This is a genomic window from Streptomyces sp. NBC_01176 (assembly GCF_045039825.1).
Lineage (GTDB): Bacteria > Actinomycetota > Actinomycetes > Streptomycetales > Streptomycetaceae > Streptomyces.
The window spans coordinates 4,590,291-4,647,961 of sequence record NZ_CP108600.1 but is presented as its reverse complement, the minus strand read 5'-3'; the positions used below and the strand labels follow the sequence as shown (position 1 = coordinate 4,647,961).

Here is a 57,671-nt window from a genome sequence, read left to right as displayed (position 1 = left end):
GGCGCGCTCGGCTCGTATCTCGCGGGCGCGATCGGCACGGGCACCCTGATGGCCGTCTTCCTCGCCAACTCCGGCGGCGCGTGGGACAACGCGAAGAAACTCGTGGAAGACGGTCACTACGGTGGCAAGGGCAGCGAGGCGCACGCCGCCACGGTGATCGGCGACACCGTCGGTGACCCCTTCAAGGACACCGCGGGACCCGCGATCAACCCGCTCCTGAAGGTGATGAACCTGGTGGCGCTGCTGATCGCGCCGGCGGTCGTCAAGTTCTCGTACGGCGACGACAAGAACCTCGCGCTGCGCATCCTGATCGCGGTGCTCTCGTTGCTCGTGATCGTGGTCGCGGTGTACATCTCCAAGCGACGCGGGATCGCCGTGGGCGACGAGGAGGACGTGGAACGGGTCTCCAAGTCACCGGATGCGGCGGTGGTTTCGTAACTCCAGGGTTCTCCATCTGGCCAGGCACTGGCCAACGGGCGGGCGGGCGGCGCGTATTGACGCGCCGCCCGCCCGCTCCGTGTGTGTTCACACCGCTGCCGTGAGCCTTCTCTCGCTTGGTGCAAATGGCTTCAAAAAGGGGTGAATCGGGTGCACGACGCGCGGATGTCGCCCAGATGGCGTGTATGTTCCGGGGCCGAGAGCCATGGAAGGGACCAATCCGGTGAACAAGAAGCTCACGGCCGCACTGTCCGGCGGTGCGGTACTGGTACTGGCGCTGTCGGGGTGCAGCAGCGACAACGGCAACGACGACAAGCTGAACTCCTGGGCCAAGCAGGTCTGTGACGCGGTGCAGCCGCAGGCCAAGAAGATCGAGGCCGCCAACGCCGCGATCCAGAAGGAGACCTCGGACAACAGCGCGCCGGATGCCGTCCGGAGGACGGACGCGCAGGCCTTCCAGGACATGTCCGACGCCTACAAGGCGATCGGCGCCGCCGTCGACGGCGCCGGCGCGCCCGACGTCACCGACGGCAAGCAGAAGCAGACGGACGCCGTGAAGGAGCTCAACGGCATCTCCGCGTCCTACGCCGCCCTCAAGAAGCAGGTCGACGGGCTCGACACGAAGGACCAGGCGAAGTTCGCGGACGGCCTCAAGGGCATCGCGACGCAGCTCGCCAAGCTGAGCCAGAGCGGCAACGACGCGCTGAAGAAGCTGGAGGAGGGCGACGTGGGCAAGGCGATGGCGAAGCAGGAGAGCTGCAAGTCGGCGTCGTCGCCCTCCGCGGCCCAGGGCTGAGCGGCGGGCGGGCGAACGGCCCCCCGCCCCCGACGAGGACCCGGGCGCGTGCCCGGACCAGGACCCGGTACGCCCGCGTGCCGGGTCCCCGGCATGTCCGTCCACAGGCGTGCCTGCCGTTGTCCACAGGAGTACGTGCTGCTGTCCACAGGAGTGCGTGCCGGTCGGCGGGAGCGGACACAATGGGGGATGTGAGTCACACCAGCCTGCCACCGTTGCCCTCGTCCGACCGCGTCGACGTCGCCGCTCGGCTGCGGGACGCCCTGCTCGGCGCCTCGTTCACCGCCGACGGAATGCTCGACCTGCTCGGCGCACCCGCCTACGCGGCGCTGGCGCGCAGCGAGACCGTGCCCGCGCTCCGGGCGACCCGCGGGGACACACCCCTCGAGACGCTCGTCCGGCTGTTCCTGTTGCAGCAGCCCGTGCCGCACGCGCGCGTGGCGGACGTGCTGCCGGTCGAGGACTGCCTGGAGAGCGGCTGGCTGACCCGGGTGGGCGGCGACGAGGTCACCGCGACGGTGGACGTCCGGCCGTACGGGGGACCCGGCGGCGAGGACTGGTTCATCGTGTCCGACCTCGGGTGCGCCGTCGGCGGCGCGGGCGGCATCGGAAGCCGTGAGGAGGGCGTCGTCCTCGGGGTGGGCGGCGCGTCCACGACCCTGGCCGGCATCACGGTCCGCGAGCCCGTCGCCGCCGCGCTCGACCTCGGCACCGGCTCCGGTATCCAGGCCCTGCACGCGGCCCAGCACGCCACACGCGTGACCGCGACCGACCTCAACCCCCGCGCGCTGCACGTCACCGCGCTCACCCTGGCGCTCTCCGGGGCCCCCGCGGCCGATCTGCGCGAGGGCTCGCTCTTCGAGCCGGTCCCGGACGACGAGACGTACGACCTGATCGTCTCCAACCCGCCCTTCGTGATCTCGCCCGACGCCCGGCTCACCTACCGCGACGGCGGGATGGGCGGGGACGATCTGTGCCGCACGCTCGTTCAGCAGGCGGGGGACCGGCTGAACGAAGGGGGGTACGCCCAGTTCCTGGCCAACTGGCAGCATGTGGAGGGCGAGGACTGGCAGGACCGGCTGCGCTCCTGGGTGCCGCGCGGCTGTGACGCGTGGATCGTGCAGCGCGAGGTCCAGGACATCACGCAGTACGCGGAGTTGTGGCTGCGCGACGCGGGCGACCACCGCTCCGACCCGGCCGAGTACCAGGCGCGGTACGACGCCTGGCTGGACGAGTTCGAGGCGCGCAAGGTCAAAGCGGTCGGCTTCGGGTGGATCACGCTGCGCAGGACGGCGGCCGCCGAGCCCTCGATCACCGTCGAGGAGTGGCCGCACCCCGTCGAACAGCCGCTCGGCGACACCGTGCGCGCGCACTTCGCCCGTGTCGACTTCCTGCGGGCCAGCGACGACGCGGCGCTGCTCGCCGGCCACTTCAGGCTCACGGCCGAGGTGGTCCAGGAGCAGGTCGGGCTGCCCGGCGCCGAGGACCCGGAACATGTGGTGCTGCGCCAGAACCGCGGGATGCGGCGGGCCACCAAGGTGGACACGGTCGGCGCGGGCTTCGCGGGCGTGTGCGACGGCACCCTGAGCGCCGGGCGGATCCTCGATGCCATTGCCCAACTGGTCGGTGAGGATCCGGTGTTGCTGCGCGACCGGACACCCGGACAGATCCGGCTGCTGGTGGAACAGGGGTTCCTCGAGCCCGCGGAGTGACGAGGGACGCGTCTCCCGGTGTCCGGCGACACGCGCTCCGCCGGGCACCGGACGCACCAGGGCCCGGGTCAGGACCCTATGCCGGAGCCACCGGAGCCACCGGAGCCACCGGAGCCACCGGAGCCACCGGAGCCACCGGAGCGACCGGAGCGACCGGAACCCCGGAGCGCCCGAGGCCCCCGAAGCTCCGCCGGAGCCGCCGGAGCCGCCGGAGCCGCCGGAGCCGCCGGAGCCGCCGGAGCCGCCGGAGCCCCGGAGCCCCGGAGCCCCGGAGCCCCGGAGCCCCGGAGCCCCCGGGGCCCGCGCGGGGCCCGCGCGGGGCCCAGGCCCCTTCGCTGGAGTCCCCCGGACACTCGCAGGGCCCCCAGGACCCTTCGTCGGGATCCCCCGGCCCCTCGCCGGGAGCCCGGCCGTCGCCGGGATGCGGATTCGGTCAACATCCGACCGGCGTCGGACGTTCCGGGCGTTCCGGGCGGAGCTCTCCGCGCAGGTGTGCCGCTCACCGGCCGGCGAAGCGCTTCGGCGCCTCAGGACCCACGACAGGCCGCGCGGCAGGGGCGAGCCGGTCGATGACGGCGGGGGCTGGGGAACGGCGAACGACGAATTCGCCACAGTCCCCGCCCCGGCGGGTCGCTTCCGGCGGCGCGAGGGCGGCCCGGAGGGCACCCGCGCCGGGCGTGGCCAGAGCCGTCCGGGCCCGCCGATGGGATGCCGTCCGCCCTGCGTTCACCGCAGGTTCGCACAGCCGCTTCCAGGACGTGCCAGCCTCCCGACCCTGGGACTCGGGGCGGAAGGCACATCGATGGAAAGTGGACCGGCGATCTTCGTGGGGACGGTGTTCGCCCTGTTCGGAGGCGCACTGCTGGCGTGGACGGTGGTGCGGCTGCGGCAGGGCGAGCCCATCGCCGTCGGTGTGAACCGCGTCGCATCGGCGACGATCGCGAGCGTCGCCGGAGCGGGTGCGCTGGCACTCGGGATGTGGTGTTTCACGCGCGTGTGAGAGCCGGCACCCCGGTAACCGGGGGGTCACGCTCCGGTTGGGGCCGAAAGGGCAGCTGCGTACTCCGGGCGGCAGGAATGGCGGTAGTCGGGTTACCGTTCGAGTGGCCGTTGCGGGCTTTTCCCGTTTGACACGGGGGCGGGATGTACCGTCACACTCCGCAGCGTCAGCATGACCCGACCCCCGGGACCTAGGCCTGGGGAGACCCCCTGCGTCGACCGGAGAGAAGAGCGAAGTTGTCCCCGACCAGCGACACCGCACACGGCGGCCGCCGACTCGTCATCGTCGAGTCGCCTGCCAAGGCGAAGACGATCAAGGGCTATCTCGGCCCCGGCTATGTCGTCGAAGCGAGCGTCGGGCACATCCGCGACCTCCCCAACGGCGCGGCGGAGGTGCCGGAGGAGTACACCGGCGAGGTGCGCCGCCTCGGCGTGGACGTCGAGCACGACTTCCAGCCGATCTACGTGGTCAACGCTGACAAGAAAGCCCAGGTCAAGAAGCTCAAGGACCTGCTGAAGGACTCCGACGAACTCTTCCTCGCCACCGATGAGGACCGCGAGGGCGAGGCCATCGCGTGGCACCTCCTGGAGGTCCTGAAGCCCAAGGTTCCCGTCCACCGGATGGTCTTCCACGAGATCACCAAGGACGCGATCCGCAGCGCCGTCGCCAATCCGCGCGAGCTCAACCAGCGCATGGTCGACGCCCAGGAGACCCGCCGCATCCTGGACCGCCTCTACGGCTACGAGGTCTCGCCGGTCCTGTGGAAGAAGGTCATGCCGCGTCTGTCGGCGGGCCGCGTGCAGTCCGTGGCGACCCGCCTCGTCGTCGAGCGGGAGCGCGAGCGCATCGCTTTCCGGTCCGCCGAGTACTGGGACCTGACCGGCACCTTCGGCACCGGCCGCCGTGGGGACGCGTCCGACCCGTCCTCCCTCGTCGCCCGTCTCACCGCGGTCGACGGCAAGCGCGTGGCCCAGGGCCGCGACTTCGACTCGCTCGGCCAGTTGAAGGGCGCCAACACACTCCACCTGGACGAGGCGAACGCCCGCGCGCTCGCCGCCGCCCTGGAGAACACGGACTTCTCGGTCCGCTCGGTCGAGTCCAAGCCCTACCGCCGTTCGCCGTACGCGCCGTTCCGCACGACGACGCTCCAGCAGGAGGCCTCGCGCAAGCTCGGCTTCGGCGCGAAGGCCACCATGCAGGTGGCCCAGAAGCTGTACGAGAACGGCTTCATCACCTACATGCGTACGGACTCCACGACCCTCTCGGAGACGGCGGTCACCGCCGCCCGCACCCAGGTCACGCAGCTGTACGGCGCCGACTACCTGCCGGCCCAGCCGCGCACGTACGCCGGAAAGGTCAAGAACGCGCAGGAGGCCCACGAGGCGATCCGCCCCTCGGGTGATCGTTTCCGCACCCCGGCCGAGACGGGTCTGACCGGCGACCAGTTCAAGCTGTACGAGCTGATCTGGAAGCGGACCGTCGCCTCGCAGATGAAGGACGCGGTCGGCAACTCGGTCACCGTGAAGATCGCCGGCAGGTCCGCCGACGGCCGGGACGCCGAGTTCAGCGCGTCCGGCAAGACGATCACCTTCCACGGCTTCCTGAAGGCCTACGTCGAAGGCGCGGACGACCCGAACGCCGAGCTCGACGACCGCGAGCGCCGCCTCCCCCAGGTCGGCGAGGGCGACCCGCTGTCCGCCGAGGAGATCACCGTCGACGGGCACGCCACCAAGCCCCCGGCCCGCTACACCGAGGCCTCGCTCGTCAAGGAGCTCGAAGAGCGCGAGATCGGCCGCCCGTCGACGTACGCGTCGATCATCGGCACGATCCTCGACCGCGGCTACGTCTTCAAGAAGGGCACGGCCCTGGTGCCGTCCTTCCTGAGCTTCGCCGTGGTCAACCTCCTGGAGAAGCACTTCGGCCGACTCGTCGACTACGACTTCACGGCCAAGATGGAGGACGACCTCGACCGCATCGCGCGGGGCGAGGCACAGGCCGTGCCGTGGCTGCGGCGGTTCTACTTCGGCGAGGGCGAGGCGACCGGTGCCGCCGAGGCCGGGAACGGCGACGGCGACCACCTCGGCGGCCTCAAGGAGCTCGTCACCGACCTGGGCGCCATCGACGCCCGCGAGGTGTCGTCCTTCCCCGTCGGCAGCGACATCGTGCTCCGCGTGGGCCGCTACGGCCCCTACGTCGAGCGCGGCGAGAAGGACTCCGAGAACCACCAGCGCGCGGACGTCCCCGAGGACCTCGCCCCGGACGAACTCTCCGTGGAACTGGCGGAGGAGCTGCTCGCCAAGCCGAGCGGCGACTTCGAACTCGGCAACGACCCGGAGTCGGGCCACCAGATCATCGCGCGGGACGGCCGCTACGGCCCGTACGTCACCGAGGTGCTCCCCGAGGGCACCCCGAAGACGGGCAAGAACGCCGTCAAGCCGCGTACCGCGTCCCTCTTCAAGTCCATGTCGCTGGACACGGTGACTCTTCAGGACGCCCTCAAACTGATGTCCCTGCCGCGCGTCGTAGGCAAGGACGCCGAGGGGGTGGAGATCACCGCGCAGAACGGGCGCTACGGGCCGTACCTGAAGAAGGGCACGGACTCGCGCTCCCTGCAGACCGAGGACCAGCTCTTCACCATCACGCTCGAAGAGGCGCTGGAGATCTACTCCCAGCCCAAGCAGCGTGGCCGCGCGGCCGCCAAGCCGCCGCTGAAGGAGCTGGGCGAGGACCCGGTCAGCGCGAAGCCCGTCGTCGTCAAGGACGGCCGTTTCGGGCCGTACGTGACCGACGGCGAAACCAACGCGACCCTGCGGTCCGGGGACAGCGTCGAGGACATCACTCCGGAACGCGGATTCGAGCTGCTCGCCGAGAAGCGCGCCAAGGCCCCGGCCAAGAAGACCGCGAAGAAGGCCGCCGCCAAGAAGACGGCCACCAAGAAGGCCCCGGCCAAGAAGGCCGCCGCGAAGAAGACGACGACGTCGAAGACGGCCGCAAAGAAGGCGCCCGCCAAGAAGACGGTCGCCAAGAAGACGGCCGCTTCCGAGAGCTGAGACCAGGCCGGCACCGCCCGGCAGATGTGGACGCCCCCGTACCTTCCGGTGTGGGGGCGTCCACATGTTCGGGCACCCCTCCGGACAGTCAGTGGGTCCCGATAGGCTTGCAGAATGACGCGAGCCGAGCAGCCTACGGCCCACACTCCGGCCCCCGACGACGCCCTGGTCGCGGATTCGCGCGAGCGCGCCGTGCGCGCGCTGCTGCGCCAGCCGCAGCTGAAACGCCTGTGGGGCGCCCACCTGGTAGGGAGTGTCGCCGACGCCCTGGCCCTGCTCGTCCTGGTCGTGCTCGTCCTCCAGGCGGCGGTCGTCGAGGGCTCCTTCGGCGGCGGCTACCGCGGCGTCGCCCTCGCGGTGTCCGCGGTCTTCGCGGCGCGCGTGCTCGCGACGCTGCTCTTCGGAGCGGTCCTGCTGGGCCCGCTCACCTCGCTGACGTCGAAGGACGGCCCGCTCGACAGGCGCTGGACCATGGTCGGCGCCGACGGCCTGCGCGCCCTGCTGCTGATCGTCGCGCCCCTGTGGATCGACTGGACACCGGACGACGCCCTCGCCGTCCTCCTGGTCGTCGCGTTCGTGACCGGTGTGGCCGAGCGCTTCTGGACGGTGAGCCGGGAGGGCGCGGCCCCCGCGCTGCTGCCGGCGCCGCCCCTGGAGGGCGCCACCGTGCGCCCGCTGCCGGACCACATGGACGCGCTGCGACGCCTGGCCCTGCGCACCGCGTTCGTGGCGGTGCCGATCGCCGCCGCGACGCTCGTCGTGGTGTCCCTCGTCAACAACCTGCTGGGTGCCGGGATCACCTGGTTCGACCAGCACCAGGCGGCGCTCGCCTCGTACGTAGCCGCCGGGCTGTTCGCCGCGTCGCTCTCCGTGCTCACGTTCCTCGAGCTGCCCGACACCCGCACCCCCCGCGCCCGCTCGCCCCTGGAGGGCCTGCGCCGCCCCAAGACGGGCACCGGTGTCGACAAGGGCCGTACCGGCGTGATCCCGCTCCTGGTGCTCGCCTGCGCGGCCGTCGCCGCGGCGATCGCGGCCGCCGTCGCGGTCTCCGTGCTGCAGGCCAAGGACCTGGGCGGCGGACCCGTCACGTACGGGCTCCTCGTGCTGGCGCTGACCGGCGGTGTCGTCGTCGGTATCCGTACCGCCGCCAAGGTGCTGCCGTCGCTGTCGCGCCGCCGGCTGCTCTCCCTCGCGATCGCCTTCACCGGTATCGCCCTGCTGGCCGCCGGACTGGTCCCGGACGTCGCCACCGTGCTGCTGATCGTCGCCCTCGCCGGCGTCGGCGCGGGCGTCGCCGCGAACACCGGGCACGCGCTGCTCGACCAGGAGGCCGAGGAGTACCGGCGGGCGCGCACCACCGAACACCTGCACGCGGTCGTACGGGTCTCCGTGGCGCTCGGCGCCCTGCTGGCCCCCTTGGTGGCCGCGGCGATCGGACCGCACCGCCTGGAGAACGGCAAGTTCGTGTTCGCGCACGGCGGCGCCGCCTTCACCCTGATGCTCGTGGGCGCCCTGCTGCTGCCCGTCGCCGCCCTGGTGCTCGCCAAGGTCGACGACCGCTCGGGCGTGCCGCTGCGCCACGACCTGCTGGACGCGCTGCGCGGCGGCGACGACCCGCTGCCGACGCCCGCCGTGAACGGCTTCTTCATCGCCCTGGAGGGCGGTGACGGGGCCGGGAAGTCGACCCAGGCCGAGGCGCTCGCCGAGTGGATCCGGGCCAAGGGCCACGAGGTCGTCGTGACCCGCGAGCCCGGTGCCACACCGGTCGGCAAGCGACTGCGGTCGATCCTGCTGGACGTGTCGTCGGCGGGCCTGTCGCACCGCGCGGAGGCGCTGCTGTACGCCGCCGACCGCGCGGAGCACGTGGACACGGTGGTGCGGCCCGCGCTGGAGCGCGGTGCCGTGGTCATCTCCGACCGCTACATCGACTCCTCGGTGGCCTACCAGGGCGCGGGCCGCGACCTGTCGCCCACCGAGATCGCCCGCATCAACCGGTGGGCGACCAACGGACTGGTGCCGCACCTGACGGTGCTGCTCGACGTCTCCCCGGAGGCGGCGCGCGAGCGGTTCACGGAGGCGCCGGACCGGCTGGAGTCCGAGCCCGTCGAGTTCCACACGCGCGTGCGGTCCGGTTTCCTGACGCTGGCCGCGGCCGACCCCGGCCGCTACCTGGTCGTCGACGCCGCGCAGGAGCCCGAGGCGGTCACCACCGTCGTCCGGCATCGCCTCGACGTGATGCTGCCCCTCTCCGAGGCCGAGGTGAAGGCCCAGGAGGAGGCGCGCAAGGCGGCCGAGGAGGAGGTCCGGCGCAAGGCCGAGGAAGAGGCCGCCCGCAAGGCCGAGGAGGAGCGCCAGGAGCGCGAGCGCCAGGAACAGCTCGCCCGGTTGCGCGCGCAGGAAGAGGAACGCAAGCAGCGCGAGCTGGAGGAGGCCCAGCGTCGCGAGGCGGAGCGGCAGGCGGAGGAGGCCCGGCAGCGTGCCGAGGACGCCCGCCGCCGGGCCGAGGAGGAGCGGGCCCGACTGCTGGCCGAGGAGAAGGTCAGGGCCGCCGAGCAGGAACGGCTGCGCAAGCAGGCCGAGGAGGAGGCCAGGCTGCGCGCCGAGGCGGAGACCCGGCGTCTGGAGAAGCAGCGCAAGGCCGAGGAGGCGTTGCTGCGCGCGGAGCGGGCACGGCGTGCGGCGGCGGAGACGGCGGCCGCTTCGGCCGCCGCCGCAGCCGCGGCGAGCGCCGCCGCGTCCTCGCCGTCCACCGGGGCTGCCCCGACCACCAGGGCTTCGACGTCAGCCGCCGCGTCCGACGCCGCTCCGGCCCCGGCGCAGGCTTCCACTCCGGCCCCCGCGACCACTGCGGCCGGCACCAGCACCGGCACCGAGCCGGACAACGAGACGACCGTGCCCACCCCGGTCGTCGCACCCCCGAACGCGTCGGGCGGTGCGGTGGACGACACGGCGGTGCTGTCACCGGTGCGGGACAGGGGCAACCGCGGCGGTTCCCGGTCCGACTCCGAGGAGACGGCCAAGCTGCCGAAGCCGCCCGTGCCGGAGGACGCCGCCGAGCGGACGGCGGTGCTGCCGCCGGTCGCGGGAGCCGCGGACGAGACGGCCGTACTGCCGCCGGTGACGCCCCGCGCGGCCGACGAGACGGCGGTGCTGCCTCCCGTACGGGACACGGAGTCGGACTCGGGCAGGGACAGGAGCAGGGGTAAGGATTCGGCCGGGGACCCGGCCGACCGGGTGCCCCCGGGCTTCTTCCGGGACGAGCGGTCGGCGGCGCGGCGCCCCGACGACGCGGTCGACCGCACGCGCGAGCTGCCCCAGGTCGACGCCTCGGGCACGCCCCGCCGCCGCCCGCGTCCCGACTGGGCCGAGGAGACACCGCTCGACGACCTCCCGACCCTCGCGGACGAGCTGCTGGGCCCGCGGGAGGACGACGAAGCGGACGAGGGACGCGAGGGGCGCGGCGGGAACCGTCGCTGAATCCGGGGCGGCGGCTGCGCGGGGCGGTCGCCGCCGCTGGAACGGGCCGGGTGACCGCCGGGTGCGGTCGTCGTGGCCGCGGGAGACCCGGTGGGGATGAACCGCCGGGGGTGCGGTGGTCGTGAGCCGGCGAGGCCGGCGGTCGTGATCGGCGGAGGCGGCCCGGGTGGGATCGCCGAGCACCGCGGTCCGCGCCTGGCGGTCCGGGTGCCGGGCCCGTGGCCGGCGGCGTCTGCCGGGGGCGGCGTCCGTTGTCAGTGGCGACCCGCACAATGGACGCGGCAGGGCAGAGTGCGACGAAAGGGCGGTGCCCCGTGCCCGTATGGGACGACCTGGTGGGCCAGGACAAGGTGAGCGAGCAGCTCGCCGCCGCCGCGCGGGACGCCGACGCCCTGGTCACAGCGGTCGCCGGGGCCACCCCGCCCCCCGAGGCGTCCAGGATGACCCACGCCTGGCTGTTCACCGGGCCGCCCGGCTCGGGCCGTTCCACCGCGGCGCGCGCCTTCGCCGCGGCGCTCCAGTGCGTGAGCCCCGACCGCGCGCTGGGCGGAGTCCCCGGCTGCGGCTTCTGCGACGGCTGCCACACCAGCCTGATCGGCACGCACGCCGACGTGCAGATCGTCCGCACCGACCTCCTGTCCATCGGTGTGAAGGAGACCCGTGACCTGGTCCGCCGCGCGCAGATGTCGCCCGCCGTCGGCCGCTGGCAGGTCATCGTCCTGGAGGACGCGGACCGTCTGACGGAGGGCGCCGGCAATGTGCTGCTGAAGGCCGTCGAGGAGCCGGCGCCGCGTACGGTCTGGCTCCTGTGCGCGCCCTCCATCGAGGACGTCCTGCCCACCATCCGCTCCCGCTGCCGCCTGCTGACCCTGCGCACGCCCCCGGTGGAAGCGGTCGCCGACATCCTCGTACGGCGTGACGGCATCGACCCCGATGTCGCCGCGGCCGCCGCGAGCGCGACGCAGGGGCACATCGGGCGGGCCCGGCGCCTCGCCACGGACCCGCGGGCCAGAGAGCGCCGGGCCGCCGTGCTCAAGCTCCCGCTCCGGGTCGACGACGTCGGGAGTTGCCTCAGGGCGGCCCAGGAACTGGTCGACACGGCCTCGGAGGACGCGAAGCAGCTCGCCGAGGAGGTCGACGTGAAGGAGACCGAGGAGCTGAAGACCGCCCTCGGCGCGGCGCAGGGCGGTCGCATGCCGCGTGGCACCGCGGGCGTCATGAAGGAGCTGGAGGACCGGCAGAAGCGCCGCAGAACGCGTACCCAGCGCGACAGTCTGGACCTCGCGCTCATCGACCTCACGGGCTTCTACCGCGACGTCCTCGCCCTCCAGCTCGGCTCCCGCCTGGCCATCGCCAACGCGGATTCCGGGGATGTGCTGGAGAGACTGGCCCGCGGCAGCTCGCCGGAGGCGACCCTGCGCCGGATCGACGCCATCGCGGCGTGCCGCGAGGCCCTCGACCGCAATGTGGCACCGCTGCTGGCGGTGGAGGCGATGACGATGGCGCTGCGCGCGGGCTGACGCGCTCGTCGGGATGCGGGCGCGCGGGCTGACGTGCGGCCGTCGGGATGCGGCGCGGGCCGACCGACGACCGTCGGGATGCGGCATGCGCGGGGTGCGCGAGGTTGACGATGTCACTCGTACGCGGCGCGTATGCCACTGAAGGTGATCAATCGATCGCGCAAGGTTACGCTCGCGGAATGTACTTCAGGCGCATCCTCAGGCCCCTCCGCAGGGGCGGCATGCTGCTGGCCGCCACGACGCTGCTCGTCTCCGCCTGCTCCTCGGAGAGTTTCACCACGTTCACCACCACGGCGCCGAGCGCGGCCGAGGCGGCGCCGACGACAGCCGAGGCGGTGCTGACCCCGCTGCCCAGCTCCACTCCGGCGACACTGACGCCGTACTACGAGCAGAAGCTGGCCTGGCGCTCCTGCGGTGCGCCCGGCTTCGAATGCACCACGATGAAGGTGCCGCTCGACTACGCCGACCCGGCGTCGGGCCCCATCAAACTGGCCGTCGCCCGCAAGAAGGCCACGGGTCCGGGGAAGCGGATCGGCTCGCTGCTGGTCAACCCGGGCGGTCCGGGCGGCTCGGCGGTCGGATACCTGCAGTCGTACGCGGGGCTCGGCTACCCGGCGCAGGTCCGCGCCCGCTACGACATGGTCGCGGTCGACCCGCGCGGAGTGGCCCGCAGTGAGCCGGTCGAATGCCTCAGCGGCCCGGAGATGGACGCGTTCACGAAGACGGACATGACGCCCGACAACGTGCGGGAGACGAGCGAACTGGTCGACGCCTACAAGAAGTTCGCCGAGGGATGCGCCCGGCACTCGCCCAAGCTGCTGCGGCATGTCTCCACGGTCGAGGCGGCCCGTGACATGGACATCCTGCGCGCGGTACTGGGCGACCAGAAGCTGAACTACGTGGGAGCGTCGTACGGGACGTTCCTGGGAGCGACGTACGCGGGCCTGTACCCGCAGCGGGTGGGCCGTATGGTCCTGGACGGCGCGCTGGACCCCTCGATCACCGCCCGCAAGCTCAACGAGGACCAGACGGCGGGCTTCGAGACGGCCTTCCAGTCCTTCGCGAAGGACTGCGTACGCCACAGCGGCTGCCCGCTGGGCGGCGCGGGTACCAGCCCGGCCCAGGTGGGCAAGAATCTCAGCGCCTTCTTCAAGAAGCTCGACTCGAACCCGATCCCGACCGGCGACGCGAAACGCGGCCAGCTCACCGAGTCGCTCGCGACGACGGGCGTGATCGCGGCGATGTACGACCAGGCGGCCTGGCCCCAGCTGCGCGAGGCGCTCAGTGCGGCGATGAAGGACAAGGACGGGGCGGGGCTGCTCGCCCTCTCGGACAGCTACTACGAGCGGGACGCCGAGGGCCACTACACGAACCTGATGTACGCCAACGCGGCCGTGAACTGCCTCGACCTCCCGGCCGCCTTCTCCAGCCCCGACCAGCTGGAGAAGAGCCTCCCCACCTTCGAGAAGGCGTCCCCCGTCTTCGGTGACGGCCTGGCCTGGGCCTCCCTGAACTGCGCGTACTGGCCCGTGAAAGCGACGGGGGAGCCCCACCGCATCGAGGCGAAGGGCGCGGGCCCGATCCTGGTGGTCGGCACCACCCGCGACCCCGCCACCCCCTACGCCTGGGCCGAGTCCCTCGCCAGGCAGCTCTCCTCCGCCACGCTCCTGACGTATGTCGGCGACGGCCACACCGCCTACGGTCGCGGCAGCGTCTGCATCGACTCCGCGATCAACCGCTACCTCCTCGACGGCACCCCTCCGCCCAAGGGAAAGCGCTGCTCATAGCCCTCCCGCACGCCCCGGATCCGGGCCCTCCGGGGCGTGTACGGAGCACCCTCGGAAACTGTGTAGACTTACCGCGTTGCTGATCGCACCATAGTGCGGACGGCGCGCCGCCTTAGCTCAGATGGCCAGAGCAACGCACTCGTAATGCGTAGGTCTCGGGTTCGAATCCCGAAGGCGGCTCTGTAGAAGCCCCAGGATTCTCACTCGCCGTGACCTGGGGCTTTTGCTTTTCTGTGACCTTCATGAGGTTACGGCTGTGAGGTCTCAGAGCCTCTTGCGTGAGCGATGCGTGTCTTCCGGGGACGTACCAGGGACACGGTGCGGCACGATCACCAGATGTGTTTGCGGAGCGGCAAGTCAAGTGCCGGTCGTCGCTGCACCGATGGCATCGGTAGACCGCTGTGAAGACCGCTTGAGGGTCTCGTCGCGAGACTCGAGGTAGGCCGCGTGTGCCGGGAGACCGCGGCGACCAGTTCTGACGACAGCAGACATATGAAACGGGCGAGCCCAGGATTGAGGTCCTAGGCTCGCCCGTTGGCTGTGTGCGGGTTTCTTGCGCGCTCGGGGGACGGCGGCGAGGGTGGCCTCGGCGACTTCCTTCTCGACCTCTTCGAGGACGCTGGTGTAGATGTCGCCGGTCTCCGTGATCGAGGAGTGGCCGAGCTTCTTCTGGGGACGGCGGCCTGAGGCAGGACGACGAGGCAGCGCGGGCCGTCGTCGAGCGCTGCGCCGCGATCGATGCCTGCCGGCGGACGCGCGGATCGTGGAGCACCGGGTGGGTGCTCGGCCGACGCGGTCGGAGGCTCGGGTTGAGGCTGACTCCCGTGGCGGTTCGACCACCGCGGTCCACAACTCTGGGCACGGCGTGCCGGGGTGACGCTGTCGTGGGGGTGCGCGCGGAAGGCCGCGGGGCTGGTGGCCGGAATTGTGTCCGGAGATATCTGAGCGGCCGCGCGCCTGGTCAGGTGCGCAGGTGATGCGTGATGATGCCCTGGATGTCGGTGAGCCACTGGCGCAGGGAAATGCCCTGGGGCAGGGGTTCCCTGAGGCCGAGAACCGTGGCTGCCTCGGCAAGCTGGCCGTCTGACGAGTTCAGAGTCAGGAACTCCCCGATTTCGGACGCGGCTTTCTCGAGGTCCTCATACGGTTCGCCTGCGAGGTAGTCATCCACCGCTTCTGCGTGTGACCCGTACTCGATTTCAAAGCTGCCCTGGTAGAAGTACGTGCCGAGGAAGTGGGTCAGTGCCGGGAATCGTGCCCGCCACTCCCATGAGATCTTCGGCCGGACCGCGGGCCGGGGAGCCGGTGGCGAGGCGAGGAAACGCTTCAGATGCTGTCGGACGGCACGCAGGCAGTCCTCGACGCCCACGCCCTGGGGCGGATTGACGTGCGGGAGCAGATCGACGTCGTCCGCGATGTCGTCGTTGAAAAGGCCCACCGCGAGGAGGTCTTCGATTTCCCGCGCGGCCGCCGCCGCGCGGTCGGGGGCGTAGGACGCCGTTCGCAGGTATGCGCTCAAGGCGGTGCCGGGTGTCTCCGCTGTGTCGTCGAAGGCGTAGCCGGTCTCCTCATACGCGTAAAGGAGCTGGCGTAGTTCTTGGAAGCGGTCTTCCACGGGGGGCATCGTCATCGGACCTGTCTGGCTCTACGGGACGGGATAGGACGTGAGGACGCGATAGCCCATCGGAGCCGTTGAATCGCGCTTCAGGATCACTCTGGCGCCCTTTACCCACTCTGGCGGTAGTCCATTACGGAAGTTCACTCGGGTCAGGCTCAGGCCCGTGTGGTCTTCCAGATGGGCCTCCAGTTCCAGCTTCGCGCCCTTCTTCTTGGCCAGCCAGGCGTCGATCTCCTTCTGACGCTTGAGTACCACAGCGTCGGTCGATCTCTGCGCCGATGCCTCGTCGACGTAACGCGAGACTGTCTCCCTCGCGGGTTCCGCCCGTAGCCGTGCACGCAGATCCTGAGTGGTCACTTCCACATGCTTGGTAAGTGTGTGGGATCCGTTCTTACCCTCGTCCCCGGCGACGTCCGCCCGGTACTGCGGGTTCACCCGCCCCTTGCGTTTGCTGCGCGGCCAGGCGTTCTGCTCACCGTCGCGAAGCAGCATGCCGAAGTCGTCGGCGCCGGCGGTCAGGCCGCCGGGCATGGCCAGCTGGGGGCTCAGGCCGGGTACGCGGGCGCCGCCCAGCAGTTCCGTCCAGCCGCCCGCATTCTGGGCGGCTCGGAAGGTGGCGCCTGCTCCGCCGAGGAGGCCGCCGGTGAGGGCGCCGTACACACCGGCCTGGCGTGCCTCGTCGAGGTCGAGGCCACCGCTCTGCTCGCCTGTCGCGATCGCGATCGGTTGGGCGACGGCGAGGTCGACGGCGATGGACTCGATGCCCGCGATGGCGGCGGTGGCCAGGGTGGTGCCCGCGATGGACGCGATTTCGGCAGTGACTGCGACACCAAGAGTGCCGGCGAGTTCGGTGACCGCTGTCGCGGCGGCGAGGGCGGGGCCCTCGGAGAGGCCCCCGGTGAAGAAAGCCAGACCGGTGCCCACGAGGATGGTTCCGCCGACGATCTCCAGCTTGTGTTCGAGCTTATTCTTTGCGCCGTGCACGGCGTCCGCGTACGCGTCCAGCGCCTTGGCCATGTCGCGGGCACCGTCGGACAGGTCCCTGAGCCAGCCCCGCTTGTCGTAGTAGTAGCGGCGCCAGAACGGGTCGTCGAAGGCGGAGATCGCCTCGCCCCTGTTGTTCTCGATCAGGGAGCGGGCGGCTTTGTTGGCGGCGGCGGTGACGTCCTCGACGTCGTCGGCGAAGTCTCGCCACGCCTTCGCGGCGTCCCGAAGGCCGCCGACATCGGCGTCAGGCCACCACATGCCGGTGACGTCCTGCAGGATCTTCCGGGCCTCGTCCGCAACGCTCACTTGTCGTGGCCGGTCGAGTCGGCGCCCCTGGAGTCGGGTTCGACGCTGATCCTGCTGAACATGGCGCGGATCAGCTCTTCGTGGTCGATGTGGCCGTCAGCCATGTCCGACATGGCCTCGTGAATGCTGGCCAGGCCATCCACCAGGATCTTGGTGGATTGCTCGATCTGCTTGACGTGGGGGCCGTACGCCTTGTGGAAGTCCGCGCCCTGGTCGTCGTCGCCCCAAGGCGTGCCGGCCTCGGACAGCGCGGTCTTCAGCTTGGTGAGCGCGTGAGTGAGGTCGACGCTCTGATGATGGAAGTGGGGCGCGGTCGCCTTGATATCGGCGATCTTGATGTCGAGTATCTCGCCCTTGTCGCCCATGATTTGGCGTCTGCCCCCTCCGTCGGCTGCCCGGCCACGCAACGGTAGCCGCCGACCGAGATTCGCGACTGTGTGCGACGCAAAGGCGAGGCAAAGATCCTTTCGAGGGCGGTGAGTTCTCTCACTGGCCGTTCTTTGATCGCGCGCGACCAGGCTCCGTCGGTGACGACACCACACCGATTCCAGATGTCCTTCGACGGCCGCCCGTACGCCATTACTCTCGACGGACCATACGTGGGCGAGCATGTCGCCGCCGTCGAGCTGCGCACGTCCACCCATGATCTCCCCCGAGTCGTCCTGCACTTGCGGCCGACCAGTACGTGGCCGACGGAGTTGGATCTGCTCGCGCAAGTTGAGGCCGGTGTGCCTCCGGAGCCGGGTCGCCCTCGTGGTCTACAAGCCCCCCAGGAACTCGTCTCTCCTGGGCCGGCTCCCGGCTGGCCCGCAGCAATCTCCACACGCGCGTCACCGACGCCCTCGGCCTGGCGGTCACCGGCGACCTCAACCGATTCCACCGGGCGTACCGCCACCTCTGGTTCGGCGCCATCCGCCACAGGGGAAGGGGAGCTGAGGCAGACTGATACGCAGCGCGCTTCCGGGGACACGGAAGTACGCAGCGCCCGAGTGACAGTGCGTAGGCCCCGAGAATCGAGCCACGCCCGACGCGCACGCGGCGACGGTGCCGTGCACGTGCCGTCTTGCTGTCCGTGGCGCGGTCAGTCGGCTTCGGTGATGCAGCGGGGGGTAGACGCACTGCAGACCTTGGCCTGTGGGGGTATTGCAGGGCCGTTGTGGCCCCATTCGAGGAAGGGTCGATCCCCGGCAGGTCGGACGGTCAGAGGATGAGGGTGAACGAGACGCCCGCCGCCATGGTCAACCGCGTGGCCAGGGGCGTCCGTCGAGGCGCTCGATGTCGCGGTTGAAGCGGCTGAGATAGGCGGCGAACTCGGCGACGTCCTCGGCGGTCCAGTCGACCATGACCTTCTCCAGACCCTCGAGGTTCTCGGTCCGATGGATGTCCAGACGGCGCTCGCCCTCGGCGGTGATGGCGAACTTGCGGGCCATGCCACCGTCGGGGTCGGGCATACGCTCGACGACCCCGGCCCGCACCATCGCGGCGGTCTGCCGGTTGAGGGTCGAGGCGTCCAGGCCGAAAGCCTCGCTGAACTCGCCGATCGACATCGGCCCCTGCGCCTGGATGCGGCTGAGCAGGACGTACGCGCTGCGGTCCAGCCGTTCCTCGCCGGCCCCACGCGCCCGCGGGTTGAGCATGTGCATGTGCCGCCCGAGCAGCATGGTCTCGAATTCCAGCAGATCAAGTGGCTTGTCCACGCGAGGCATCCTTCAGTTCCCGGCTCGCTTCCCCTGTCAGGAGAACTACCTTCGGCTAGATATACCACCCCTATATGCATCATACACTCGACATGTACGGTGCACATCCCCGCGCCGGGAACGCGGACCCACGATGCCCCGGCCGTCCCCCGGCGGCCGCCGCGGCGAGCTCCCGAGATGCCGGCTCCGGTCACACATCCACCCCGGGGTGCGTCAAGAGAGAGGCGCCACCCCTGCGACCCGGTGGTGGTGTGACAGGTGTGACGGGACGAGAAGGAGATGGCGACATGGCCGTTCTGATGGTGCGTGCCACGGTGAAGCCCGAGTGTGTCGACGAGCTCGAAGCGGCGCTGCGGACGATGTTCACCGCGATCGAGGCCGCACGGCCCAAGGGCGTGCGGTACGCCTCGTACCGGCTGGCCGACGGGGTCACCTACCTCGCGGAACTGGAGGTCGCGGACGGGACCGGGAATCCCCTTCCCGAGATCCCGGAGTTCCGTGAGTTCCAGGCCGCCCTCGCGGACTGGCTGGCCGCCCCGCCCGCCGTCGAGCACCTCGAGGTGCGGGGCGCGTACGCCGCCTGAGGACACACGGGTGTCCGTTACGGGCTGGTAAGAGCTGGTAAGAGTCGGCCGGACTCCGGGCGTGCTCCCGAACCGTGGTCCCCGCGCCACGTAGGTTCGCCCCTGACCGTGCGGCCGACCCGTCCGGGAGGGCGCCGACAGGGGCCGGGCGGCCGCTGCGACCGGTGGTCGGGACCGTGGACCGTACGGCGCGGGGACCCGCGAACGTCGTGAGGAACCGCATACGGGGCAAGGAAAGACGGCGTACCTGAGGGATACGCCCGGTGAACGGTTAGCATCGCGGGCAGTGTTGTCGGCCTGGGATGGAGTGGTGTCGTGCCGGAGGGTCCACGGATCGCCGTTGCCGTCGTGACGATGGGGAATCGGCCCGTCGAGGTCGACGCGCTGCTCACCTCGGTGGCCAAGCAGGACGTCGCGCCCGCCCGGATCGTGATCGTCGGGAACGGGTGTCCGCTGCCCGACTTCGCCGAGCGGCTCGGGCTGCCCGGCGAGGTGACCACCATCGAGGTCGACGAGAACCTCGGCTGCCCGGGCGGACGGAACGTGGGCCTGGCCAGGCTCGCGGAGTTCGGGGACGTGGACGTCGTGGTCGAACTCGACGACGACGGGCTGCTGGTCGACGCGGACGTGCTGCGCAAGGTCCGCGACCTGTACGCCGCCGACCCGCACCTCGGCATCGTCGGCTTCCGGATCGCCGACGAGAACGGGGAGACCCAGCGCCGGCACGTGCCCCGGGTCGGGGCGAAGGACCCGATGCGGGGCGGCCCGGTCACCGGGTTCCTCGGCGGCGGGCACGCGCTGTCGATGCCCATGGTCGCCGAGATCGGTGACTGGCCCGCCGAGTTCTTCTTCGCCCACGAGGAGACCGACATGGCCTGGCGGGCCATCGACGCCGGGTGGACCGTGCTGTACGAGCCCGCACTGCTGCTCCAGCACCCGAAGACCTCACCCGCCCGGCACGCCATCTACTACCGGGTCACCGCCCGCAACCGCGTCTGGCTCACCCGCCGCCGGCTGCCCCTCGCGCTCATCCCCGTGCACCTGGGGATCTGGGTGCTGCTCACACTCGTACGGACGCGGTCGCTCGGGGGGCTGCGAGCCTGGTTCGGCGGCTTCGCGGAAGGCCTGCGGGAGTCCGGCGGCCGACGGCAGCCGATGCGGTGGCGGACGGTGTGGCGGCTCACGCGGCTCGGACGCCCGCCCGTCATCTGACGGTCCGGTGGCGCCGGGAAGGACGAAGGCCCCGGTCGTTCACCTCCGACGACCGGGGCCCTCTCTGTCCCCGGATCCGGCCACGGCGGCGACACTCCCCCGAGTTACGCGTCGTACGCGCGCACCGTCGGGCCAGATCCGATGCACTGATCCCATCAGGCCGCGCCAACGGATCGCTAACATGTGGCCAACGGTTCCCTCGGGAACCGGCCAACGGTTCCGCCGGAACCGGGAGTCGGTCGGTGCGAAGTCGCCAGGGGCACGGCCGGACGGTCGCGTGGGAAGGCAGTGGGCGGGCTATGCGGTACGGGCTGCGGTTCGGGCTGCTGGGTCCACCGGTCCTGTACGACGCCGACGGCGAGGTCGGGTCGATCGGCAGCGGCAAGATGCGTGCCCTGCTGGTCGCGCTGCTGCTGGAGCCGGGCCGGGTCGTCTCGGTCGACGCGCTCAAGGACGCGCTGTGGGGCGGAGCACCGCCCGCGTCCGCACAGGCCTCCCTGCAGAACCACGTCACCCGGCTGCGTCGGCTCCTCGACGATCCGGAGCGGCTCCGGGCCGTACCACCGGGGTATCTCCTGCGGGTCGGCGAGGGCGAGCTGGATGTCCGCGTCTTCGAGTCCCACGTCACGGCCGCGCGTGCCGCGCATGCCGGGCGGGACGGCGCACGGGCGCTGCGTGAGGCACTGGCGGCGCTCGCGCTGTGGCGCGGCACCCCGCTCTGCGGGGTCCGGCCCGAGTTCGGCGGTCACGCCCTCGTCCAGCGCCTGGAGGAGGCGCGGCTGCTGCTCCTGGAATGGCGCTACGAGGCCGAGTTGTGGCTCGCGGTGCCGATCGTCGGAAGCGGTGAGCGCGGAGGCGGTGGCCGTGGCGGGGGAGCGGCGGGGACCTCGGGGAGTGCCGAGGGTGCCGGGGGGACACGTGGTTCCGGGAACTTCCCGAGCTCTGGGGACGCGGGTGGTTCCGGGAGCTCCGCGAACTCCGCGGGCGGGGACGGCTTCGGGATCTCCACGAACCTCGCCGGCGAGGGCGGCTTCGGGAGCTCCACGAACCTCGCCGGCGAGGGCGGCTTCGGGAGCTCCACGAACTCCGCGGGTGAGGGCGGCTTCGGGCATGCCCGACTGGCCGGCCTCGCACCCGAGTTGGCCGCTCTCGTCGCGGAGCACCCCTTGCGGGAGGCCTTCCACCGGCTGTTGATGCTCGTGCTGCACCGCACCGGCCGTCAGGCCGAGGCCCTCGCCGTCCACCGCGACCTGCGGGCCCGCCTGGTCGAGGAACTCGGGGTCGAGCCGGGCCCCGCCGTGCGCGCGGCGCATCTGGAGATCCTGCGGGACCGGGAGCCCGGCGGATCAGCCGGATCGGCCGGATCGGCCGGAACAGGCGGCACGGCCGGAACAGGCGGAACAGCCGGTACAGGCGGAAGAGACAGGGCGGGTACGGCAGCCACGTCAGGCGGTTCGGGCGGACCGCGGAGAACGAGCGGATCGAGCAGAGCAGGCGGATCGAGCAGAGCGGGCGCATCGAACGGGGCCGCCGCATCGGGCAGGGCGGGCGAACCGGCCGGAGTGGACGGGACCGGCGACATCGGTCAGGCCCCTCGTGCCGACGGAGACGTACCGGCCGCACCGGCGCAGCCGGTTTCCCCCCGTCCCGCCCAACTCCCTCCCCCTCCGGCTCACTTCACCGGCCGGGGCGACGTATGCGACGAACTGGGCCTGGTCCTGGACACGGACCGGCGGCTGCGTCTGCCCGTTCCCGCCGTGGCCGTCATCAGCGGCATGGCCGGGGTCGGCAAGAGCGCGCTGGCGCTCCACGTGGCCCATGGACTGCGGGAACGTTTCCCTGACGGCCAGCTGTACGTCAACCTGCACGGGGCCACCCCCGGAATGACCCCGCTCACGCCCGGCCAGGCGCTCGCGGCGCTGTTGCGCGACCTCGGCGTCGAGCCGCGCCGCATCCCCGAACTCCCGGACGCGGCAGCCGCGTTGCTCCGGTCGACGCTGGCCCCGACGCGCACCCTGATGGTGCTGGACGACGCCGCGCACGCCGCTCAGGTACGGCCGCTGCTGCCGGCGGGCGCCGGGTGCGCGGTGATCGTGACGAGCCGCTCGCCGCTCACGGTGCTGGACGGCGCGCACCGTTTCCCGCTCGCCCCGCTGTCGGACGAGGACAGCGCGGCGCTGCTGCGCGCGGTCTCCGGACGCCGCGACGGCCTCGACGGCGGGCACCCGCTGGTCGAACTCACCGGTCGGCTCCCGCTCGCCCTGCGCGTCGTCGCGGCCCGCCTCGCCGCGCGCCGCGCGCTCACCCCTGACGCGCTGGCCGGTCAACTGACCGACACGGAAGGCCGGTTGCGTCATCTGGAGTACGACGACCTGAGCGTCCGCAGGTCCCTCGCCGTGGCCCATGACGCGCTGCGCGCCTCGGACCGCGAGGCCGACCGGGACGCGGCGCGCGCCCTGTGCAGCATCGGGGCGCTCGACCTGCCGGTCTACGGCGCGCCCCTGCTCGCCCGGCTCTCCGGCATCGCCGAACACCGCGCCGAGGCCGCGCTCGACCGCCTCGTCGACGTCGCCCTCCTGGAGGAGACGGCGTACGCCCGCTACGCACCCCACGACCTCGTCCGCGACTTCGCCCGGGAGATCGCGGGAACGACGACGAACGGCACGCCGGGAACGAGACGGGCAACAGGGGCGACGGAGACAACGGAGACAACGGGAGCGACGGAGACGGCCGGAGCGACCGGGACGCCAGGCCCGACAGAGGTGGCCGACGAAGCGGGCGACGCTGACGGAGCGGACAGGACGGGCGGGGTGCGCGCAAGCCCCTGCGTCTCCGAGCGTGCCCTGCGCTGGTACGCCGGGGTCGCCGCCCGCTCGCTCGAAGTGATCGTCGAGGCGGGGCTCGACCGCGCGGACCGCAGCCGTCCGACGGCCACGCAGCCCGTCGCGCACACGGCCGACGCCGCCGCCACCCCGCCGTTCCGCTCCGCCAAGGACGCTTTCGCCTGGGGCGATCTGGAGCTGGAGAACGTGATGACGCTGGTGGAGCGCTACGCGGAGGTGTCCGCGTACGTGCCGGTGCTGGTGCGGCTGCTCAACCCCTACCTCCAGCGCAGCGGCCGGGTCGCGGAGTCGGAGGTGCTCCTGCGGACGGCGCTGGACGCGGCGCGGCGGCTCCGGGACGAGGCGGCGCAGGCGTACGCGCTCGGGGATCTCGCGGGGCTGCACTTCATGACGGGGCGGGCGGGCGAGGCGCTCACGCTGAACGACGAGGCGCTGGCGATCTGGCGGCGGCTCGGGGTGCTGTCGTGGGTGCGGCGCGGTCTGAACAACCGCGGCATGCTCCTGGAGGGGCTCGGCCGGTACGAGGAGTCCAGCGAGGCGCTGCTGATGAGCCTCGAACTCTCCCGGGAGTTGGGCGACCCGCACACGGAGGCCATCACCTACAGCCACCTCGGCAACCTGTACGAGCACACCGACGCCCGTGCCGCCATAGACCACCACAAGCGCAGCCTCGCGATCGGCGACGTGATGGACGACGTGATCATCCGGCACTCGGCGCACTGCAACATCGGGTACGCGCACCTCACCCTCGGGGAACCGGCCGCCGCCGTACCGCACTTCGAGGAGAGCCTGCGCATCCTCGGCGGGCACGACGACTGGCACGGGGAGTCGCAGACCCGGCTCGGGCTGGTGCGCGCGCTGCGCGGGGTGGGGCACTGCGAGCGGGCCGCGCTGGAGTGCGAGCTGCTGCTGTGCCGCGCCGATCGGCGCGCCGACCGGTTCACCGGTGGCCTGGCGCGGCACCAGCGCGGACTGCTGCTGCGCACCCGGGGGGACGCCGAGGGGGCGTACGCACAGTGGAGGGCGGCGCTGGAGGCGCTGGACGGCAGGGACACCTCGGTGGTGGGGGAGCTGCGGGAGCTTCTCCAGGAGGCGTAGCTACTTCGCGTCCGCGTAGCACTCCACGACCGCGGTCGTGAACGGGAAGTGGACCGGTGTCTCGCCGAACGTCAGCCTGCCCGCCAGCTCCGCGGCCTCCCGCACGGCCGCCACGACCACCTCCGCCTCCTCGGCCGGGCAGTGCACGATCACCTCGTCGTGCTGGAAGAAGACCAGCTCTGCGGCGAGGCCGGCGCAGGCGCGGCGGAGCGCGGCGAGCAGCAGCAGCGCCCAGTCGGCGGCGCTGCCCTGGACGACGAAGTTGCGTGCGAAACGGCCGCGGGCCCGGGAGTTGGAGGAGGCGTACCCGGGCACCCAGCCCTGGTCGCCGAGCGCCTCGGCGGGCTCGTCCTGGGGGAGACCCGCCTCCTCCGACGCCCGGTCGGAGGCACCGGCGGCCGGGGGGCTTGTCCGGCCCAGCCAGGTCCGTACGAGGCGGCCCTCCTCGCCCGCGCGGGCGGCGTCGTCCACGTACGCCACCGCCTTGGGGAAGCGGCGGCGCAGTGCGGCCAGGTTCTTCAGACCGTCGCCCGACGTCTGCCCGTACACCGCGCCGAGGACGGCGAGCTTGGCCTGGTCGCGGTCGCCGGCGAAGGCCCGGTCCGACACCGCCTGGTAGAGGTCGCCCTCCCGGCCCGCGACCTCCATCAGACCGGGGTCGCGGGAGATGGCGGCCAGTACCCGCGGCTCCATCTGGTCGGCGTCGGCCACCACGAGTCGCCAGCCGGGGTCGGCGACGACGGCACGGCGGATGACCTTGGGGATCTGGAGCGCGCCCCCGCCGTTGGTCACCCAGCGTCCGGTGACCGTGCCGCCCGGGAGGTACTCGGGCCGGAAGCGTCCGTCGCGCACCCAGTCCTGCAGCCAGGACCAGCCGTGGGCCACCCAGATCCGGTACAGCTTCTTGTAGGCGAGCAGGGGCCGCACGGCGGGATGGTCGACGGATTCGAGCTCCCACCGCCGGGTGGACCCGACCTTGATCCCGGCCTGCGCGAAGGCCTTGACGACGTCGGTGGGCAGGTCGGGTCTGACCCGTCTGCCGAAGGCCGCCGAGACCTCGTCGGCGAGCTCGGCGAGGCGGCGGGGCTCGCCGCCGCCCGCGTACCGCTCGCCGAGCATTTCGCGCAACAGCTCGCGGTGGACGTCCGCGCGCCACGGCAGGCCCGTCGCGTTCATCTCCGCCGCCACCAGCATGCCCGCCGACTCGGCGGTGGTGAGCAGGTGCATGCGCCCGGGGTGGGTGGTGGCCGCGTGGCGGCGCCGCTGCTCGGCGTACACCTCGATGAGGTCCTCCAGGGGGAGGTGGACCGGGCGCGGCTCGAAGAGGGACGACTGCGAGCCGGGCTCGGCGGAGCGCTGCGGGGGGTCCGGTGGCACGGGCCCGCCGCGCAGCCTGGCCAGCGCGGCGGCCGCCGAGCGGGGTTCGCCGAGCCGGCCCTCGTGGCCGAGCAGCAGGTTCTCGGCGGCCTCGATGTCGTAGCACCGCTCCACGCGCACCCCGGCGGCGAGCAGGCGCGGGTGGACGCCGGCCGTGGACCGCCAGACCCACCGGACCACGTCGGGCCGGGCCCGCACGGCCTCGACGAGATCGGCCTCCCTGTGCACCGGTCCCGCGGGCAGCCCGTCGGGTCCGAGGGGGGCGAGCTCCGCGCCGCCGTCCTCGGCCGGTCCGACTGCCCACCGGTCGCTCATGATGCCGAGTCTCGCAGGAGGGTCTGACAACGCCGCCGCGACGACTCGGCTGGTGGGGGCGCCGCGACGGCGCGGCCGGATGCGGCGCCGGGACGACTCGGCCGGTTACGGCGCCTGGGTGAGGTCCGCCAGCGCGCGGGCGATGTGGGCCTCGGTCGCCTGCTTGGTGACGCCGACGCCGCTGAGCACGCCCTCGCCGTTCTCGTGCTCCAGGAGGGCCAGGAGGATGTGTTCGGTGCCGATGTAGTTGTGGCCGAGGCGGAGGGCCTCGCGGAAGGTGAGTTCCAGGACCTTCTTCGCGGCGGGGCCGTAGGGGACGAGCTCCGGGACCTCGGCGGCGGCCGGCGGGAGCGCCGCGGTCGCCGCCGCATGGAGCGCCTCCAGGGTCACGCCCTGTGCGGTGATCGCGAGGGCGGCGAGTCCGCCGGGCTCGGCGAGCAGACCGAGGACCAGGTGCTCGGGGAGACCCTCGGCGTTGCCCGAGGTCTTGGCCGCGGCGTGCGCGGCCATGACCACGTTCCGGGCGCGCGGTGTGTAGCGGCCGAAGCCCTGGCTGGGGTCGAGGTCCGACTCCGCCTTCGGGACGAACCGCTTCTGCGCGGCCTGCCGGGTGACCCCCATGCTCCTGCCGATGTCCGTCCAGGACGCGCCCGAACGCCGGGCCTGGTCCACGAAGTGCCCGATCAGATGGTCGGCGACGTCGCCGAGGTGGTCCGCGGCGATCACCGCGTCCTGGAGCTGGTCGAGCGCGTCGGTGTGGACCTTCTTGATGGCCTCGATGAGGTCGTCGAGGCGTACGGATGGCGTGCCGAGTGGGTTCGTCGTCATGTGTCAACCGTAAGTTGACAGTAGAGGGGTGTCAACCCGAAGTTGACATCTCGTGCGTGCCTGTCCGGGAAGGCGCTAAGGGATGGGGGACTCTGCGGGGAAAACTTGTCCACAGGGTGTGGATACTTTTTCCGCGCGACGGAAGCCTCGACGGCACCTGCCCGGGAGGCGGCCCCGGAGCGCGTGGCACGATCGGAGGATGAGCAGCAGGACGACGCCCAGCACCGTGGAGCGCGCCTTCGGGGCCGCCCTCTACGCCGACACCGACGCGGCCCTCGACACGGGCGCCTCGCTGCTCGCCGCCGATCCCGCGTCGGACGCCGAACTCGCCCTGCGTGGCGCGGAGTTCGTCGCCGCCGCCTGGCGCCGCGGCTGGCAGCCCGCCGACGTCGTACGGATCGTGCGGCGCGAACTGGACGACGTACACGTCCACCTGGTGTCGGCCCTGATCCTGCGGGAGGACCGGACGCCCCGGGGCCCGCGCTGGACGGCTCAGCTCGACGGACTGGACGCGGACGCGGGGCCGCCGCGCACCGACCGCTTCACACACGCCACCACCGTGCTGGAGCTGTACCGGCTGCTGCTGCGGCTGCCCGCCATCGAGCCGTTGGACCCGCCCCGGCAGGACGCGCCGCAGGACTCCCGGATGCTCACCCGCATCCGCGCCCTGCTCGCCAAGGCCGAGGCGACCGGCTTCCCGGAGGAGGCGGAGGCACTGAGCGCCAAGGCGCAGGAACTGATGGCGCGGCACAGCATCGACGAGGCACTGCTCGCGGCCCGTACACACGCCAAGGACGCGCCCGGCGCCTGCCGCATCGGTGTCGAGCCGCCGTACGAGACGGCCAAGGCGGTACTGCTCGACGCGGTGGCCGGCGCGAACCGCTGCCGTGCCGTGTGGAACGAACCCCTCGCCTTCTCGACCGTCGTCGGCTTCGAACCCGACCTGGAGGCGGTCGAACTCCTCTACACCTCGCTGCTCGTGCAGGCCACCACCGCGATGACGAAGGCGGAGGCGGCGCAGCGGGCCGGCGGGCGGAGGCGTACGAAGACGTTCCGTCAGTCGTTCCTCGCCGCGTACGCCCATCGCATCGGCGACCGGCTCGCGACGGCCGCCGAGGGGCAGGTCGCGTCGTCGGAGGGGGAACTGCTGCCCGTCCTGGCGGCCCGCGAGGTGGCGGTCACCGACCACATGGAACAGATGTTCCCGGACACCGTCACCACCCGGCTGCGCGGGGTGGACGACGCGGCCGGGTGGCAGGAGGGGGCCGCCGCGGCGGACCGGGCCCAGGTCAGGGCCCGGCCGCCGCTGCGATGAGGCGACGGCCGGCGGCCCCGGCGAGCGGCTGATCGGTCAGTCGCCGGCCGCCTGGAAGGTGCTCACGGAGGCGTTCAGGTCGTCCGGCCCGGTCTTGCCCGCGAGGGGGCCGTACGACCACTTGAACCGCTGCGCGTCCTTGGCGCCGGGCAGGCTGATCTTCAGCGAGGTCGCGTCGAGGCTCTTCGCGTCGCCCGCCTTGCCCCGCACGTAGGTGATCGTGAAGGAGGCGGTGCCGTCCTTCGCCAGGGTCATCTTCTGCGGCTTCGCCGACTTGTCCGCGAAGACCTCCGTGCCCCGGGTGCTGTCGTTCAGCTCGATGCCGGGGAAACCCGTGAGGGTGCATTCGTCGCCGTGGTTGGTGAGAGTGACGGGCACGTTGCCGGTGTCCCCGGCGGCCGGGGCGGTGTTGGCGGGGCCGACCTCGAAGTCGATCCGGTCGATCGCGCAGACGGTGGAGGAGGCCGAGGTCGCCGGGGAGCCGCCGGACTCCTTCTTGTCGGCGCCGCCGCTGTCGCAGGCGGTCAGCATGAGGGCCGCCGCGGCGGTGACGACGGCGATCGGAAGGGCGCGCATGGGTTTCCCCCTGGGTTCGTGACGGTGCACACCGATCATCACGCAGACCGGGGGGTGGGTGTCGCGCGACCCCCCGCTCCGGCGCGTCGTCCGTGCGACTCTCACCCGGAGAATCGCCTGAACGTACGGCGGGGCGAGCCGGCGGGCGGCCGGCGCGGGGCCGCCGAACGCGGAGAGAACCACGTTCCGTTCGCCGGCAGGGTCCGCAAGTGCGCAGGCGGGAGCCGTGGGCGGGGGTTCAGGACCCCAGGCTCGCCGTCGGCAGCCCCGACGGCAGCTTGCCGCCCTGGGCCTTCGTGTAGGACTCCTTGCCGAGACCGCCCGACCAGGTGACCTTGAGCGTCGTGGCGTTGACGGAGTCGACCATGCCCGTGGCGCGCTGCTTGTTTCCGTCCGTGCAGGTGAGGTGGATCATCCGCATGCCCGACTCCTCCCCGGCCGCACCGCTGCACACGGTGCCGCCCGTCGCGAAGAGTCCGGCCTGCTTCCCGGTGATCACCAGCGCCACCGCTTTGCCCCCCGTGGTGGCAAGCCAACTGCCCTCGAGTCCGGCCTTGGCGGTGGGCGAGGTGCTCGAATCCCCGCCCGTGCCGCCGGTTCCGGACGCACCGGTGCTCGCGGTCGTGTCCGCGGATCCCGGACTGGAGGAGCCGGAGTCGTCGCTGCTGCAGCCGGTGAGCGCGAGCGTGCCCGCCAGACCCGCGGCCACGAGCATGGCGGTGGCCGCGGTCCGGACCCGCCGACGCGGGAGGATCGCCGAAGTCGCCGATGTCACTGAAGCCCCCAAGGGTGGTGGTGTCGCTGGGGTCGCCGGAACGACCGCAGCAAGCTACCAGGAGCATGCGTGAACGCCTCGGGCGAGTCGTGCGGAGAACGTACGGATGTCCTGAGCGGTCCGGTCCGGTCGGGTCCGTTCCCTCCGGGGCCGTCCGGGAGGTCGGCGGCGCCCGCCACCGCGCCGAGCGCGCCCGCGGGCTCGACGGGTCCGGTGGCCCGTGGCCTGGAAGTGGCTCCGGCGTGATCGCGGTTCCGTCCCGGAGATCCGGCCCGCGCCCCGCGCGTACGGACACGGGGCCCTGCCCCGCCCCGCCCCGAGGCGCTGGACCGCGGCGAGAGCGCGTAGGGCGACGGCGTCGGCCCGCCCCGGCCGCGGGAGCGCCGACCTGCCGCGGAGGTTCCTCCGCGACGGCGGGGGGCTCCGCGACGGCGGGGTCGGCCGTGCGACTGTAGGGGCGGCGGAGGGCGCTGGTGTGTGCGAACGGGAACGCGGGGGAGAGGGCGCGGCCGCCGTACTGCCGCACCGGCCGCCGGTCGGGTCACGGGCCGGAGGTTGAAAACCGGACGTTGAAGCCGGACGTTGAAACTCGAAAGGCTCGCCGTGCGTCTGTTCCTGGTACAGAGGGATTCGACCCGGGCGAACCCGTACGGATGCCGGGGCGGACGAGCATGCACGGGGGCCGGAGGTCGTGTGTCGGGCGACTTCCGGGGCAGGCGAGGGGCCGTCGGCGGCCCGGCGGGCAGCAGGCCGTAGTCAAGCGGACAGCAGGCAGTAGTCAAAGGCCGGTAAAAAGCTGTAACCGTGGGACCACCCCCCGTGCACGTGCATCTGCTCATGCATCTGCACATGAACAGAGCTATGATCCGGGGCAGTTGGCCACTGCATCAATGGCCACATCGGCCACTGCACGACCGGGGAGCGACCTGTGGACCACGACGTGTGCGACGTGGATGACGTGTACAACGGCATGGCTGCGACAGAGCTGACCGGGGTGGCCTGGCAGAAGAGCAGACACAGCAACTCGCAGGGGTCCTGCGTGGAGTTCGCGAGGCTGCCGGGGGGTGACGTGGCCGTGCGGAACTCGCGGTTCCCCGAGGGGCCGGCGCTCGTCTACACCCGCGCCGAGATCGAGGCGATGCTCCTGGGCATCAAGGACGGCGAGTTCGACCACCTGATCGCGGGCTGAGGGCGGGATGCCGGCGGACCGGTGCCGAGTGCCCGTTCCGTGAACGCGGCGCGGTCGTCACCTCGCGTCGCGTAACGCGCGTAGAACCGCGGCGCCGAAAGGCGCCGCGGTTCTTCATTCGGCGGGGGCCGTGGAGGGGGCGAGCGGCGGGAGCCGGAACAGCGCCCACACGACCTTGCCGCTGAGAGTGCCCGCGAGCGGGTGCCAGCCCCAGCTGTCGGCGAACGAGTCGACCAGGAACAGGCCCCGGCCCGACTCCGCCGAGAAGTCGTCCGAGTCGCCCGCCACCGGACTGTCGTGGCTGGGATCGCGCACCGCGCACACCAGACGTGAGGTCCACCGCATCAAGTGCAGCCGCACGGGGGCGCCTTGGTCGTCCGCGCGGGGCGTGTCCGAGGGCAGAGCGTGCCGCAGCGCGTTGGTGACGAGTTCGGAGACCACCAGGCACACGTCGTCGAAGCGGTCGCCCATGTCCCACTGGTCCAGCGTTCTGCGCGTGAACTGCCGGGCCTCGCGCACCGCTTCGTAGCGGGCGGGCAGGGCACAGGAAGCGGCGCTGGACACGGCCGCGGGATCGAGCGGCGGAAGTCCCTGCCGTAAGGGCTCGAGCATGGTCGATCCATTCGTCCCCATGCGAGGCACTCCCGGGTGTTCGCGGTCGTTGCGATGCAGCGGTGGCGCGGGGACCATGGTTCCGAATGCGTACAGCAGATGCAAGGGCAGATGCACGTGCACGCGCCCGAGTTGCGGCCTCTTGCCCCCTTTTCCGGCTACTTCTTCTGTCGCCTTCTTCGCTCTTGTTGGCCCCCGCGTGCCCCTTTGCTGCGCGGTGCCTTCGGAAGCTTTCCGTTTCTGTAATCGAACGAGTACTGCTTGAAGTGTTTTAGTGGCAGACTTCGGCGTCTGAAGACGGTTGGGGAGGCGGACGAACGTGAGCGCTGGTGAGTCGAGCGGCTCTGTGGTGCGGCGCATGCTGCTGGGGTCACATCTGCGGCGCCTGCGGGAGGCGCGCGGAATCACCAGGGAAGCGGCCGGCTACTCGATCCGTGCCTCCGAATCGAAGATCAGCCGCATGGAGTTGGGACGGGTGAGCTTCAAGACGCGCGACGTCGAGGACCTGCTGACGCTGTACGGCATCACGGACGAGGCCGAGCGCACCTCCCTGGTGTCCCTCGCCAAGGAGGCCAACGTCGCGGGCTGGTGGCACAGTTACTCGGACGTGCTGCCCAGCTGGTTCCCGACCTACGTCGGCCTGGAGGGTGCGGCCCACCTGATCCGGTCCTACGAAGTCCAGTTCGTGCACGGCCTGTTGCAGACCGAGTCCTACGCCCACGCGGTCGTCGCGCGCGGCATGAAGGGCGCGAGCGCGGCCGACATCGAGCGGCGGGTGGCGCTGCGTCTGGAGCGGCAGAAGTACCTCGTCTCCGAGAAGGCCCCGGAGTTCCACATCGTCCTCGACGAGGCCGCGCTGCGCCGTCCCTACGGCGACCGCGAGGTGATGCGCGGCCAGTTCCAGCACCTGATCGAGGTGTCGGAGCGCCCCAACGTGCGCCTCCAGGTGATGCCGTTCAGCTTCGGCGGCCACTCCGGCGAGAGCGGCTCCTTCACGATCCTGAGCTTCCCCGAGTCCGACCTGTCGGACGTCGTCTATCTGGAGCAGCTCACCAGCGCGCTCTACCTGGACAAGCGCGAGGACGTCACGCAGTACGAGAGCGCGCTGAAGCAGTTGCAGCAGGACAGCCCCGGGCCGTCCGAGAGCCGCGACCTGCTCCGTGGACTGCTCCAGCTCTCCTGACCCCTCGTCCCGGCGACTCCCGGACGTCTCTCCGTCCTCTCCGGTAAGTCTTCAGGGACTGTCCCGAGCGGCCCCCCAACTCCCTTTGAGCACAAGTACGATGACGTCTGATCAGTCGTTGATCGGATGTCTGCTGACTCAGACTCGAAATGTCTGCCTCGGCAGCAAGGGGATCGAGGGAGCACATGTCGTCCTACTTCACCGACCTGGCCCGGCAGTACATCGGCGGGGAGTGGCGCCCGGGCACCGGCTCCTGGGACATCATCGACTTCAACCCGTACGACGGCGAGAAGCTGGCGTCCATCACCATAGCCACGGTCGACGAGGTCGACGAGGCCTACCGCGCGGCCGAGCGCGCCCAGAAGCAATGGGCCTCGGTCAACCCGTACGCGCGCCGCGCCGTCTTCGAGAAGGCCCTGCGTCTCGTCGAGGAGCGCGAGGCGGAGATCACCGAGATGATCATCGCCGAGCTCGGCGGCACCCACCTCAAGGCCGGCTTCGAGCTCCACCTCGCCAAGGAGTTCCTGCGCGAGTCGATCCAGCTGGCGCTGCGGCCCGAGGGCAGGATCCTCCCCTCGCCGATCGACGGCAAGGAGAACCGCGTCTACCGGGTGCCCGTCGGTGTCGTCGGTGTGATCAGCCCCTTCAACTTCCCCTTCCTGCTCTCCCTGAAGTCCGTCGCGCCGGCCCTGGCGCTGGGCAACGGCGTGGTCCTGAAGCCGCACCAGAACACCCCGATCGTCGGCGGCTCGCTGGTCGCCAGGATCTTCGAGGACGCGGGGCTCCCCGGCGGCCTGCTCAACGTCGTGATCACCGACATAGCGGAGATCGGCGACGCCTTCATCGAGCACCCCGTCCCGAAGGTCATCTCCTTCACCGGTTCCGACAAGGTCGGCCGGCACGTCGCCACCGTCTGCGCCTCGCACTTCAAGACCGCGGTCCTCGAACTCGGCGGCAACAGCGCACTGGTGGTCCTGGACGACGCCGACATCGACTACGCCGTGGACGCGGCGGTCTTCAGCCGGTACGTGCACCAGGGCCAGGTCTGCATGGCCGCCAACCGCGTCCTCGTGGACCGCTCGGTCGCGGACGAGTTCACCGAGAAGTTCGTCGCCAAGGTCAGGACGCTCAAGGTGGGCGACCCGAGCGACCCGCGGACGATCATCGGCCCGGTCATCAACTCCTCCCAGGCGGACGCGATCACGGGCGCCGTCGACCAGGCGATCGCCGAGGGCGCCACCGCGCTCGTGCACGGCACCGCCACCGACAACCTGGTCGAGCCGACCGTCCTGACGGACCTGCCGTCCGACTCCGGCATCCTCCGGCAGGAGATCTTCGGCCCGGTCGCGCTCCTCGTCCCCTTCGACGGCGAGGAGGAGGCCGTACGCATCGTCAACGACACCCCGTACGGGCTCAGCGGCGCCGTCCACACCGCCGACGTCGAGCGCGGTGTCTCCTTCGCCAAGCAGATCGACACCGGCATGTTCCACGTCAACGACGGCACCGTGCACGACGAGCCGCCGGTCGCCTTCGGCGGTGAGAAGCACTCGGGCATCGGCCGCCTCAACGGCGAGGCGACGGTCGAGGCGTTCACCACGCAGAAGTGGATCTCGGTGCAGCACGGGCGGAGTCTCTTCCCGTTCTGAGGGGGGCCGGAAGGGGAGCGGTCCGCGGAGCGGGAGGCCCGTCAGCCGGCGGGCGGGTGACCGGGTCATAACCTTGGGCGCATGTCAGCGATCCGTCTGCTGGTGCTGGGGGCCGTGCGCCAGCACGGGCGGGCCCACGGTTACCAGGTGCGCAACGACCTCGAGTACTGGGGCGCGCACGAGTGGTCCAACGCCAAGCCCGGCTCGATCTACCACGCGCTCAAGCAGATGGCGAAGCAGGGACTGCTGCACGCCCACGAGATCGGGCCGTCCACGGCGGGCGGCCCCCCGCGCACCGAGTACGAGATCACGGACACGGGTACCGAGGAGTACCTCACGCTGCTGCGCCGGTCGTTGACCGCGTACGACCAGAAGCCCGACATCCTCTCGGCCGCGCTCGGCTTCATGGTCGACCTCGGCCGGGCGGAGGTCCTCGGCCTCCTTCGGGAGCGGGTGCGCGCCATCGAGGAGTGGCGCACGTCCGTCACCGGGTACTACACCCCCGAGGACGGCCCCGGACAGCTCGGCCACATCGGCGAGATCGTGAACTTCTGGGTCCACTCCGCCGACTCCGGCGCGCAGTGGACCCGGGGGCTCATCGAGCGGATCGAGGGCGGCGCGTACACGTTCGCCGGCGAGGGCCCACCCTTCGTCGGCGTGCTGGGGGAGGGCGAGGAGAACCCGTACGCGACGGGGGCTCCGCACCCCGGCGACCGCACCTAGCGCCGCCGCGGCGCCCAGCCGGAACGGTGCGCGGGCACCGTTCCGTCCCGCCAGGGGGCTGCCGCCGCCTGGACCCCCGCTCGCCCGAAGGGCTCGTCCTCAAGCGCCGGACGGGCTGAAGATCCGCAGACCAGGCCGGCACCATCAGCCCGTCCGGCGCTCGAGGACGAGGCCGTCCAGGCCGATAGGGGGTCTGGGGGCGGAGCCCCCAGGGATGGGAACGGCGCGCCCCCGCACGCGTCGTCAGTGGTGGAAACCGGTCGCCGCCTGCTTGTCACGGGTCCATGGATGCGGCTGGCGGCGCAGCTGGGGCACCAGCCGGGTCAGGTCCTCCATGAAGAGGTCGGCGAGGTCCGCCGAGAAGCCGTTACGGCACACCACCCGCAGCACCGACAGGTCCTCCCGGTTGGCCGGGAAGGTGTACGCGGGCACCAGCCAGCCGTTCTCCCGCAAGCGCCGGGACACGTCGAAGACGTCGTACGCGCTCACGTGGGGCGCCGTCGTGAAGGCGAAGACGGGCAGTTGGTCGCCCCGGGTGATCAGGCGGAAGTCCTCCAGCTCCTCGATCCGCCGGGCGAGCCCGCGGGCCAGGTCCCGGGTCGTCTGCTGGACGGCCCGGTAGCCCTCCCGGCCCAGCCGCAGGAAGGTGTAGTACTGCGCCGCGACCTGTGCGCCGGGCCGCGAGAAGTTGAGCGCGAAGGTCGGCATGTCGCCGCCCAGGTAGTTGACCCGGAAGACGAGCTCCTCCGGCAGCTCGGCCGACGACCGCCACAGTGCCCATCCGACACCCGGGTAGACGAGCCCGTACTTGTGGCCCGAGGTGTTGATCGACGACACCCGCGGCAGCCGGAAGTCCCAGACCAGGTCCGGGTCCAGGAAGGGGGCGATCATCCCGCCGGACGCCCCGTCGACATGGACGGGGATGTCCAGGCCCGTACGCTCCTGGAGCCGGTCGAGGGCCGCGCAGAGGTCCGCGATCGGCTCGTAGGACCCGTCGAAGGTGGAGCCGAGGATCCCGACGACGCCGATGGTGTTCTCGTCGCACAGGTCGGCCGCCGCCTGCGGGTCGAGGTGGAACCGGTCGCCCTCCATGGGTACTTGGCGGGCCTCGACCTCCCAGAAGTTGCAGAACTTCTCCCAGCAGACCTGGACGTTCACCCCCATGACGAGGTTGGGGCGCGCTCCCGGGTACCGGTCCGCGTTCCGCAGCGTCCAGCGTCGCTTCAGCGCCATCCCCGCGAGCATGCACGCCTCGCTCGAACCGGTCGTGGAACAGCCCACGACGGCCCCGGGATCGGGCGCGTTCCACAGGTCCGCGAGCATGGACACGCAGCGTCGCTCCAGCTCGGCGGTGCGCGGGTACTCGTCCTTGTCGATCATGTTCTTGTCGAGGCACTCCCCCATCAGCACCCCGGCCTGCGGCTCCATCCAGGTGGTGACGAAGGTGGCGAGATTCAGCCGTGCGTTGCCGTCCAGCATCAGTTCGTCGTGGACCAGCTGGTAGGCGATCGTGGGCGTGAGCGGCCGGTCCGGAAGCCGGTGCTTGGGCGGGGCCTCGGTCATGTCGCCGAGCGGATTCGCGTCGCCGAAGAAGGGGTTGACGGACATCGGTCGCTCGTCGGGCTTCTCGGGGCCTTTGTGGAGCGGCATGAGCTCTCCCATCGCGTCTGAGGGTCCTGCGGGGTCCTGTGAGGTGCTGTGAGGTGCTGTGAGGTCAACGAACGGCGGTTCCGTCCCGTTGGAGCTGCATCTGCGGTCTGCCGGTCACCAGCAGCCAGGCCGGCAGGGACGCGATGCACAGCAGGGCGAGGATCGTGGGAGAGGCGACCAGGACGGCCGCCGTGAACAGACTCATCCAGCCCTGCCGGGTGATCGCGAGGAGCATGCCCAGCACCCCCGCGGACACGCCGAGAGCGGGCGGGACCGCGGCGACGAGCGCATGGGCGAGCAGGCCGAACGCGGCGCCGATGAAGACGGCCGGGAAGATCCGGCCGCCCCGGAAGCCGCAGGACGCGGCGACGACCAGGGCGGCGAGCTTCACCACCGTCATCGTGGCGAACTGCCCGGCCGACCAGCCCTCGGGGTTCCTGGCCAGCTCGCCCACCTCGTCCAGCCCCTTGAAGAGCGTCAGATGCCCGCCCAGGGCGCCCAGCAGGCCGAGGACGAGCCCGCCGAGCGGGAGGGCCAGCATGGGGTGCCCGAGCCGGGAGAAGGCGCCGTGGACGTACGGGAAGGCGTAGACCGCTGCCATGCCGAGCAGCGCCGCCGCGGAAGCGACCACGAGCGCGGCCAGGACGTCGCCCCCGCGGGGCGGTCCGAGCGGGGGCAGATGGAGGTCGAAGGTCGGATGGGCCACCAGGGCGGTCGTCGTGGCACCCGTGGCGGCGGCCGTCAACGGCGCGAACAGGTTGTCCCACAGCTTGCCGTCCAGCTGTTGTCCGGCGAGCGCCTCGGAGATGACCAGTGCCGCCGCGACCGGCGTCCCGAACAGCGCGCCGATCGTCGCCGCCTCGGCCAGCGCCGCCCACAGGCCACCAGGCAGCCGTGGTGCGAGTCTGCGGCCCAGCCAGAACGCGAGTGCGATATTGGTGGCGATGATCGGGTTCTCCGGTCCCAGACTCGGACCGCCGGCCAGCATCAGCGCGGTCGCCACCAGCAGGCCGGGCAGCACGGAGGGCGGCATCGGGGGCGCCGAGAGCCCGACGGTCGCCGGGTCGGGGCCCGCGTGGCCCGGGACCTTCCACACCACCAGACCGACCAGGACGCCCGTCGAGGTGAGGACGACGAGCATCCAGAGCACGGAGTACCGGCCGACCCCCAGCGACTCCGGGAGGCCGTTCCAGAGCACCCCCTGGAGCTTCTCCGCGAGCGCGCTCACCCCGAGGAACAGAAGGCTGGCCGCGACGCCGACGACGAGTGCCGGGACGATCAGCGGCAGCAGCGCCCGCGCGGGGGTCGCCGGGGCGGAGGCATGTGCCTGCCGGGCCGCGTCGTGGGTCACGCGGTCACCCTAAGCGGGCAAACCGGACACCACATCCGGAGTGGCGTCGCGCGGAATTCCCGCTTGCACCTCACGTGACGTCAGGGGCCAGGCTGAAGGGCGTACGGAGGAAGGAGCGGAAGTGAGCTATTCGGTGGGCCAGGTCGCCGGTTTCGCCGGGGTCACGGTGCGCACCCTGCACCACTACGACGAGATCGGCCTGCTCGTGCCGAGCGGGCGCAGCCACGCGGGGCACCGGCGCTACGGCGACACCGACCTCGACCGGCTGCAGCAGATCCTGTTCTACCGGGAACTCGGCTTCCCGCTCGACGAGGTCGCGGCCCTGCTCGACGACCCGGAAGCGGACCCGCGCGCGCATCTGCGCCGCCGGCACGACCTGCTGACCGCCCGGATCGAGAAACTGCGGAAGATGGCCGCGGCCGTGGAGCACGCCATGGAGGCACGCACGATGGGTATCGATCTCACGCCCGAGGAGAAGTTCGAGGTCTTCGGGGACAAGGACCCCGAGGCGCACGCCGAGGAGGCCGAGCAGCGCTGGGGAGGCACCGAGGCGTACGCCGAGTCGCAGCGCCGCGCCGCCCGCTACACCAAGGACGACTGGAAGCGCATGCAGGCCGAGGTGGCTTCCTGGGGCGTGCGCTACGACGCCCTCATGGAGGCCGGTGAGCCCGCGACCGGTGAGCGCGCCATGGACATGGCCGAGGAGCACCGGCTCCACATCACCCGGTGGTTCTACGCCTGCTCGTACGAGACACATCGGGGTCTCGGCGAGCTGTACGTGGCCGACGAGCGGTTCAAGGAGTTCTACGACTCCATGCGCCCGGGACTGGCCGAGCACCTGAAGGAGGCGATCGCGGCGAACGTCAGGCGGCACGGAGGCTGACGGCGCCTGTCCCGCGGGTCCCCGGTCGCGGACGTGTTCTCCGGTTCCCCGTGGCTCACAGCTTTGTGCCAGTGGGACCACAGTGCATGCTGGGGACATCCGTGGAACCTGGCGTGGACACAATGCGTTGATAGCTTTGACCGCCGTACCAGGACGCCGCCTCTTCCTTCACCCCTCAGGAGCCCGGAACCGTGACGACGCTCGCCCTCGGTCCAAGCTGGCTGGATCCGAACACGCTCCTGGAGAACTTCGGCATCTGGGGCCTTCTTCTCGTCGTCTTCGCGGAGTCCGGCCTGCTCATCGGCTTCTTCCTGCCGGGCGACTCGCTGCTGTTCACCTGCGGTCTGCTGATCACGTCGCACCGGCTGGACTTCCCCCTGTGGGGAGCCGTCGCCCTGATCTGCGTCGCCGCGATCCTCGGCGACCAGGCGGGTTACCTCTTCGGCAAGAAGGTCGGCCCCTCGCTCTTCACCCGCCCGGACTCCCGCCTCTTCAAGCAGGAGAACGTGGTCAAGGCCCACGAGTTCTTCGAGAAGTACGGCCCCAAGTCCCTGGTCCTGGCCCGCTTCGTGCCGATCGTGCGGACGTTCACGCCGATCATCGCGGGCGTCAGCGGCATGCGGTACCGCTCCTTCATCACGTTCAACATCATCGGTGGCGTCCTGTGGGGCGCGGGTGTCACCCTGCTCGGCTCCTGGCTCGGCAACATCGCCGTCGTCAAGGACAACATCGAGGCGATCCTGATCCTGATCGTCCTCGTCTCGGTGGTCCCGATCGCCATCGAGTTCCTGCGGGCGCGCTCCAAGGCCAGGAAGAACCCGCCGGAGCCGGAGGCCCCCCAGGGCCCGGTCGCGTACCAGCAGCAGCCCACGGCCCCCGTCATGGACGACGCCACGCGCCCGCTGCGGATGCACCAGCCGCAGCAGGGCCAGGACCCGTACCAGCAGGACCCGTACCAGCAGCAGGACCCGTACCGGCAGGACCCGTACCAGCAGGATCCGTACCGGCAGCAGGACCCGTATCAGCAGGGCCGCCAGGAGCCGGGGCGGCACCAGCGGGACCAGTACGCCCAGGGCCAGGGACACCAGCAGCAGGACCCCTACGGCCAGGGCCGGCGATACCCGCAGCAGCAGCCCCAGCAGCCCCAGCAGCCGTACGGCACCCAGGACCAGGGCTACTACCAGGGCCACGACCAGAACTACGGCGGCCACCGCGACCAGGGACACGGCCACGGCCAGGGCCAGGGCCAGAACCACGATCAGGGCCAGGCCTACCCGCCCCAGCAGTACCCGCAGGACTACCCGCAGCAGCCGTACGACGAGCAGCAGAACCCGTACCACCAGGGCTACCCCCGGGGCTGAGCCCGGGAACACCGCCCCGGAAGGGGTGTGGGGGCTCAGAAGCCCCTGGTCCGCTTGGCGGCCCGCCGCCCCGCGGCGGAGCCGCCGGGCACCCGCAGGAACAGCCGGGAGATCTCCGACCCCAGGTTCACCCCGATCGCGATGGCCATCGCGAGCGCGGCGGCCTTGGTGAGGGACACCAGCCCCTTGTCGACGTTGTTCTGGGCGATGGACAGCAGCCCGAAGTAGGTGGCCGAACCGGGCAGCAGGGGCCCGATCGCGGCGGTCGTGTACGGCAGCGCGGAGGCGAAGCGGTAGCGGGACAGAAGCTGCCCGAAGAGACCCACCAGGCCCGCCGCGACGGCCGTCGAGGCGACCGGCGAGATGCCGCCCGGGTAGTGCATCGCCCCGTAGACCGACCAGGCCACCCCGCCGTTGAGGGTGACCGCGAGGACGGTGGACCGTTCCTGCTGGAGCAGGACCGCGAAGGTCAGGGACAGCAGCATGGACGCGGCGATCTGCACCAAAGGCCGCTCGGAGATGCTCAGGGCCTGGTCCGGGTTGAGCTGGGCGTCGAACTTCACGCCGAAATACAGCACCACCAGGACACCGACGACGATGCCCACGAAGAGGTACATGACCTCCAGCAGCCGCGCGGACGCGGTGATGTAGAAGCCGGTCAGCCCGTCCTGCACGCCGGCGACGAGCGCCCGCCCGGGCAGCAGCGCGAAGAGCCCACCGGTGATCACCGCGGACGCCTTCACGTCGACGTGCGCGAGCTGGAGCGCGACCCCGATCGCGGCCGGCGGCATCGCGGCCACCGTGAACTGGTAGAACTCCGGCAGCCCGCGCCCGGCGCACAGCCACGCGAGCCGGTCACCGAGCATCGCGCCCAGCGCCGCGGCGACGAACACCACGGCGTCACCGCCGACGAGCACCGAGGCCGCGCCCGCGAGCAGCCCGCTGGAGCCGGTCAGCACCCAGCCGGGATACGGGTGCCGGTTGCGTCGCATCTCGGCGAGCCGCCGGTAGGCGTCCTCCAGGGAGATCCCGGTCTCGGTGTCGCTCAGGTCGTCGACGAGCCGGTAGACGGCCGCCAGGCGTGTGTAGTCGGTGCCCCGGCGGCGTACCGTCCGCGAGGCCGTCACCGGATCGTCCACCAGGGACGGCTGGTGCGAGATCGACAGCAGTGTGAAGGTGACGTTCGGCTCGCAGCGGTCCAGGCCGTAGGAGCGGCAGACGGCGAACATGGCCGCCTCCACGTCCTCGGCACCCTCGCCGCCCGCGAGCAGCAGCTCGCCGATACGCAGCGTCAGGTCGAGCACGCGCGGGACGGCGGGCCCCGACTCGTCCTCCTTGTGCACCAGCTCGGGTGCCGGGCGCTCGGCCACGGGCATGCGCAGCATCGTGCGCATCCGGTCCTGCCAGGGCACGTCCTTGGTCAGACTGACGACGGGGACGCCGGTCGCCGGCGTGAAGGCCGGCGGCGCGTGCCGTGCGCTGTAGGTGCGCGGCGTGCTGAACGCCGACCCCTCGGAATCCGCGCCCGCCGGCTCCGGCGGCGCCAGCCCCTTGGGGATCGCGAACTCCGACGTGGTCCCCGACTCGTCCTCGACCGCCTGCGCCACGCCGTCCGGCTGGACGAAGGCACTCCTCGCCTCGTCCGACTGCGGTTTGCGGTCCTCCGCTTCCGTCACCCACTGCTCCCGACTGCACAGGTCCCGTACGCCCCAGTATGCGCACTGATACACGAACGGGCCGCGCCACCCCGGCAGGGGTGGCGCGGCCCGCGGAACTCAGGAGGGATCAGTGACCGCCCTGCTCCTTGAGTCGCTTGTAGGAACGCTCGATCTCGGCCTCGGCCTCCGTGCGGCCCACCCAGTTGGCGCCCTCGACGGACTTGCCGGGCTCCAGGTCCTTGTAGACCTCGAAGAAGTGCTGGATCTCCAGGCGGTCGAACTCCGACACGTGGTGGATGTCGCGCAGGTGCTCCACCCGCGGGTCGTGCGCCGGGACGCACAGCAGCTTGTCGTCGCCGCCGGCCTCGTCCGTCATACGGAACATGCCGATGGTGCGGCACTGGATGAGGCAGCCCGGGAAGGTCGGCTCGTCCAGGATGACCAGCGCGTCCAGCGGGTCGCCGTCCTCGCCGAGCGTGTTCTCGACGAAGCCGTAGTCGGCCGGGTAGCTGGTCGAGGTGAAGAGTCGACGGTCCAGGCGGATCCGACCGGTCTCGTGGTCCACCTCGTACTTGTTCCGCGAACCCTTCGGAATCTCGATCGTGACGTCGAACTCCACCGCTGGCTCCTCCATGATCAACACATAGTTCTGGTGGTTAAGTGTCCCTCACGCAGGTGTGTGATCGCGAAAGGGGCTGGTGGTCGTGCCAGAGCTGAGGGCTTGGCGGGCCGCGAGACCGCATGTGCTGCGGGTCGCGCGGGCCGTTCAGCCGCGGGTGACGCGGGTCGCGCGGTCCGTACGTCCGCAGCTGGTGCGGGTCGCTCAAGCCGTGCGGCCGCGCTCCGGGAGGATCACGACCCCGCAGCTCACGGCCGTGGCCGCCGCCGCGGGCCTGGCGCTCGCGGCCGGGGCGGTGGCCGTGGCCGGTCCCTGGGACTCCACCGGTCAGCGTACGGCGGAGCGCGACTGGGCCGCATCGCGGGACCAGCAGGGTGGCGCAGATCACGGGCGGAACGCCGATACGTCCCCTACGTCGCCGGCGCCCGCGCCCAGCGCCGCGTCCGTGCTCACCGGCCTCGGCAGCACCACGTCCGTGGCGCCCGCCCCGGACGGGAAGGCCCTCGCGGCCACCCTCGACCGGCTCCTGGGCGTGCCCGAGCTCGGCGCCCGGCGCACGGCCGTGGTCGTCGACGTCGCGACCGGCAGGCGGCTGTACGGCAAGGAGGCCGCCACGGCGCAGACCCCGGCCTCCACCACCAAGATCGCCACCGCGGTCGCCGTGCTCTCCGCCGCGGGCGCCGACCACCGCCTCACCACCCGCACGGTGCTGGAGCCCGGCACCAAGGAGGTCGTCCTCGTCGGCGGCGGCGACCCGACCCTGACCGCCCGCAAGGACGCCGGGGAGTGGGCGAGCCTGCGCACCCTCGCCGACGACACGGCGAAAGCGCTGAAGGCCCGTCACCTGGACCGCGTGACGCTCTCGTACGACACCTCGCTCTACTCCGGTCCCGCCGTGCATCCCATCGGCCCCAACCCCAACCTCGCGCCGGTCAGCGCCCTGACGGCCGACGAGGGGCGTACCGACGCCTCCACCAGTGGCCCGGCCGAACGCACCGCGGACCCGGCGGCGGACGCCGCCGGCACGTTCGCTGACCTGCTGCGGGCCAAGGGCATCGACGCCACGTCCCCCGGCCCGTCGCGAGCCACCAGCGGCTCGCAGGCCCTCGCCTCGGTCTCCTCACCGCCCCTGTCCGCCCTCGTGGAGCGGATGTTGACGAACAGCGACAACGACATCGCGGAGGCCATGGCGCGTCAGGTCGCCGTCGCCACGGGACGGCAGCCGAGCTTCGGCGGCGGCGCCGGGGCGATCGACGCGCAGCTGCGGAAGCTCGGACTCCCGCTGTCCGGGGCGCACTTCACGGACGGCAGCGGCCTGAACCGCGACGACCGGCTGACGGCGGACCTGCTCACCGCCCTCCTGGTGAAGGCCGGTGACCCCGCCCGGCCCGAGCTGCGCCCGGTCCTGACCGGCCTCCCGGTCGCGGGCTTCACGGGCACCCTCAGCGACCGCTACACCGACGACTCCTCCGGACCCGGTGTCGTGCGCGCCAAGACCGGCACCCTGACCGGGGTGAACACCCTGGCGGGCACGGTCGTGGACGCGGACGGCCGGCTGCTGGCCTTCGCCTTCCTGGCCTCCGGCACGTCCGATCCCATGGCGGCCCAGTCGGCCCTGGACGACACGGCCTCGACACTGGCGGGCTGCGGCTGCCGCTGAGGACCGTCCCGTGATCCCCGGCGGCCGCACGACGACGGTGACGGGGCCCGGCCGCGCGGTCGGGTCGCCCGAACACACCCGGTACGAGGACGACCCTCCGCCTTCCGCCTTCCGCCTTGCGACGCACCGCGTCCGACGTCGCGCGCCGATCACCGCGGCCTACGGGACAGCGCCTGCGCCGTGACCGGACACGGCCGGCGCGAAGGGCGCGAAGGGCCAGGACCCGACCCGGTGTCGCGGCGGAGGCGATCCGACGTGGGCCCCCGGGGACCCGGACCGGGCCCGGCCGGACGCGCCGACGGGTCCGGGCCCCCTCAGCCGCACGAGCCCCGGCAGCCCCGGGCGGGGGACTCATCCGGCGCCGCACCCCTAACCGCAGCCGGATCCCCTCACGTACGGTTGACGCATGACGAGCATCGGTGGTGCTGCATCTACTGGGATGGTCGACTGGAATCTCGCGGTGGCGACCGCGACACGGCTCGTGCGGCCAGGCCCCGACGTGAGCCGCGACGAGGCCCGGGAGGTCGTCGCGGAGCTGCGCAGGCACGCGAAGGCCTCGGAGGCGCACGTCCGGGGCTTCACGCGGATGGGCACGGAGGACACCCACGACACCCCCGTGCTCGTGGTCGACCGCCCCGGCTGGGTGCGGGCGAACGTCGCCGGGTTCCGGGAGGTCCTCAAGCCCCTGCTGGACAAGATGCAGGAACGCCGGGGGAGCGGCCCCGGCGGAGCCGTCCTCGGCGCCGTCGGCGGCAAGGTGACCGGCGTGGAGCTGGGCATGCTGCTGTCGTTCCTGTCGTCGCGGGTCCTCGGCCAGTACGAGACCTTCGCCCCCGCGACCCGCGAGCTGCCCGCCGGGGAGAACGGCGGCGGCAGGCTCCTGCTGGTCGCGCCGAACATCGTCCACGTGGAGCGCGAACTCGACGTGGAGCCCCACGACTTCCGCCTCTGGGTGTGTCTGCACGAGGAGACCCACCGCACCCAGTTCTCGGCCGTGCCCTGGCTGCGGGACCACCTGGAGGGCGAAATCCAGTCTTTCTTGGCCGAGACCGAGGTCGACCCCATGACGGTCCTGGAGCGCATCAGGGAGGCGGCGCAGTCGCTCGCGGGCGGGCGGCCCGAGGGCGAGGAGGACGAGGGCCGCTCACTGGTCGAGATCGTGCAGACGCCCGCCCAGCGGGAGATCCTGGCCCGGCTGACGGCCGTGATGTCGCTCCTGGAGGGGCACGCGGACTTCGTCATGGACGGCGTGGGCCCGGACGTGGTCGCGTCCGTCGGGGAGATCCGCGAGAAGTTCCAGCAGCGCCGGGCCAAGGGTGCCTCGCGCCTGGACCTCGCCCTGCGCAAGCTGCTGGGTCTGGACGCCAAACTGAAGCAGTACAGGGACGGCGAACGGTTCGTGCGCGCGGTCGTCGAACAGGTGGGCATGGACGGGTTCAACCGCGTGTGGACTTCACCGAACACGCTCCCGACAAAGACGGAGATCGCCAAACCGGCGGACTGGGTCGCGCGGGTGCACCGCAGGACGGATTCGTGAACCCTACGACGAGGTCGTGAAACGAATCCGGCCGACGGCAGGTGAACGCCCCTCCAATCACCCGTCCGAGGGACCGTGGGCCATGCGTAGGCGTGCAATGCTCGGGGAACGGCCTGTTTCTGTCACCATCGACACACTCTGAGTGACCGAAACTCGGGCTCACCCCCCGAAAACTTCATGAAGGGAACCGGACATGGGTCCCCATCCTGCGGTCGCGGCGATACGCCTGGCGGTCCGCCGCGTACTCCACGACATCCTCACCGACCACACCCGACCCCCAGGCGAGCCCTCCCCGCTCGGCCCGCTCGTGCTGGTCGCCTGCTCCGGCGGCGCCGACTCCATGGCGCTCGCCTCGGCCCTCGCCTTCGAAGCCCCCAAACTCGGTGTCCGCGCCGGCGGCATCACCGTGGACCACGGTCTGCAGTCCGGTTCCGATCTGCGCGCCGACGACGTGGTCTCTCGCCTCGTCGAGCTGGGCATGGCGCCCGTCGAGTCCCTCGCCGTGACCGTCGGCCGCGACGGCGGCCCCGAGGCCGCCGCCCGCGACGCCCGGTACGCGGCCCTGGACGCCGCCGCAGAGCGCCACGGCGCCGCCGCGGTCCTCCTCGGACACACGCGCGACGATCAGGCCGAGACGGTTCTGCTGGGCCTCGCCCGCGGCTCCGGCATCCGCTCCCTGTCCGGCATGGCCGAGGTCTCGGGGGCCGGCGGCCGTTACCGGCGCCCTTTCCTGCACCTCGACCGGCAGACCGCGCGCAAGGCCTGCATGGCCCAGTCGCTGCCCGTCTGGGACGACCCGCACAACGCCGACCCCGCCTACACCCGCTCGCGACTGCGTCACGAGGGTCTGCCCGCCCTGGAGAAGGCGCTGGGCAAAGGGGTGGTCGGAGCCCTCGCGCGTACGGCCCAGCTCTCCCGTGACGACGCCGACGCCCTCGACGCCTGGGCCCGTCAGGCCGAGGCGTCCGTACGGGACACCGCGGGCCTGCTGGAGTGCGCCAAGCTCTACGCCCTGCCGCCCGCCGTACGCCGCCGCATCCTGCGCCGGGCCGCCATCGAGGCGGGCGCCCCGGCCGGTTCGCTGTTCGCCCGCCACATCGAGGAAGTCGACCGGCTGATCACCGGCTGGCGCGGTCAGGGAGTCATCAATCTCCCGGGCAAAGTCGTCGCGCAGCGGCAGGGTGGCAGACTGGTGATTCGGCAAAGCTGAACCGAGCCCCCTCCGGAGAGGGCCGGGACAGCCGGTGGGACGACCGAAAGTGATGCGGGTGGACGCGAAAGACATGGGCACCGACCTCAAGTCGGTGCTCATCACCAAGGAAGAGATCGACGCGAAGCTGGTCGAGCTGGCCGCGAAGGTCGACGCGGAGTACGCGGGCAAGGACCTGCTGATCGTGGGGGTGCTCAAGGGTGCCGTCATGGTCATGGCGGACCTCGCGCGTGCGCTGTCCACCCCCGTCACCATGGACTGGATGGCGGTGTCCTCGTACGGCGCGGGCACCCAGTCCTCCGGTGTGGTGCGGATCCTCAAGGACCTCGACACCGACATCAAGGGCAAGCACGTCCTGATCGTCGAGGACATCATCGACTCCGGGCTGACCCTGTCCTGGCTGATCTCCAACCTCGGCTCCCGCGAGCCCGCCTCCCTCAAGGTGTGCACGCTGCTGCGCAAGCCGGAGGCGGCCAAGGTCGCGATCGACGTCGAGTGGGTCGGCTTCGACATCCCGAACGAGTTCGTGGTCGGGTACGGCCTGGACTACGCCGAGAAGTACCGCAACCTCCCGTTCGTCGGTACGCTCGCGCCTCACGTCTACGGCGGCTGAACCCCCGAGTCCCGGTCTTCGTAAGACGATCGGGAACCCCAGCGGGTTTCGCGCCGTTGGAGCATGCGTGGGCGGGATTGTCAGTCGTCCCCTGCGGCTTCGGGTGACAATGCTGGGGTACCGTCCGAAGAACAGTCTTTCTAAGTCTTTATCAAACTCACTATGGCAGGAGGGACGGGGCGGCTCCGCTCCGTATGGATGGACGTGAAGCGATACTTCCGTGGGCCGGTCATGTGGATCGTGCTGGCCGTCCTTGCCGTGGTCGTGTTGATGCAGGTCGTCGGCTCGTCCGGCGGCTACAAGACAGTGGACACCGGCCAGGTCGTCCAGGCGATCAATGACAACAAGGTCGAGTCGGCCAAGATCACCACTGGCGACGAGCAGGTCATCAAGGTCTCGCTGAAGGACGGCGAGAAGGTCGATGGCAGCTCGAAGATCCAGTCGAGCTACATCGGCGACCAGGGCGTGGCCTTGGCCAACACCCTGCAGGACAAGTACCAGAACAAGCAGATTCCGGACGGCTACACCGTTTCGCCGTCCAAGCAGAACCCGTTCCTGGGCATCCTGCTGTCGCTGCTTCCCTTCGTCCTCATCGTCGTCGTCTTCCTGTTCCTGATGAACCAGATGCAGGGCGGCGGCTCCCGGGTCATGAACTTCGGGAAGTCCAAGGCGAAGCTCATCACCAAGGACACCCCGAAGACGACGTTCTCGGACGTCGCGGGTTCGGACGAGGCGGTGGAGGAGCTCCAGGAGATCAAGGAGTTCCTGCAGGAGCCGGCGAAGTTCCAGGCCGTCGGGGCGAAGATCCCCAAGGGTGTGCTCCTGTACGGGCCTCCCGGTACCGGTAAGACGCTGCTCGCACGCGCCGTCGCGGGCGAGGCCGGCGTTCCCTTCTACTCGATCTCGGGTTCCGACTTCGTCGAGATGTTCGTCGGTGTCGGCGCCTCCCGGGTCCGTGACCTCTTCGAGCAGGCCAAGGCGAACGCCCCGGCGATCGTCTTCGTCGACGAGATCGACGCGGTCGGCCGCCACCGCGGCGCCGGCCTCGGCGGTGGTCACGACGAGCGCGAGCAGACGCTGAACCAGCTGCTCGTCGAGATGGACGGCTTCGACGTGAAGGGTGGCGTGATCCTCATCGCCGCCACGAACCGGCCCGACATCCTCGACCCGGCCCTTCTGCGCCCCGGCCGCTTCGACCGCCAGATCGCGGTCGACCGCCCGGACATGCAGGGCCGTCTGGAGATCCTCAAGGTTCACCAGAAGGGCAAGCCGGTCGCTCCGGACGTCGACCTGTCCGCCGTCGCCCGCCGCACGCCCGGCTTCACGGGTGCCGACCTGGCCAACGTGCTGAACGAGGCCGCGCTCCTGACGGCCCGCAGCAACCAGAAGCTGGTCGACAACAACATGCTGGACGAGGCGATCGACCGCGTGGTCGCGGGCCCGCAGAAGCGGACCCGGATCATGTCGGACAAGGAGAAGAAGATCACCGCGTACCACGAGGGCGGCCACGCCCTGGTCGCGGCGGCGTCTCCGAACTCCGACCCGGTCCACAAGATCACGATCCTGTCGCGTGGACGGGCCCTCGGTTACACGATGGTCCTGCCGGACGAGGACAAGTACTCCACGACGCGCAACGAGATGCTGGACCAGCTGGCTTACATGCTGGGCGGCCGCGCGGCCGAGGAGCTCGTCTTCCACGACCCGACCACCGGTGCCGCGAACGACATCGAGAAGGCCACCGCAACGGCCCGCGCGATGGTCACGCAGTACGGCATGACCGAGCGTCTCGGCGCGATCAAGTTCGGCGGCGACAACACCGAGCCGTTCCTCGGCCGGGAGATGTCGCACCCGCGCGACTACTCGGAAGAGGTCGCCGCGCTCGTCGACGAAGAGGTCAAGAAGCTCATCGAGAACGCGCACAACGAGGCCTGGGAGATCCTGGTCGAGAACCGCGATGTTCTGGACGCGCTGGTGCTCCAGCTGCTGGAGAAGGAGACGCTGAGCAAGGAGCAGATCGCCGAGGTCTTCGCTCCCATCGTGAAGCGCCCGGCCCGCCCCGCGTGGACCGGCTCCTCCCGCCGCACCCCGTCCACCCGCCCGCCGGTGCTCTCTCCCAAGGAGCTGTCACTGACGAACGGGGCGAACGGCGCGACGCCGTCCATCGTCAAGACGGAATCCGTCCCGGCGAAGGAAGCGGCTCCCGAGGACCGCACCGAGAGCTGACCCGCTCAGCTCCCCGGCGGCCTCAGCAGGCCCGGAATGACTGCCGCGTCCCCCAGGTTTTAGCCTGGGGGACGCGGCATTTCGGTATGCCCGCACGTCGGCGCGTCGAACCGCACGCGCCGAGAGGCACAGGAACGAGGACCACATGACCGACCCCGTGACGCTGGACGGCGAGGGCTCGATCGGCGAGTTCGACGAGAAGCGCGCCGAGAACGCCGTACGAGAGCTCCTCATCGCGGTCGGCGAGGACCCGGAGCGCGAGGGCCTGCGGGAGACGCCGGGGCGGGTGGCCAGGGCGTACAGGGAGATATTCGCCGGGCTGTGGCAGCGGCCCGAGGACGTGCTGACGACCACTTTCGACCTCGGGCACGACGAGATGGTGCTCGTGAAGGACATCGAGGTCCTCAGCAGCTGTGAGCATCATCTGGTCCCGTTCGTCGGGGTGGCCCACGTGGGGTACATCCCGTCCTCGGACGGCAAGATCACGGGGCTCTCGAAGCTGGCCCGGCTCGTGGACGTCTACGCCCGGCGTCCGCAGGTTCAGGAACGGCTCACCACGCAGATCGCCGACTCCCTGATGGAGATCCTGGAGCCGCGCGGCGTGATCGTCGTCGTGGAGTGCGAGCACATGTGCATGTCGATGCGCGGTGTCCGCAAGCCGGGCGCCAAGACCATCACCTCGGCGGTGCGCGGCCAGATGCGGGATCCGGCCACCCGCAACGAGGCGATGAGCCTGATCATGGCGCGCTGAGCCCGCTCCCCGCACATCGGGCGTGCTTCCGATGCGTGGACGCCCTCCGGGCGGGCCGGGGCCCGGTCACCTGCCTCGGGAGCCGGTCGCCGTGCGGTGCAGGCGCCGGACGGGCGTCACGCGACCGGGGCCGCGCCGCCGTGTTCGTCGTCGTCCTCCGGGAGCTTGCAGACGCGCTCCAGGAAGAAGGCGGCCGCTATGACGGCGATGCCGGCCAGGACCGAGAAGCCGGCGTAGATGGCCTGGTCGCGCAGGGCCGGGACGTCCAGGGACTCGAGCAGGAACGCGCCCGCGCCGCCGTACATGCCCGCCACCAGGGCGGCGACCAGGGCGCTCGCCTGGCCGAAGACGACCGCGCGGGCCGCCATCAGCGGGTCGACGCCCTTGGCGCCGGGACGGCGCTCGCGCTGGGCCTTGAGGCGGGCGCGCAGCGAGAGCGCCGTGGACAGCAGCACGACGGCGATCAGGGCCAGCACGATGGGGGCGGCCAGGGGGACGCGGGGAAGCGTCCCCACCGCGTTCCACAGCCGGGCGCCCGCCCAGGACAGCACGCCCGCCACGACGAACACGGCGGCCAGCGTCCTGATCCGCAGCTCTTTCACTTTGCCCCTTCGGTCACCCGCCCCCGGACGGTCGTCCGGCCTCTGGTCGTCTTGACCTTAACGACTACTCGGGCAGGTGGAGTTCCAGGTCGGCGCGGGGCGTGACATCGTCCTGGCCGACGCCGGCGAGGAGCTGTGCCACCGGGCCGCGGCCGGGCAGTTGGGCCTCGGGCTCCACGTCCTGCCAGGGGGCGAGGACGAAGGCCCGCTCGTGGGCGTGCGGGTGAGGGAGCGTCAGTACCGGGTCGTCCGAGACGACATCGGCGTACGCCACGATGTCCACGTCGATGGTGCGGGCGCCCCAGCGTTCGTCGCGTACCCGGTCGAATGCCTCCTCGACCGCGTGCGCCCGCTCCAGGAGCGAGGAGGGGGGGAGGGTGGTCTTGAGGACCACGACCGCGTTGAGGTACGACGGCTGGCTGCCCGGCTCGACGCCCCACGGCTCCGTCTCGTAGACGGGCGAGACCGCTTTGATGCGGACGCCGGGGGTGTCCTCCAGGGCGTCGACGGCGCCTTGGAGGGTCTCCAGCCGGTTGCCCAGGTTCGAGCCGAGCGAGAGGACCGCCCTCTTGGGGTTCTGCAGTGTCGTGTCGGCCGCGTCCACGCGCTCCACCACGGAGGCGGGCACCGGCTGGACCGTCGGGTCGCTCTGGCCTTCGGTGTAGGACGCAGTCATACTCGGCTCCGGGTGATGGTGACGGTCACGTCGTCGAAGGGGACCGGGATCGGCGCGTCCGGTTTGTGAACGCAGACTTCGACCTCGCTTACCCCGTCGTGCTTCAGGCAGGCCTGGGCGATGCGCTCGGCGAGCGTCTCGATGAGATCGACGGGCTCGCCCTCGACGATGGCCACGACCTCCTCCGCCACGATGCCGTAGTGGACGGTCTTCGTCAGGTCGTCGTCGGCCGCGGCCGATCGGGTGTCCAGGCCCAGCGACAGGTCCACGATGAAGGGCTGTCCCTCTTCGCGTTCCTTCTGGAAGACACCGTGGTGTCCGCGAGCCTTGAGGCCGCGCAGCGCGACACGATCCACGCGAATCACTCCTGCAATCGTCGGTAGGGTCCGTCGTGCACCGCGTGCGGTCGGCACACCGGCCTTCGGACGAATCTACCTGCGGGCACTGACAGTGTCGGTCCGTGGGGGCGCGCGCCCACATGATGGTCACGAGGCTTCATCGGGTGTTTCCCCTGGGGAACGCGGCGGCTCACGGGTCGGTAGCGGCCCATACCCGGCGGTTCGTGATTCCAACCACTTCTTGGTTCCCCCGGGCGTCCGGCCCACTCAACCGGGTGTCTCCTCGTCCTCCTCCTCGCCGGATTCGGCGAGGACGGGGGAGGCGTGGTGCGACCAGAGCTTCCAGCCGTCGTCCGTGCGCCGGAACACGTTCGTGGCGACCACCAGCTGGCCGACCAGCGGGCCGAGCTCGTCGCTGTCGTCGGGCGCGGGGCCGCCGCTGAGGATGTTCTCGGTGCAGGTGACCAGCGCGGTGTCGCCGGTCACGGAGACGTGCACATCCGTGAGGAAGAACTGGATGTACTCGGTGTTGGCCATGATCAGCGCGTACGAGCGCAGGACCTCGCCGCGGCCGTTGAGGACCGGCCAGCCGGGGTGGACGCAGGAGACGTCCGCGCCCTCGCTCCCGACGCCGTCGTCGACGGTGTCCAGAGGGGCCAGCCAGAGGGACGACAGCGTCTCGAAGTCGCCCCTTTCCAGCGCCTCGTAGAAGGCGGTGTTGGCGAGTTCGACCTGCTCGACATCGGTGCGCGGTGCGCTCACTGGGCTCCCTCGACGGCCCGGGCGACGCGTACGGCGTCGGCGGTGGCCCGTACCTCGTGGACACGGACCGCCCACGCGCCCTGGTGGGCGGCGAGCGCGGAGACGGCGGCGGTGGCGGCGTCCCGTTCGCGGGCGGGTGGCGGGGCGCCCTCCGGGCCCGCCAGGACGTGGCCGAGGAAGCGTTTGCGCGACGCGGCGACCAGGAGCGGGCGGCCGAGGCCGCTCAGCCGGTCGAGGTGGGCGAGGAGTGCCAGGTCGTGCTCGGAGTCCTTGGAGAAGCCGAGGCCCGGGTCGACGACGATCCGGTCGGGGCTGACGCCGCCGGCCAGAACGGCCTCCACGCGTGCGTGCAGCTCGTCGACGACTTCGGAGACGACGTCCGCGTAGGTCCCGCGCACGTTGCCGCCCTCCAGGAAGCCGCGCCAGTGCATGACCACGAAGGGGGCTCCGGCCGCGGCGACGGCGGAGATCATCGCGGGGTCGGCGAGACCGCCGCTGACGTCGTTGACCAGGGCGGCTCCCGCGGCGAGCGCCTGCTCGGCGACGCTGGCGCGCATGGTGTCCACGGAGACGGTGACGCCTTCGGAGGCCAGGCCCCGGACGACCGGGATCACCCGCTTGAGCTCTTCCGCCTCGTCGACGCGGGAGGCGCCGGGGCGGGTGGACTCACCGCCCACGTCCACCAGGTCGGCGCCCTCGGTGACCAGGTGGAGGCCGTGTTTGACGGCGGCCGTCGTGTCGAACCAGCGTCCGCCGTCCGAGAAGGAATCGGGCGTGACGTTGACGACTCCCATGACCGCGCAGCGGTCCCAGGTCGGCAGTCCCGCGACGTGGCCGCGCCGGCGCTCAGTGCTCATACGTCCAGCCTAGGCCTCCGGCGAGGGCCGGATTCCTCCGCGGGTCGTCCGTGACCGGGGCCTTCGGGGGGCCTTCGGGCCTCCTCGCGGCCGGTTCCGCCCCTTCCGCAGACCCCTGCACCGTATGGGGACCCCGTGGTCCCGCCGAGGGCCCCACACGGTGCAGGAGCCCTCGCGCGGCACCGTCCGTGCGGCTAGGCCGCTCCGACCCTGTGTTCCGTCACCCCGTGCGCGCAGGGGCGCGGGGTCCGGACGCGGCGGCGGAGCAGCGCGGGAAGTGCCAGGTTCACGAAGCCCTCGGCCTGCATGGCGGCGAAGCCGATGCGCGGGAGGTCGCGGGAGGAGCCGTAGACGACGAAGCGGGGCTCCCAGCGCGGGCGGAACTTGGCGTTGAACTTGTACAGGGACTCGATCTGGAACCAGCGGGACAGGAAGACGAGCAGTCCCCGCCAGGCGCGCAGCACGGGCCCCGCGCCGATCTTCTCGCCGCGCGCCAGTGCCGAGCGGAACATCGCGAAGTTGAGCGAGATCCGCTGGATGCCGAGGCGGGGGGACGCCTCCAGGGCGGCCACGATGAGGAGTTCGTTCATGCCGGGGTCGGCCGCGCGGTCGCGCCGCATGAGGTCCAGGGAGACCCCGTCGGTGCCCCACGGGACGAAGTGGAGAACGGCCTTCAGGTCACCGTACGGGCCGGGTACGTCGTCGGCCTTGTGCGCGGTGGCGATGAGGCAGTCGTTGTCGGAGGGGTCGCCGATGCGGCCGAGCGCCATGGAGAAGCCGCGTTCGGTGTCCGTGCCGCGCCACGCCTCCGAGGCGCGGCGTATCCGGTCCAGTTCGCCCTCGCTCAGGTCACGGATGCGCCGCACCCGGGTCTCGTAGCCAGCCCGTTCGATGCGTTTCACCATCTGGCGCACGTTGCGCATCGCGCGCCCGGCCAACGAGAAATCCGCGACGTCCACCACCGCCTCGTCGCCCAGTTCGAGGGCGTCGAGGCCGGTCTCCCGGGTCCACACCTCGCCGCCCGTCTCCGAGCAGCCCATCACGGCGGGGGTCCAGGAGTGGGCCTTGGCCTCGTCCATGAAGCGTTCGATGGCGCCGGGCCAGGCCTCGACGTCACCGATGGGGTCGCCGCTGGCCAGCATCACGCCGGAGACGACGCGGTAGGTGACGGCCGCCTTGCCGCTGGGCGAGAACACGACGGCCTTGTCACGACGGAGCGCGAAGTGACCGAGCGAGTCGCGGCCGCCGTGCTTGTCGAGGAGGGTCCGCAGCCGGCTCTCGTCGTCCTCCGTCAGGCGGGCGGCGGGGTGTTCGGGGCGGAAGGCCAGATAGATCGTCGTGACGGCGGTCAGCCAGCCGAGCGCGCCGAGCGAGAAGGCGACCGTCCAGGAGGTGGGGCCGGCGTAGTCGACGGGACCCTCGAAGCCGAACAGGCCGTACAGCACATGGGCGAGACGGTCGGCCAGGCTCGGGTCGCCGACCATCCGGTCCTCGTGGACGCTGACGATGATCAGCCCGAGGACGAGGGAGCCGGCGCCCATGAGGACGAAGTTCGCGAGTGCCCGCCAGCGGCTGCGCGGATCGGGCAGGGCGGCGAACTCGCCGCGGTGGCGCAGCAGCGGTGCGAGCAGCGCGAGGGAGATGACGACGCCGATGAGCGAGTGGCGGTACGCGAACTGGGCGACGGCGCCGGCCGGCAGCAGCACCACGGCGGCGCGCCACGCCCGGCGCTTGCGGCGGCGCAGTCCATGAGCGAGGAGCAGGAGGAGCACGCCCGCGCTGAGCGACAGCGCCGCGGCGAAGGGGCCGAACGAACCAGGCAGCACCTCGGCCAGGGCGTGCATACGACTGCGCCGGAAGCGCGGGAAGACGCCGGCGGCGATGTCCAGGACCCCTACGAGTGTGCAGGCCCTGGCGACGAGGGCGGGGACGGCCTCAGGGCGGGGACCACGGACTATGCGTCGCGTCCCACCTGTTCGGTCTGGAACCCCACCCGACATTTCCCCATCTATCCTGACAGACATCGCATCCCGTAGTTCTGCGAGAGACCTTGATTCCGGTGCCATTCCGGCATCCGGCGACATTGCGCCCTCTAGGACGGTGTCTAGGGGGGTCAGGTTCACTCCCCATCGGAAAGCCGTTTCAAAAGGCAAGGAAAGTCCGGGGCAAGCTCCTGCGAAGGAGCAGGGCGGCCCGGGACGGGAAGCGCAGGCGGGAACAGTCCATGGGTCTCACAAGCAACAAGGTGCTGGTGTTGGCGATCTTGTTCGCCGTGCTGCTGTTCGCCGGCACGGTGTGGTGGTGGCCACGGCTGGCGCGGCGCAACTGGCGGGCTGTCGGCGGACGGATCGGCATGCTTCTGGTCACCCAGGTGGCGGTCTTCGTCTCGATCGGCCTGTTCGCCAACCAGGCGTTCGGGTTCTACGCGAGCTGGGCCGACCTGCTCGGCCGGGAGAGCGGCCAGGGTGTGGTGGTCGACCATGCGGGCCGCGGGGCCGGCGGCCCTCTCCAGGTGGTGGACACCCGGCAGGTGAATGTGTCGGGCGGGGCCCAGCCGCAGGTCGGCGGTCAGATCCAGAAGGTCGACATCGTCGGCCGTACGACGCACATCGCCACACCGGCGTACATCTATCTGCCCCCCGAGTACTTCCAGTCGCGCTATCGCACCCGCACCTTCCCGGCGACCACGGTCCTCACCGGTTACCCGGGCACCGCGGAGGCGCTCATCAAGGGGCTGCACTATCCGCAGACGGCCCACGAGTTGGCCAAGGACGGCAGGATGCAGCCGATGATCCTGGTCATGATGCGGCCCACCGTCGCGCCGCCGCGGGACACCGAATGCGTGGACATCCCGGGCGGACCGCAGACGGAGTCCTTCTTCGCCAAGGACCTTCCCGAAGTCGTGGCGGCGCACTACAGGGTGGGCAGGAAGCCCGGGAGCTGGGGCATCATCGGCGACTCCACGGGCGGCTACTGCGCGCTGAAGCTGGCCGTGCACCACCCCGAGACGTACGCCGCCGGGGCCGGCCTGTCGCCCTACTACAGGGCGCCGATCGATCCGACGACGGGCGACCTCTTCCACGGGGACCGACTGCTGCGCAACTCGGCCGACCTGCGCTGGTACCTGCGGCACAACCCCGCGCCCCGCACGTCGCTGCTGGTCACCAGCAGCAAGGAGGGCGAGCACAACTACCGGGACACGCTGAGGTTCATCGACCAGGTGAAGAACACCGGGCGTACCGGGATCGCGTCGATCATCCTCGACAGCGGGGGTCACAATTTCAACACGTGGCGAAGGGAGATCCCGGGGGCGCTGCAGTGGATGAGCGGGATGCTGAGCGACCGCTGACGGCGCCGCCTGAGATCGCCGGAGGCCCTTCCGGGGGAGCGCGATCGGCCGGGCGGAGAAGATCCGGAGAATTCCCGCTGACTGTTTCGCGGCGCGTTCTCCGGCCGTTCCGCGGGCTATTCGGCGAGAAACACGACCTCAAAGCGCTTTCGGAAAGGCGAGCGGTCCGGTGAAGGATCCGACGAAGGAACCGGATGAAGGATCCGGACGAAGAGGCTGATCACCAACCAGTGGCGGTCGCGGGGCCGTGCGGGGCATGCCGTGGCCCTTTAGGGGCAAGGGGTCGCCCCTGGGGCTGCCGGGGCGCCGCGAAGGTTTCGGGGTGGCCGTGTTTTTACCGGGCGGGGCTCCAAGATTCGCCTACGCGCGGTAAGTTTCTGGCCATGCCACGTGGACGTCACCGCCATTCCCCGCCTCTGCACCGGCTGCTGCCTCCCTCGGCGATCGCGGGCGTCTCGCTCGTCTGTGCCGTGGGTCCCTGGCTGTTCACGGAGCCAGGTGTGCTCCGCATGCTGGCGGCGGGCGCCGCGGTGACCGCTGTCGCCGGGGCCGTCGTCATGCGCAGCTGGGACACGGCGGCGGGCAAGCGGGTCGCGGACCTCACGCGCGCGCGTGCGAGCGACGAGTGGCGTCACGAGGAGCGCGTCGCCGAACTGGAGACCGACCTCGACGAGTCGCGCGAGCTGCGCACCAAGCTCGAACTCAACCTGCGGGCCAAGCGCGTGGAGCTGGCGGGCCTGCGCAACGAGCACGCGGCGCTGCTGCGGCGGTACGCCACGGCGGAGACCGAGCGGGCGAGCGCGCTGGAGGGCCGGCGGCTGCTCGAGATAGAGACCACGGCTCCCGCGCGCGAGCTGCCCGCCGCGAGGGAGCCGGCGCAGTCCGTGGACGCCGCGGAGCCCGAGAC

The 57,671-nt window shown here is 71.3% G+C and carries 45 protein-coding genes and 1 tRNA gene (2 of these 46 cut by a window edge); 27 read left to right on the top strand and 19 right to left on the bottom strand.

What is annotated here, in order from left to right:
- From OG199_RS19925 to OG199_RS19885, 9 genes are all read left to right on the top strand, one after another.
- Positions 1 to 438 carry the 3' end of a sodium-translocating pyrophosphatase gene (locus tag OG199_RS19925; RefSeq protein WP_401806791.1) on the top strand. 1,968 nt of this gene lie to the left of the window's left edge, so only the last 438 of its 2,406 coding nucleotides appear in the window; the start codon falls outside the window, past its left edge; it ends in the stop codon at positions 436 to 438.
- Positions 439 to 643: 205 nt separating this feature from the next.
- Positions 644 to 1,234 (top strand): small secreted protein, encoded by a 591-nt coding sequence (locus OG199_RS19920; protein WP_356801972.1) that lies wholly within the window; start codon positions 644 to 646, stop codon positions 1,232 to 1,234.
- A 191-nt stretch (positions 1,235 to 1,425) separates the two neighbouring features.
- Positions 1,426 to 2,946 (top strand): methyltransferase, encoded by a 1,521-nt coding sequence (locus OG199_RS19915; protein ID WP_401803942.1) that lies wholly within the window; start codon positions 1,426 to 1,428, stop codon positions 2,944 to 2,946.
- An 802-nt stretch (positions 2,947 to 3,748) separates the two neighbouring features.
- A complete protein-coding gene (locus tag OG199_RS19910) occupies positions 3,749 to 3,946 on the top strand; it encodes a hypothetical protein (protein WP_356801969.1) in 198 nt (65 codons plus the stop codon).
- Positions 3,947 to 4,182: 236 nt separating this feature from the next.
- Positions 4,183 to 6,996 (top strand): type I DNA topoisomerase, encoded by a 2,814-nt coding sequence (gene topA, locus OG199_RS19905; protein ID WP_356801967.1) that lies wholly within the window; start codon positions 4,183 to 4,185, stop codon positions 6,994 to 6,996.
- A gap of 114 nt (positions 6,997 to 7,110) precedes the next feature.
- On the top strand, positions 7,111 to 10,473 hold the full coding sequence (gene tmk, locus OG199_RS19900; protein ID WP_405830559.1) for a dTMP kinase: 3,363 nt from the start codon (positions 7,111 to 7,113) through the stop codon (positions 10,471 to 10,473).
- 314 nt (positions 10,474 to 10,787) lie between these two features.
- Positions 10,788 to 11,993, top strand: a complete 1,206-nt coding sequence (locus tag OG199_RS19895; RefSeq protein ID WP_356801965.1) for a DNA polymerase III subunit delta' — start codon at positions 10,788 to 10,790, stop codon at positions 11,991 to 11,993.
- A 179-nt stretch (positions 11,994 to 12,172) separates the two neighbouring features.
- Positions 12,173 to 13,780 carry an alpha/beta hydrolase gene (locus OG199_RS19890; protein WP_356801963.1) on the top strand — a complete coding sequence of 536 codons (1,608 nt, stop codon included), beginning with the start codon at positions 12,173 to 12,175 and terminating at the stop codon, positions 13,778 to 13,780.
- A gap of 106 nt (positions 13,781 to 13,886) precedes the next feature.
- A tRNA-Thr gene (locus tag OG199_RS19885) sits at positions 13,887 to 13,960 on the top strand.
- 781 nt (positions 13,961 to 14,741) lie between these two features.
- On the opposite strand, the gene OG199_RS19880 is transcribed toward OG199_RS19885, so the two are convergent.
- From OG199_RS19880 to OG199_RS19865, 4 genes are all read right to left on the bottom strand, one after another.
- Complete coding sequence (locus tag OG199_RS19880; protein WP_405834601.1) at positions 14,742 to 15,404, bottom strand: contact-dependent growth inhibition system immunity protein; 663 nt, start codon at positions 15,402 to 15,404, stop codon at positions 14,742 to 14,744.
- 21 nt (positions 15,405 to 15,425) lie between these two features.
- The gene (locus OG199_RS19875) at positions 15,426 to 16,691 is read right to left on the bottom strand and encodes an RNase A-like domain-containing protein (RefSeq protein WP_405830556.1); all 1,266 of its coding nucleotides are present in this window, start codon (positions 16,689 to 16,691) and stop codon (positions 15,426 to 15,428) included.
- Positions 16,688 to 17,056, bottom strand: a complete 369-nt coding sequence (locus OG199_RS19870; RefSeq protein WP_356801959.1) for a hypothetical protein — start codon at positions 17,054 to 17,056, stop codon at positions 16,688 to 16,690. The genes OG199_RS19875 and OG199_RS19870 overlap by 4 nt, the downstream gene beginning before the upstream one ends.
- Positions 17,057 to 17,929: 873 nt before the next feature.
- Positions 17,930 to 18,388, bottom strand: a complete 459-nt coding sequence (locus tag OG199_RS19865; protein ID WP_356801957.1) for a MarR family transcriptional regulator — start codon at positions 18,386 to 18,388, stop codon at positions 17,930 to 17,932.
- 287 nt (positions 18,389 to 18,675) lie between these two features.
- Here OG199_RS19865 and OG199_RS19860 point away from each other — a divergent pair, with 287 nt between their 5' ends.
- The 3 genes from OG199_RS19860 to OG199_RS19850 all read left to right on the top strand — a co-directional run bounded on the left by OG199_RS19860 (position 18,676) and on the right by OG199_RS19850 (position 24,125).
- A complete protein-coding gene (locus OG199_RS19860) occupies positions 18,676 to 18,972 on the top strand; it encodes a hypothetical protein (RefSeq protein WP_405830554.1) in 297 nt (98 codons plus the stop codon).
- Positions 18,973 to 19,269: 297 nt separating this feature from the next.
- Positions 19,270 to 20,184, top strand: coding sequence for a glycosyltransferase family 2 protein (locus OG199_RS19855; RefSeq protein WP_405834599.1), 915 nt, complete (start codon positions 19,270 to 19,272; stop codon positions 20,182 to 20,184).
- Between the two features lie 299 nt (positions 20,185 to 20,483).
- Positions 20,484 to 24,125 carry a BTAD domain-containing putative transcriptional regulator gene (locus OG199_RS19850; RefSeq protein ID WP_405830552.1) on the top strand — a complete coding sequence of 1,214 codons (3,642 nt, stop codon included), beginning with the start codon at positions 20,484 to 20,486 and terminating at the stop codon, positions 24,123 to 24,125.
- On the opposite strand, the gene OG199_RS19845 is transcribed toward OG199_RS19850, so the two are convergent.
- Complete coding sequence (locus tag OG199_RS19845; protein ID WP_405830550.1) at positions 24,126 to 25,817, bottom strand: bifunctional 3'-5' exonuclease/DNA polymerase; 1,692 nt, start codon at positions 25,815 to 25,817, stop codon at positions 24,126 to 24,128.
- A gap of 105 nt (positions 25,818 to 25,922) precedes the next feature.
- On the bottom strand, positions 25,923 to 26,645 hold the full coding sequence (locus OG199_RS19840; RefSeq protein WP_401803918.1) for a Clp protease N-terminal domain-containing protein: 723 nt from the start codon (positions 26,643 to 26,645) through the stop codon (positions 25,923 to 25,925).
- Between the two features lie 199 nt (positions 26,646 to 26,844).
- Here OG199_RS19840 and OG199_RS19835 point away from each other — a divergent pair, with 199 nt between their 5' ends.
- A complete protein-coding gene (locus OG199_RS19835; RefSeq protein ID WP_356801947.1) occupies positions 26,845 to 27,960 on the top strand; it encodes a DUF2786 domain-containing protein in 1,116 nt (371 codons plus the stop codon).
- Positions 27,961 to 27,996: 36 nt separating this feature from the next.
- Here the strand turns inward: OG199_RS19835 and OG199_RS19830 are convergent, their stop codons facing one another.
- Complete coding sequence (locus tag OG199_RS19830; RefSeq protein ID WP_356801946.1) at positions 27,997 to 28,536, bottom strand: DUF4232 domain-containing protein; 540 nt, start codon at positions 28,534 to 28,536, stop codon at positions 27,997 to 27,999.
- A 238-nt stretch (positions 28,537 to 28,774) separates the two neighbouring features.
- A complete protein-coding gene (locus OG199_RS19825; RefSeq protein ID WP_405830547.1) occupies positions 28,775 to 29,311 on the bottom strand; it encodes a hypothetical protein in 537 nt (178 codons plus the stop codon).
- Positions 29,312 to 30,239: 928 nt separating this feature from the next.
- Between OG199_RS19825 and OG199_RS19820 the strand changes: the two genes are divergently transcribed.
- Positions 30,240 to 30,500, top strand: coding sequence for a DUF397 domain-containing protein (locus OG199_RS19820; RefSeq protein WP_153289320.1), 261 nt, complete (start codon positions 30,240 to 30,242; stop codon positions 30,498 to 30,500).
- Positions 30,501 to 30,614: 114 nt separating this feature from the next.
- Here OG199_RS19820 and OG199_RS19815 read toward each other — a convergent pair whose 3' ends face one another.
- A complete protein-coding gene (locus tag OG199_RS19815; RefSeq protein ID WP_356801944.1) occupies positions 30,615 to 31,133 on the bottom strand; it encodes an ATP-binding protein in 519 nt (172 codons plus the stop codon).
- Between the two features lie 337 nt (positions 31,134 to 31,470).
- On the opposite strand from OG199_RS19815, the gene OG199_RS19810 reads away from it, so the two are divergent.
- The 3 genes from OG199_RS19810 (at position 31,471) to OG199_RS19800 (ending at position 34,664) form a co-directional block, all read left to right on the top strand.
- The gene (locus OG199_RS19810; protein WP_356801973.1) at positions 31,471 to 32,295 is read left to right on the top strand and encodes a helix-turn-helix transcriptional regulator; all 825 of its coding nucleotides are present in this window, start codon (positions 31,471 to 31,473) and stop codon (positions 32,293 to 32,295) included.
- Between the two features lie 185 nt (positions 32,296 to 32,480).
- Positions 32,481 to 33,941, top strand: coding sequence for an aldehyde dehydrogenase family protein (locus OG199_RS19805; RefSeq protein ID WP_405830545.1), 1,461 nt, complete (start codon positions 32,481 to 32,483; stop codon positions 33,939 to 33,941).
- A gap of 81 nt (positions 33,942 to 34,022) precedes the next feature.
- Positions 34,023 to 34,664, top strand: a complete 642-nt coding sequence (locus OG199_RS19800; RefSeq protein WP_405830544.1) for a PadR family transcriptional regulator — start codon at positions 34,023 to 34,025, stop codon at positions 34,662 to 34,664.
- 243 nt (positions 34,665 to 34,907) lie between these two features.
- On the opposite strand, the gene OG199_RS19795 is transcribed toward OG199_RS19800, so the two are convergent.
- The gene (locus tag OG199_RS19795; protein WP_356809039.1) at positions 34,908 to 36,314 is read right to left on the bottom strand and encodes a glutamate decarboxylase; all 1,407 of its coding nucleotides are present in this window, start codon (positions 36,312 to 36,314) and stop codon (positions 34,908 to 34,910) included.
- A 64-nt stretch (positions 36,315 to 36,378) separates the two neighbouring features.
- A complete protein-coding gene (locus OG199_RS19790) occupies positions 36,379 to 37,665 on the bottom strand; it encodes an ion channel protein (protein WP_356809038.1) in 1,287 nt (428 codons plus the stop codon).
- Positions 37,666 to 37,786: 121 nt separating this feature from the next.
- Between OG199_RS19790 and OG199_RS19785 the strand changes: the two genes are divergently transcribed.
- Positions 37,787 to 38,548: a MerR family transcriptional regulator gene (locus OG199_RS19785; RefSeq protein WP_405830541.1), complete on the top strand. Its 762-nt coding sequence runs from the start codon at positions 37,787 to 37,789 to the stop codon at positions 38,546 to 38,548.
- A gap of 191 nt (positions 38,549 to 38,739) precedes the next feature.
- Positions 38,740 to 39,909, top strand: a complete 1,170-nt coding sequence (locus tag OG199_RS19780) for a VTT domain-containing protein (RefSeq protein WP_405830539.1) — start codon at positions 38,740 to 38,742, stop codon at positions 39,907 to 39,909.
- A 35-nt stretch (positions 39,910 to 39,944) separates the two neighbouring features.
- Here the strand turns inward: OG199_RS19780 and OG199_RS19775 are convergent, their stop codons facing one another.
- Positions 39,945 to 41,585: a threonine/serine exporter ThrE family protein gene (locus tag OG199_RS19775; protein ID WP_401803898.1), complete on the bottom strand. Its 1,641-nt coding sequence runs from the start codon at positions 41,583 to 41,585 to the stop codon at positions 39,945 to 39,947.
- A 109-nt stretch (positions 41,586 to 41,694) separates the two neighbouring features.
- Positions 41,695 to 42,186 carry an inorganic diphosphatase gene (locus OG199_RS19770; RefSeq protein ID WP_168529311.1) on the bottom strand — a complete coding sequence of 164 codons (492 nt, stop codon included), beginning with the start codon at positions 42,184 to 42,186 and terminating at the stop codon, positions 41,695 to 41,697.
- A gap of 79 nt (positions 42,187 to 42,265) precedes the next feature.
- Here OG199_RS19770 and dacB point away from each other — a divergent pair, with 79 nt between their 5' ends.
- From dacB to folE, 6 genes are all read left to right on the top strand, one after another.
- Entirely contained in the window at positions 42,266 to 43,846 is a 1,581-nt protein-coding gene (gene dacB, locus OG199_RS19765; protein ID WP_405830537.1) for a D-alanyl-D-alanine carboxypeptidase/D-alanyl-D-alanine-endopeptidase, read from the top strand.
- Between the two features lie 406 nt (positions 43,847 to 44,252).
- Positions 44,253 to 45,383: a zinc-dependent metalloprotease gene (locus tag OG199_RS19760; protein ID WP_401803894.1), complete on the top strand. Its 1,131-nt coding sequence runs from the start codon at positions 44,253 to 44,255 to the stop codon at positions 45,381 to 45,383.
- Between the two features lie 193 nt (positions 45,384 to 45,576).
- On the top strand, positions 45,577 to 46,593 hold the full coding sequence (gene tilS / locus OG199_RS19755; protein WP_356805988.1) for a tRNA lysidine(34) synthetase TilS: 1,017 nt from the start codon (positions 45,577 to 45,579) through the stop codon (positions 46,591 to 46,593).
- Positions 46,594 to 46,645: 52 nt separating this feature from the next.
- Positions 46,646 to 47,206, top strand: coding sequence for a hypoxanthine phosphoribosyltransferase (gene hpt / locus OG199_RS19750; protein WP_266706139.1), 561 nt, complete (start codon positions 46,646 to 46,648; stop codon positions 47,204 to 47,206).
- 198 nt (positions 47,207 to 47,404) lie between these two features.
- Positions 47,405 to 49,429, top strand: coding sequence for an ATP-dependent zinc metalloprotease FtsH (ftsH, locus tag OG199_RS19745; RefSeq protein WP_356805990.1), 2,025 nt, complete (start codon positions 47,405 to 47,407; stop codon positions 49,427 to 49,429).
- A 145-nt stretch (positions 49,430 to 49,574) separates the two neighbouring features.
- Positions 49,575 to 50,180 carry a GTP cyclohydrolase I FolE gene (gene folE / locus OG199_RS19740; protein ID WP_168529315.1) on the top strand — a complete coding sequence of 202 codons (606 nt, stop codon included), beginning with the start codon at positions 49,575 to 49,577 and terminating at the stop codon, positions 50,178 to 50,180.
- A 116-nt stretch (positions 50,181 to 50,296) separates the two neighbouring features.
- Here the strand turns inward: folE and OG199_RS19735 are convergent, their stop codons facing one another.
- The 6 genes from OG199_RS19735 to OG199_RS19710 all read right to left on the bottom strand — a co-directional run bounded on the left by OG199_RS19735 (position 50,297) and on the right by OG199_RS19710 (position 55,415).
- Positions 50,297 to 50,782 (bottom strand): DUF3180 domain-containing protein, encoded by a 486-nt coding sequence (locus OG199_RS19735; protein ID WP_405830534.1) that lies wholly within the window; start codon positions 50,780 to 50,782, stop codon positions 50,297 to 50,299.
- 64 nt (positions 50,783 to 50,846) lie between these two features.
- The gene (folK, locus tag OG199_RS19730) at positions 50,847 to 51,458 is read right to left on the bottom strand and encodes a 2-amino-4-hydroxy-6-hydroxymethyldihydropteridine diphosphokinase (protein ID WP_356805994.1); all 612 of its coding nucleotides are present in this window, start codon (positions 51,456 to 51,458) and stop codon (positions 50,847 to 50,849) included.
- Positions 51,455 to 51,814 (bottom strand): dihydroneopterin aldolase, encoded by a 360-nt coding sequence (gene folB, locus OG199_RS19725; protein ID WP_266700636.1) that lies wholly within the window; start codon positions 51,812 to 51,814, stop codon positions 51,455 to 51,457. Before folB ends, folK begins: the two co-directional genes overlap by 4 nt.
- A 249-nt stretch (positions 51,815 to 52,063) precedes the next feature.
- Positions 52,064 to 52,558 (bottom strand): nuclear transport factor 2 family protein, encoded by a 495-nt coding sequence (locus tag OG199_RS19720; protein ID WP_356805996.1) that lies wholly within the window; start codon positions 52,556 to 52,558, stop codon positions 52,064 to 52,066.
- A complete protein-coding gene (gene folP / locus OG199_RS19715; protein ID WP_356805998.1) occupies positions 52,555 to 53,415 on the bottom strand; it encodes a dihydropteroate synthase in 861 nt (286 codons plus the stop codon). Before folP ends, OG199_RS19720 begins: the two co-directional genes overlap by 4 nt.
- A gap of 194 nt (positions 53,416 to 53,609) precedes the next feature.
- Positions 53,610 to 55,415, bottom strand: a complete 1,806-nt coding sequence (locus tag OG199_RS19710) for a phosphatidylglycerol lysyltransferase domain-containing protein (protein ID WP_405830530.1) — start codon at positions 55,413 to 55,415, stop codon at positions 53,610 to 53,612.
- Positions 55,416 to 55,639: 224 nt separating this feature from the next.
- On the opposite strand from OG199_RS19710, the gene OG199_RS19705 reads away from it, so the two are divergent.
- Positions 55,640 to 56,764 carry an alpha/beta hydrolase gene (locus tag OG199_RS19705; protein ID WP_401803884.1) on the top strand — a complete coding sequence of 375 codons (1,125 nt, stop codon included), beginning with the start codon at positions 55,640 to 55,642 and terminating at the stop codon, positions 56,762 to 56,764.
- A 383-nt stretch (positions 56,765 to 57,147) separates the two neighbouring features.
- Positions 57,148 to 57,671: the 5' portion of a hypothetical protein gene (locus OG199_RS19700; RefSeq protein WP_405830528.1), read on the top strand. It continues 1,180 nt past the right edge of the window; 524 of the gene's 1,704 nt are visible here — the first part of the coding sequence; it begins with the start codon at positions 57,148 to 57,150; the stop codon falls past the right edge of the window.

What these genes read in the sequence shown, in the direction of transcription:
- OG199_RS19910 (WP_356801969.1), top strand. Translation starts at nt 3,749, where the DNA reads ATGGAAAGTGGACCGGCGATCTTCGTGGGGACGGTGTTCGCCCTGTTC.
- OG199_RS19880 (WP_405834601.1), bottom strand. Translation starts at nt 15,404, where the DNA reads ATGCCCCCCGTGGAAGACCGCTTCCAAGAACTACGCCAGCTCCTTTAC.
- OG199_RS19710 (WP_405830530.1), bottom strand. Translation starts at nt 55,415, where the DNA reads ATGTCGGGTGGGGTTCCAGACCGAACAGGTGGGACGCGACGCATAGTC.
- folK (WP_356805994.1), bottom strand. Translation starts at nt 51,458, where the DNA reads ATGACTGCGTCCTACACCGAAGGCCAGAGCGACCCGACGGTCCAGCCG.
- OG199_RS19870 (WP_356801959.1), bottom strand. Translation starts at nt 17,056, where the DNA reads ATGGGCGACAAGGGCGAGATACTCGACATCAAGATCGCCGATATCAAG.
- hpt (WP_266706139.1), top strand. Translation starts at nt 46,646, where the DNA reads ATGCGGGTGGACGCGAAAGACATGGGCACCGACCTCAAGTCGGTGCTC.
- OG199_RS19800 (WP_405830544.1), top strand. Translation starts at nt 34,023, where the DNA reads ATGTCAGCGATCCGTCTGCTGGTGCTGGGGGCCGTGCGCCAGCACGGG.
- OG199_RS19805 (WP_405830545.1), top strand. Translation starts at nt 32,481, where the DNA reads ATGTCGTCCTACTTCACCGACCTGGCCCGGCAGTACATCGGCGGGGAG.
- OG199_RS19760 (WP_401803894.1), top strand. Translation starts at nt 44,253, where the DNA reads ATGACGAGCATCGGTGGTGCTGCATCTACTGGGATGGTCGACTGGAAT.
- OG199_RS19840 (WP_401803918.1), bottom strand. Translation starts at nt 26,645, where the DNA reads ATGACGACGAACCCACTCGGCACGCCATCCGTACGCCTCGACGACCTC.
- OG199_RS19810 (WP_356801973.1), top strand. Translation starts at nt 31,471, where the DNA reads ATGCTGCTGGGGTCACATCTGCGGCGCCTGCGGGAGGCGCGCGGAATC.
- OG199_RS19920 (WP_356801972.1), top strand. Translation starts at nt 644, where the DNA reads ATGGAAGGGACCAATCCGGTGAACAAGAAGCTCACGGCCGCACTGTCC.
- OG199_RS19830 (WP_356801946.1), bottom strand. Translation starts at nt 28,536, where the DNA reads ATGCGCGCCCTTCCGATCGCCGTCGTCACCGCCGCGGCGGCCCTCATG.
- OG199_RS19850 (WP_405830552.1), top strand. Translation starts at nt 20,484, where the DNA reads ATGCGGTACGGGCTGCGGTTCGGGCTGCTGGGTCCACCGGTCCTGTAC.
- tilS (WP_356805988.1), top strand. Translation starts at nt 45,577, where the DNA reads ATGGGTCCCCATCCTGCGGTCGCGGCGATACGCCTGGCGGTCCGCCGC.
- tmk (WP_405830559.1), top strand. Translation starts at nt 7,111, where the DNA reads ATGACGCGAGCCGAGCAGCCTACGGCCCACACTCCGGCCCCCGACGAC.
- OG199_RS19890 (WP_356801963.1), top strand. Translation starts at nt 12,173, where the DNA reads ATGTACTTCAGGCGCATCCTCAGGCCCCTCCGCAGGGGCGGCATGCTG.
- OG199_RS19845 (WP_405830550.1), bottom strand. Translation starts at nt 25,817, where the DNA reads ATGAGCGACCGGTGGGCAGTCGGACCGGCCGAGGACGGCGGCGCGGAG.
- folP (WP_356805998.1), bottom strand. Translation starts at nt 53,415, where the DNA reads ATGAGCACTGAGCGCCGGCGCGGCCACGTCGCGGGACTGCCGACCTGG.
- OG199_RS19860 (WP_405830554.1), top strand. Translation starts at nt 18,676, where the DNA reads ATGGCCGTTCTGATGGTGCGTGCCACGGTGAAGCCCGAGTGTGTCGAC.
- OG199_RS19835 (WP_356801947.1), top strand. Translation starts at nt 26,845, where the DNA reads ATGAGCAGCAGGACGACGCCCAGCACCGTGGAGCGCGCCTTCGGGGCC.
- OG199_RS19705 (WP_401803884.1), top strand. Translation starts at nt 55,640, where the DNA reads ATGGGTCTCACAAGCAACAAGGTGCTGGTGTTGGCGATCTTGTTCGCC.
- folE (WP_168529315.1), top strand. Translation starts at nt 49,575, where the DNA reads ATGACCGACCCCGTGACGCTGGACGGCGAGGGCTCGATCGGCGAGTTC.
- ftsH (WP_356805990.1), top strand. Translation starts at nt 47,405, where the DNA reads ATGGACGTGAAGCGATACTTCCGTGGGCCGGTCATGTGGATCGTGCTG.
- OG199_RS19815 (WP_356801944.1), bottom strand. Translation starts at nt 31,133, where the DNA reads ATGGGGACGAATGGATCGACCATGCTCGAGCCCTTACGGCAGGGACTT.
- OG199_RS19795 (WP_356809039.1), bottom strand. Translation starts at nt 36,314, where the DNA reads ATGCCGCTCCACAAAGGCCCCGAGAAGCCCGACGAGCGACCGATGTCC.